This window comes from Stenotrophomonas sp. 1278, assembly GCF_029892765.1.
Lineage (GTDB): Bacteria > Pseudomonadota > Gammaproteobacteria > Xanthomonadales > Xanthomonadaceae > Stenotrophomonas > Stenotrophomonas indicatrix.
Genome location: NZ_JARXWD010000006.1, coordinates 1 through 56388 on the forward strand (window position 1 = coordinate 1; position 56388 = coordinate 56388).

Here is a 56388-nt window from a genome sequence, read left to right on the forward strand (position 1 = left end):
GGGGGTGGGGGGGCGGCCCCCCCCCGCCGGCGGCCCCCCCCCCCCCCCCGCCCGGGCGCCCCCCCCCCCCCCCCCCCCCCCCCCCCCCCCCCCCCCCCCGCCCAGGAATCGCTGTCAGCCCGCCACGAGGGGCTCCGCCGTTGGCTGCTTCACCGCGGCCAGGCGTTGGCGATCGTGCAGAACAACCGCGCCGTCTGCTCGGTGTCATACACCGCGCTGTGTGCCTCGTTGGCATCCCAGCCCAGCCCGGCCGCCGTGGCCGCGCGTGCCAGCACCGTCTGGCCATAGGCAATGCCCGCCAAGGTGACCGTGTCGAACACGCTGAAGGGGTGGAACGGGTTGCGCTTGTGCCCGGTACGGGCCACCGCGGCGTTGACGAAGCCGAGATCGAAATGCGCGTTGTGGCCGACCAGGATCGCGCGCTGGCAGCCGTACTTCTTCATCGCTGCACGCACGGGAGTGAAGACGTGGTCCAACGCCGCCTTCTCTTCCTTGGCCAGCCGGAACGGATGGTCGAGGATGATGCCGGTGACTTCCAGCGACTTCGGGTCGATCTCCAGCCCCTCGGCCGGCACCACATGGGCGCTGGCGGTCTGGCCAGGGTAGAGCAGGCCGTTCTCGTCCATCTCGATCGGCACGGCGGCGATTTCCAGCAGCGCGTTGCGCTGGCTGTCGAAGCCGCCGGTTTCAACATCCACCACCACCGGCAGGAAGCCGCGGAAGCGTTGTGACATCGCGCGCTGCGCCTGGGGTACGTCGGAAACAGGGAGGGCGGCAGGTGCGGAAGTGGGGTCGGTCATGTACGGATTCTAGCAGAGCGACCCTGAGCGCCCGGGATCCCGGTAGGTGCCAGCCTTGGTTGGCACCCTGCGCGCCGACCAGGGTCGGCATCTACCGGACGGCGCGACGTGCGCCGACCAGGGCGCCCGGGATCCTGGTAGGTGCCAACCTTGGTTGGCACCCTGCGCGCCGACCAGGGTCGGCTTCTACCGGAGCACAGGCCGCGCCGTGGGGCCCGACGGATACCAGCGCGCCAGCACTGCATCCACGCTCAGGCGCCCAGCACCGGTGAACAGCAGCGGCAACAGCATCGCCATGAACAGCAGCGGCAGTTTGAAGTTGCCAAAGCCCTGATCGCTGATCGCATAGCCCATCGCCAGATCGCCCAGCGAGCTCCATTCGGCCGGCCAGTGCACCGCGTACGTTGCCACAGCCGTCAGCACCAGCAGGCTGGCGGCCGCAACGCGGGTGCCGAAGCCCAACAGCAGGCACGCTGCGCCCACCAGTTCGAACCAGGTGGCCAATTGCCAGTTCAGCGCAGCGGGCAGCTGGTCGAACGGAAACGGGAAGGCATCCTGCAGATCGGCGAACCAGTTCTGCCCGTGCAGCTTCTCGCGCCCGGATTCGAAGAATTCCCAGGCAAGCAGCAGGCGCAGGCCAAGCGGGGCCAACCACGGGGCGAATCGGTCCAGCTGGCCGCGTGCGGCGGCCAGGGTCGGGGTCTTCATCGGTGTATCTCCTGGAAGGGGCGTCAGGGTGAAGCGGGGAGTGGACCGATCACGCCAGCACGCAGGAACTGCTGCAGCAGGTGCGCGCCAGGGGCGGCCAATGTCCCAGGATCGAGGTGGTGTAGGGCGGCCAGTTGCTGCAGCTGTTGTTGGCCGGTGGCCCCGGGGGACTCGCCGATCAGGGTCAGCAGATGCACTGCGAGGCTGGTCAGGGTGGCAAATCGCACCGCGCCATCAGCGTCGCGCCGCACCAGCAGGCCGGTGGGCTCTGCCGGTGGTTGCGACGGTGCATCTTCGCTACCCAGCTGATGCACCGGCCAGCGGTACAGCAGCGGCCAGGCCAGCGGTGAGCGGCGCAGCGGCACCTGCAGCGGATCGATGTTGCCCGGTTCCGGCAGCGGATCGGCCTGCAGCTGGTACAGCGCGGTCTCCACCCACTCGTAGTGGGCCAGTTCGGCAAGCGCCGGATGCGGCAGCTCCGGTTGCACCTGCAGCCACTGCACGAACTCGGCAGCCAGTTCGGTGAACAACGGGGTGTGGCAATGGTGGCTGGCGAAATAGTGGCGCACCAGTGCACTCCAGTCCGGTTCGCCCAGCAGGCGCACGCAGACCGGGAAGCCATTGCTCAACAACCCCAGCAGATTGTTGAACAGCAGGCGTTCGTACACGGCCACCCGACGCGGGTCCATGCCGGGCGGCGCCGGTACCTGTGCCGGGTCGCGCAGGTGCGCGGTGAACGCGTGCTGCTGCGCACGCAGGCGTTCGGGGGCGTCAGCCATGGGCGGCTCCGGCATGCGCGGCCTGCAGGCGGTGGATGGTCTGCAGTTCGCCCCGCAGCTCGGCGTAGGGCGGGAAATTGAAGTCGCGTTCGAGCAGGGTGGGGCGTGGGCCGATGCGGGCGTAGGTGCGTGCCAGCAGGTCCCACACCGGGTCGATCACCGGGCTGCCGTGGGTGTCGATCTTCAGGTCCGGCGCCTCGTCCAGGTGCCCGGCCACGTGCAGGCAGACGATGCGTTGTGCGGGCAGGCCGGCGATGAAGGCATCGGCGTCGTAGCCGTGGTTGCAGGCATTGACGTAGACGTTGTTGACGTCCAGCAGCAGGTCGCAGTCGGCCTCGGCCAGCACGGCAGTGGTGAAGGCCAGTTCGTCCATCGTCGGGTCCGGTGCAAGATAGTACGACACGTTTTCCACGGCGATGCGGCGACCGAGAATGTCCTGCACCCGGGCGATGCGGGCAGCGGTGTGGCGTACCGCTTCATCGGTGAATGGAATCGGCAGCAGGTCGTACAGGTGGCCCTCGTCGCTGCAGTAGCTCAGGTGTTCGCTGTACAGCGGCACTTGATGCTGGTGCAGAAACGCACCCACCTGCGCCAGCAGCTGGGTATCCAGGGGCGCACTGCCGCCCAGTGACAACGACAGGCCGTGGCAGCTCAGCGGATGGCGCGCCGCCAGTTCGGCCAACGCGTCACCTGCGGGACCACCGACACCGATCCAGTTCTCCGGCGCGCATTCGAGGAAATCGAAATCGCCGGCCGGTGCATCGCGCAGGTCCTGCAGCAGGGCACGGCGCAGGCCCAGGCCCACGGCCGCCGCAGGAAGCGGCGACCGCGGGTGGACGACGCCGGCGCGGACGTCAGTGCTTGCCACCGCACTTGCCTTCGCCGCACTTGCCTTCGGCCGACTTCTTGTCACCGCCGGTCTTGGCCTTGGTGTCCGCACCGGCCGCTGCCTTGCCCTTGTCGCCGCCGCACTTGCCTTCAGCACTCTTGCCGTCGGCGCCACACTTGCCTTCGGCATGCTTGGCCGCATCGGCGGATTTTGCATCGGTGGCCTTCGCATCGGTGGCCTTGGCCGCCTGGCCGGCCACCAGGTAACCCTGGGCGAGGTCGGTCATGCTCAGGGCCGAGGCGGAGGCGGTCATGCCGAGGCCTGCGGCCAGGGCGGTGGCGGTCAGCAGGGACAGCGTCTTGTTGGAGGTGCTCATCGGTCGTGCTCCTGGGTGGTGGGCGGGGGTGCCCGTGGTGAAGCGATGGTGCAGCGATCCTACTCAATGAATCCTCGCCGGGAATTCAAATTTTCGTGAGAAGTATTACAGCGCCAACAAAAAGGCCGCTGTCACGAGGACAGCGGCCACCCTGGAGTCGAATCCGGTGTTGCAGTGCAGTATCAGATATCGCCCGCGCTGGAGGTCTCGTCGCGCTTCTGGCGCGGCGGCAGTGGCTGTTCGCCGTGCACCAGGAACCACACGTTCTCGGCGATGTTGGTGGCATGGTCGCCCACGCGCTCCAGGTTCTTGGCCATGAACAGCAGGTGGGTGCACGGGGTGATGTTGCGCGGGTCTTCCATCATGTAGGTGAGCAGCTCGCGGAACAGCGCGGTGTACTGCGCATCCAGGCGGGCGTCGTCCTCGCGCAGTTCCAGCGCGGCATCGGCGTCGTTGTCGCGGTAGGCGGCGATGGCGCGGCGGACCTGCTGTGCGGCCAGGCGGCCGAGGGCGCGCAGGCCCTGGATCTGCGGCAGCGGCGGCACCTTGCCCAGCGCGATCGAGCGCTTGGCGACGTTGGCCGCGTAGTCGCCGATGCGTTCGATATCGGCCGGAATGCGCAGGCCGGCGAGGATCTCGCGCAGGTCGCGGGCCATCGGGCCACGCAGCGCCAGGCGCATCACGTCGTGGCTGATCTGCTGTTCCAGCGAATCGATCGCTTCGTCGTTGGCGATGATGCGATGGGCGGCGTTCTCATCGCGCTTCTCGATGACGTCCATCGACGCCTCCAGCTGGGCGACGGCCATCTCGCCCATGCGCACGATTTCGGCCACCAGGCGCTGCTGCTCTTCGTCGTAGCTTTTGACGATGTGGTCGTTGGGAAGGTTCATGTTCTGCAATCCAGGTAGAGCCAGGCGGGCCTGGCTGGGACAGGTGACGAAGCGTCAGCGCCGATCAGCCGAACCGGCCGGTGATGTAATCCTCGGTCTGCTGCTTGGACGGCTGCGAGAAGATCACTTCGGTGCGGTCGTGTTCGATCAGGTCGCCCAGGTACATGAAGGCGGTGTAATCGGACACGCGCGCGGCCTGCTGCATGTTGTGGGTGACGATCACGATGGTGTACTCGTGCTTGAGCTCTTCCACCAGCTGCTCGATGCGGCTGGTGGAAATCGGGTCCAGCGCCGAGGTCGGCTCGTCCAGCAGCAGCACCGACGGGCGCAGGGCCACGGCACGGGCGATGCACAGGCGCTGCTGCTGGCCACCGGACAGGCCCAGCGCGCTCTGGTTGAGCTTGTCCTTCACTTCGTCCCACAGCGCGCCCTGGCGCAGCGCGTGCTCGACACGGTCGGCCATGTCCGCCTTGGACAGCTTCTCGTGGTGGCGGATGCCGTAGGCCACGTTCTCGAAGATGGTCATCGGGAACGGCACCGGTTTCTGGAACACCATGCCGACCTTGCTGCGCAGGCGGTTCATCGGGTACTTCGGCGACAGGATGTTCTCGCCGTCGAGGATCACCTCACCGCGCGCTTCCAGCTTCGGGTACAGCGCGTAGATGCGGTTGAAGATGCGCAGCAGGGTCGACTTGCCGCAACCGGAGGGACCGATCAGCGCGGTCACGCGCTTTTCCGGGATCTCCAGGTTGATGCCCTTCAGGGCGTGGAACTTGTCGTAGTAGAAGTCCAGTCCACGCGCGGCGAGCTTGACCGGGGCCGGAGCGTGCAGGTTCTCGTGCGAGGCCGGCACGACGATGCGCTGCATCGGCACGGCGTTGGAAAGGTCGTTCATGGCGGTATCCACGGAAAGGTCAGTCATGGGAGATACGGTTGCGCAGCAGGATGCCGCGCGCAGAGAGGCTGACCAGCAGCACGAACACGGTCAGCACCAGCGCGCCGGCCCAGGCCAGCACCTGCCAGGATTCGTACGGGCTGCCGGCGAACTGGTTCATCACCACCGGCACCGAAGCCATCGGCTGGAACACGTTGCTGTTCCAGTACTGGTTGCCGAAGGCGGTGAACAGCAGCGGTGCGGTCTCGCCGGAAATGCGGGCCAGCGCCAGCAGGATGCCGGTGATGATGCCGGCCGAGGCACTGCGGTACAGCACCTGCACGATCACCTTCCACTGCGGAATGCCCAGCGAAAGCGCGGCTTCGCGCATCTGCGAAGGCACCAGGCGCAGCATCTCGTCGGTGGTACGCACCACCACCGGCAGCACGATGAAGGCCAGCGACAGTGCACCGGCGAAGGCGGAGAAGCTGCCGCCGGTCTGCATCACGTACAGGGTGTAGACGAACAGGCCCAGCACGATGGACGGGGCCGACAGCAGGATGTCGTTGACGAAGCGGACCACGGTGCCGGCCTTGCGGGCGTTGCCGTACTCGGCCAGCCAGGTGCCGGCCAGCACACCCAGCGGGGTGCCGATGCCGATCGCCAGCGCACACATCACCGCACTGCCGAAGAAGGCGTTGGCCAGGCCGCCTTCCTGCATCGGCGGCGGTGTCATCTTGGTGAACAGATCCAGGTTGATGCCGGCCAGGCCCTTGGAGGCCAGGGTGAACAGGATCCAGCCGAGGAAGAACAGGCCGAACAGCGCGGTGGCGCAGGACATCGCGATGGCGATGACATTGCCGATGCGGCGGCGCAGGTACAGGGAGTCAGCGGTGCTGGACATCAGTTGCCCTCCTTGCGGGACAGGCGCATCAGCATCAGGCGGGCGATGGCGAGCACCACGAAGGTGACGATGAAGAGGACGAAGCCGAGCAGCAGCAACGCCGAGCGGTAGGTTTCAGTGGCTTCGCCGAAGTCGTTGGCGATCAGTGCGGCGATGGTGGTGCCCGGTTCCAGCAGCGACGGCGACAGGCGCACGCTGTTGCCGATCACGAAGGCCACTGCCATCGTCTCGCCCAGAGCGCGGCCGAGGCCGAGGAACACGCCACCGATCACCGCCGAGCGGGTGTAGGGCAGCACGATGTCCCAGCTCACTTCCCACTTGGTGGAACCCAGCGCGTAGGCCGATTCCTTCAGGCGGGTCGGCACGGTCAGGAACACTTCGCGCATCACCGAGGAGATGAACGGGATGACCATGATCGCCAGCACGAAGCCGGCGGTGAGCATGCCGATGCCCAGCGGCGGGCCCTGGAACACCGGACCGATGATCGGCCATTCGCCCAGGGTTTCGTTGAGGAACGGGGTGACGTACTCGGTCATCACCGGCACCAGCACGAACAGGCCCCACATGCCGTAGATGATCGAGGGAATGCCCGCCAGCAGTTCGATGGCGGTACCGACCGGGCCACGCAGCCAGCGCGGTGCCACTTCTGTGAGGAAGAAGGCGATGCCGAAGCTGACCGGTACGGCGATGACCATCGCGATCAGCGCGGTGACCAGGGTGCCGTAGATCGGGGCGAGGGCGCCGAACTTGTTTTCGACCGGATTCCAGTCGGAGGAGAAGAAGAAGCTCAGGCCCTGCATCTGCAGGGCGTGGCGACCACCCCACAGCATCGACAGTGCGGCGCAGGCCAGCGCTATCAGGACGAAGATGACGGTGCCGACCAGCACCCATCGGAACAGTTTGTCGTTGCGGGCATCACGCGTGTCACGCGTGGACGGGGCGGCTACAGGCTGGGCGATGGCATTCATGGGGACGGCAGGGCCAGGAAGGGGCGGGGCAGCACGATGTGCAGGAGACGGTGCCCGCACGTGGCGGGCACTGTCGGGTCCATCACTTCAGTTCGGTCGCCCAGTAGGCTTCGATCTGCTTGACCAGCTCGGCCGGCAGCGGCACGTAGTGCAGTTCGTTGGCCTGGGTCTGGCCGCTTTCGAAGGCCCACTTGAAGAAGGCCAGCGCATCCTGGTTGCGCTTGGCATCCTTCGGCTTCTTCTGCATCAGCATGAAGTTGGTGGCGGTGATCGGCCACGCCTGCTCGCCCGGGGCGTTGGTGATGACCAGGTTGAAGTCCTTGGCGCTGGCCCAGTCGGCGCTGGCGGCAGCGGCGGCGAAGGTTTCAGCGTTCGGCTGCACCCAGGTGCCGGCCGCGTTCTGCAGCGAGGTGTACGGCATCGCGTTCTGCAGGGCGTAGGCCAGTTCGACGTAGCCGATCGAGCCCTTGATCTGCTTCACGTAGGAAGCAACGCCTTCATTGCCCTTGCCACCCACGCCGTCCGGCCACTGCACCGAGGTGCCTTCGCCGACCTTGCTCTTCCACTCCGGGCTGACCTTGGACAGGTAGTTGGAGAAGTTGAAGGTGGTGCCCGAACCATCCGAACGGTGGACGATGGTGATCTTGCCGTCCGGCAGGGACACGCCCGGGTTGGCGGCGACGATGGCCGGGTCGTTCCAGGTCTTGACCTTGCCCAGGAAGATGTCGGCGAGCAGGGCGCCACTGAGGCGCAGCTTGCCGGCTTCCAGGCCGTCGATGTTGACCACCGGCACCACGCCGCCGATGGCCGACGGGAACTGGGCCAGGCCAGCCTGGGCCAGCTCGTCGCTGCTCAGCGGCTTGTCGGACGAACCGAAATCAACGGTGCCGGCCTTGATCTGGGCGATGCCACCACCTGAACCGATCGACTGGTAGTTGATCTTCGCGCCGGTGGCGGTGTTGTAGTCGGCCGACCACTTGGACACCAGCGGGAAGATGAAGGAGGCGCCGGCACCGGAGACCTCAGCGGTCACCTTGTCGCCGGCAGCGGCCGGAGCAGCGGCGCCGTCAGCGGCCGGCTGCTGTGCGGCCTGCTTGTCGCCACCGCAGGCAGACAGGCCCAGGGCGATGGCCAGGGAAAGGGCGGCAAGGCTGGCCGAGTGCAGTTTCATGGTCACTCCATAGCGGGGTAGAGCCGACGGTGTCGGCGGATGCGGCTATGAAATGATGTTTTTGTTACAGCCGTATGACGTCCATGACAGAGGTGTCCTGGATCACGTTCTGGCAAGGGTTTCGCGGGATTCACGGTTGGCTGCCGGGTCGGCTGACAGCCCCAACTGCGCTTCTGCGCGGTCCCCGGCGTGGCGGAGGGCCGGCCCATCGCCGCAATGCCACATTCGAGGAGGTGCAGCGCCTTTCACGACCAACCGCAACAGACAACCCTGCAAAAAAGAAGAGCGCCGGACCCCGAAGGATCCAGCGCCCGGTGGGGCCGGCGGGGGAGAGAGGACCCGCCGGCCCCGTTCCTGCGGGGGAACGCCTTGCAACGAACTCAGTACTTCAGGTTCTGCGTCCAGTAGGTCTCGATCTGGCGCACCAGCGCGTCCGGCAGCGGCACGTAGTCCAGCTGCTTGGCCTGCGCATCGCCATTCTTGTAGACCCAGCGGAAGAACTCCTGCGTGGCCTTGGCGCCCGCCACGTTCTTCGGCTGCTTGCGCACCAGGATGAAGTTGGTGGCGGTGATCGGCCATGCATCAGCGCCCGGGGCGTTGGTCATCACCAGGTAGAAGTCACGGGCGTTGGCCCAGTCGGCGCTGGCCGCAGCGGCCGAGAACGAGGCGTCCGACGGCTGCACGATCTTGCCGGCCGCATTCTTCATCGCCGCGTAGGACATCTTGTTCTGCAGCGCGTAGGACAGTTCGACGTAGCCGATGCCGCCCTTGATCTGCTTCACGTAGGCGGCAACGCCTTCGTTGCCCTTGCCGCCGATGCCGGCCGGCCACTGTACCGAAGTGCCTTCACCGACCTTGCTCTTCCACTCCGGGCTGACCTTGGACAGGTAGTTTACGAAGTTGAAGGTGGTGCCCGAACCGTCCGAACGATGAACGATCGTGATCTTGCCGCTGGGCAGGGTCAGGCCGCTGTTCAGTGCGGCGATGGCCGGGTCGTTCCAGGTGGTGATCTTGCCCAGGAAGATGTTGGCCAGGGTCGGGCCGTCCAGCTTCAGCGCGCCGGGGGCGACGCCAGCAACGTTGATCACCGGCACCACGCCACCGATCACCGACGGGAACTGGGCCAGGCCGGCGGCAGCCAGCTCTTCCGGCTTCAGCGGCGCGTCGGACGAACCGAAGTCCACGGTCGCTGCCTTGATCTGGGCGATACCACCGCCGGAACCGATCGACTGGTAGTTGACCTTCTTGCCGGTGGCGGTGCTGTAGTCGGCCGACCACTTGGACATCACCGGGTAGATGAACGAGGCGCCCGCGCCGGTGACATCGGCGGCGTTGGCGGCGAACACGGACGACGCGGCCAGAATGGCGACGGCGGCGCGCGACTTGAAGGCGTGGATCACGGGAGAGACTCCTGGGGTGGTCGAGGGGCGGCTGCCCGACGTTTCGGTGCACATTCCATAACGGTTCCATGACACGCCCGCGTCTGTCATATGACGCGAACGTGACAGCCGTCATGGCGGTGCCCAAGCCCGCCCTTCAGAGCCCGCGCAGCGCCTCCGGAACGGCATAGCGACCGTTGCGGGGCTGCAGTGTCCAGCGCTGTGCGGGTGCCGTCGTGTCGGTGGCATGGCAGTCGTCACCGGCGGCGACGCTGATCGTATCGGTGCGTTTTTCGCGCACCACGATCGGCGCCAGGCCAGCGGCATTGGCACTGCCCATCTCCAGCGTGCGCTCGAAGCGGCTGAACTCGCCGGCGCACCGCGTATCCCATTCGCCGCGACTGCCGCTGACGGCCAGCGGGGCAAGCACCCGGCGCAGCTGCCGGCCCTCGCGTACGAACAACTGCAGTTCGGTCTGCGCGAACGGGTTGGGGCCTGAGCTGCCGTTGTAGTCCATGCGCACGCCGAACGCGCGGGTGGCCGGGTCCAGCTGCCAGCGTGCCGTGTCCAGGCGAAGTCCGGTAAAGCGCAGCGCATCACTGCTGACCGCATCGGCCACGCGGGTCCAGGCCAGCGGCTGGCCACTGGCGGTATCGATCAGCAACAGGTCCAGGTCGCCGCCGCGCGCCTCTTCCGAGGCGGGGGCGGCCCATTGCGCGACGGCCAGCAGGGTCGTGCCGGGCTGCGCGGGCCACGCACGGCAGGCCGTGCTGTCCGCATCGGTGAAACGTGCCGTGACCGGCAGGGCGCCGGCCGGCAACTGCCGATACGCGGCCTCGCGCACGGCCTCCGCATCGTCACAGGCGAACGCAGTGGCGGGCAGGGCAGCGAGCAGGACACCGCAAAGCAGGCGGCGCAGGCGGAGCGAAGAAGGCATCCCGAAGGTCCTTGTCGACAGGGCAGGGCATCATCGCGCGGCCACCGCCTGCCCACAACGACGAAGGCACGGCCTGGGCCGTGCCTTCGTTCGAACGCGTGCTTCCGGTATTACCAGAAGAACTGCGCGCGGGCTTCCAGGATGTTCGGATCGTCGTTGACGAAGCCGCGGGCGGTCGAGCTGTACTTCTTGCTGTCGACCATCACGTAGTTGAGCATCAGCTTGAAGTTCGAGCGCCAGTACCAGTTCGCGCCGACGGTCCAGATGTCCATCTTGCCGCCGAGCACGCCATCGACGATCGGCGGACGGCCGGCCACCGGGTTGGCGGCGAGGTTGCCGTCGTTCAGATCCATGTGGTCATAGCGCACGCCCAGCTGCCACTGGCCGCCGGCCGGGTTGTTCGGCAGGCCGGTACCCGGAGTGCCGCCCTTGTAGCTCCAGCTTTCGCCGGTGACATTCCACACGCCGCTGACGTAGTAGCCGTCGGTGGTGTAGTTGTCATGGGCGTAACGCTTGGCCTTGCTGGTGTAGTACTCGGCCTGGGCCTTGAACGGGCCCTGGAAGTACATCGCTTCGGCGCCGATGGTGCTGACGCGGTCGGTGTCGGTCATGTTGCCGCCATCGACCAGGCGCGCGGTGGCCAGGTCGGCGTTCGGGCGGGCACGCACGCGCAGGGTGTCCGCGTCGGTGTCGTAGTCGACGTAGCTCAGGCCGAAGTGCAGGACCTGGCCCTTCTCGTTGATCGGGGCCCAGGTGCCACGTGCGCCGTAGCCGCTGCCGTGGGCCAGGTTGCGGGTCAGTTCGCGGCCGAAGGCGCTGGCGGTGACCGACCAGTTGTCCTGGCCGTAGCTGTAGGCACCGCCCAGGCGACGGGCGACAGCGTAGGTGTTGGTGACCGCAGCCTTGGAGATGAAGTCGTTGTTCTTGGTGCTGGACAGTTCTTCCAGGCTGTTGGGCTGCTTGAACTGGCCGACCTGGATGAAGTGGTTGGCGTTGCCCAGCAGCTTGTACTTCACGTTGGTGTCGAGGAACTTGTCGGCCTTGGCGTCGTAGCCCACGACCCATTCCACGTTGCCCGGGCCCTTGCCCTTCAGCACCAGCTCGGCGCGACGCAGTTCGAATTCGCTGTTCTTGCCGTTGCCGGCGTCACCGCCGTTGAGGTCCACGACGTCATTGTCGTACCAGTTGCCGTCGGCCTGGACCAGGCCTTCGAAGGTGATTTCCGAACCGCCGATCACATCGATGGCGACTTCGGCGTGGGCGGCCGGCACGTACAGCGCAGCAGCCACGGCGATCGTCAGGAGCTGGTGATGCAGTTTCATGGAGAGGAGCCTTGCAGGCAGGTGGGAAGATGCGCGCAGGCTAAAACGTGAAGATTGCGTAAATGTGACAGTTCGCGCACGGCGGCGATCCGCCGCAGGCCCCGTCACGGCTGGGCCTGCCATTGAAACCGGTTACGTATGACGCGCGGATTGCGCCCCGGTTGCAGTAGATCCACGCCATGCGTGGATGGATTTTCCAGCCGATCCACGCCATGCGTGGATGGCGCCGTCATTCTGCGGGAGTCTTGTCCTTGAACCGGCACAGGTCGGCAATCACGCAGCCCGGGCAATCCGGTTTGCGCGCTTTGCACACGTACCGACCGTGCAGGATCAGCCAGTGGTGCGCGTCGAGCAGGAACTCGGCGGGAATCGCTTTGACCAGTCGATCTTCGACTTCGCGCACGTTCTTTCCGGGCGCAAGTCCAGTGCGGTTGGCGACACGGAAGATGTGCGTGTCCACCGCCATCACCGGTTCGCCGAAGGCGGTGTTGAGCACCACGTTGGCGGTCTTGCGGCCGACACCGGGCAGGGCTTCCAGTGCGTCGCGATCGCGTGGCACTTCGCCACCGTGCTTCTCCAGAAGCAGCGCGCAGGTGGCGATCACGTTCTTCGCCTTGGCGTTGAACAGACCGATGGTGGCGATGTACTTCTTCAGTCCCTCTTCGCCCAGGGCGAGGATCTTCGCCGGCGTGTTGGCAACCGGGAACAGGCGTCGGGTGGCCTTGTTGACGCCGACGTCGGTGGCCTGTGCAGACAGCGCGACCGCCACCAGCAGTTCGAACGGCGAGCTGTATTCCAGCTCGGTCTTCGGATGCGGGTTGAGCTCGCGCAGGCGGGTGAACATTTCCACCACGTCGGCACGCGGCATCGTACCGCCGCGCCGCGCAGGTGCGCGCGCGGTCTTCTTCGCGGTCGCCATTACTGCTCCTTGCCGGCGGCGCGGGCCTTGGCCCGGGCGAGGATGGCGGCCGCGGCAGCAGGCAGGGCGGGTTTTACGTCCGGTGCCGGCGCGGGCGTCCGGCGCGCATCACGCTCGGCCTCGCGGCGGGCCAGGCGCACGGCGCGTGCGCGGAAACGTTCGCGCGCCGCCCATGCACGCTGCAGTTGCAACTGCATCTGGCACAGGCGGTCCGGCAGGTCCGGATGATCGGGCAGCAGCCGCTCATCGCCAGGGCGCACCACGTAGTCCATCAGTCCAGCCTGCAGCGCACCATCGGGATCGTCTGCCTGGACCCGGGCGAACAGCAGCACGGGGTTGGGTCGGGATGCCATGGCGTCAGCGGTTCTGGAAGGCGGGGGGGCGGCGCTGCAGGAAGGCGCTGGTGCCTTCGCGCATGTCCTCGGTGGCGAACAGCAGGCCGAACTGCGCACTTTCGTATTCCAGGCCGGCTTCCAGGCTGCATTCGCCGCCCACGTGCACCGCGTCGAGCAGGCCACGCAGCGCCAGCGGCGCCGACTGTGCCAGCTGCCGGGCCAGGGCCTGCACGCGGGCATCGAGCTCGGCGGCGGGCACCACTTCGTTGACGATGCCCAGGGCCAGTGCGCGCGCGGCGTCGATCGGGGTGCCCAGCAGGCACAGTTCCAGCGTGGCCGCGCGACCACACAGGCGCAGCAGGCGCTGGCTGCCGCCGAAGCCGGGAATCAGGCCGAGATTGATCTCCGGCTGGCCGACCTTGGCCGAATCAGCGGCGATGCGCAGATGGCAGGCCATGGCCAGTTCCAGCCCGCCGCCCAGCGCAAATCCGTTCACCCGGGCGATCACCGGCTTGGGCATGCGTTCGATGCGGCGCATCAGGGCCTGGCCGAGCAGGGAGAAATCACGTCCCTGAACCGCGCTCAAGGTGTTCATTTCCGCGATGTCGGCCCCGGCCACGAACGCCTTGGGGCCAGCCCCGGTCAGCACCACCACCCGTACTGCCGGGTCGGCGGCGGCGTCGCCAAACGCCTCGGCCAGCGCCTGCAGGGTGGCGGCATTGAGGGCGTTGAGCTTGTCCGGGCGTTGCACGGTAATGGTGCGGACGGCGCCATCATCGCTGACGTCGACCGGGTGGGGAGCGGGGGCCTCGACCACGGGAAACTCCTGGAACGTTAAAAAAAAGTGAGATTGAACTCTGTAAACGCAGACAGGTCATAGCCTGCGTGGTGAGTAGCGGTTACACGTTGTGGCCGTTATCCTAACCCGTCGCCTCAGGGCGGCGCAGAACGTCCCTGAGTTACCACCCCTGGAGAACTGTTTGATGAAGTTGCGTTCTATCGCGGTCGCCGTCGCGGCCCTGGCCCTGACGGGCAATGCCTTCGCCCAGGACATCGCGTCCGAGAAGGGCAAGCTGAGCTACTACTTCGGTTACGACTACGGCAACAACCTGGCGGAGCTGACCGGTCGCGGTGAGCAGCTGGACATCAACTCGGTGGTGAAGGGCCTTCAGGACGCCTACGCCAAGAAGCAGCCGGCCATTACCGCCGAGCAGCTGAAGCCGGCCGTTGAAGCGTTCCAGAAGCGCGAGCAGGGCCGTGCCCAGGCCGCCAAGGCCGAGTACGAAAAGGCTGCTGCCGAAAACAAGACCAAGAGCGATCAGTTCATGGCGCAGAACAAGGCAAAGGCGGGCGTGCAGACCCTGCCGAGCGGCGTTCAGTACCGTGTGATCGAAGCCGGCAAGGGTGCCAAGCCGACCCAGGCCAGCACCGTGCAGTTGGAAGTGGCCGGTCCGTTCCCGTACGGCCAGCGCCCGACCGAAGCCCGCCCGGCCCAGCAGATTCCGTCGATCAAGGTCAGCGAAGTCGAAATGAAGGCCATGCGTGAGACCCTGCTGCAGATGCCGGCAGGCTCGAAGTGGGAAGTCTCGCTGCCGCCGGATCAGGCCTACGGCGCCGACCCGCGCACCCCGTTCCCGCCGAACGTGGCTGTGCAGTTCGAGATCAAGCTGATCAGCGTCAAGTAAGAAGAAACAGCGTCAACATCAACGCGCCGGTGAACCCACCGGCGCGTTTTTGTTTCTGCACCACGCTGCAGCTGTGCGGGGCCCATCCCAAATTCAGCCCATTCGCGCTACTGTTGACCGGTGCAAATAATGGAAGAAACGGCGCGTGCTGTCGCAAGCCCCTGCATCAACGTCTGCAAGCTGGATCGCAACCGGCTCTGCGCCGGGTGCGGGCGGCATATCGACGAAATCGCACGGTGGTCGTCGATGAGCGACAACGAACGCAGCCACATCCTGCAGCGTGTGCTGCCCCTGCGCCAACAGCTGCAGCAGTCGCTGCGAGGGTCGTTGGCCGATCATGAGCGGCTGCTGCGCGCGCTGCATCCGCTGGCCGAGCCGCCGGCAGGTGACGGCTGGAACCGCAGTGAACTGGATGACCTGCTGCCCCCGGGCCCACCGGTCGAGGCGGCGGTGTTGGCTGGCATCGTGCCGCGCGCCAACGGTGCGCAGGTGATCCTGACCCGGCGTACCGAAACCCTGCGGCAACATGGTGGCCAGGTTGGCTTCCCCGGCGGCCGTACCGAGCCCGATGATCGCGATGCGCTGGCTGCCGCACTGCGCGAAAGCCAGGAAGAAATCGCGTTGGCGCCGACACAGGTGCAGGCACTGGGATATCTCGATCCGTTCGTGACCATCACCGGCTACCGGGTGACCCCGGTGGTGGCAGTGATCGATCCGGATTTCGTGGCGGTCCCGCAGCCCAGCGAAGTGGCCGAGGTGTTCGAAGTGCCGCTGGACTATCTGATGGCCGCCGACAACCTGCGCCAGGTCGAAATCAACCATCGCGGCCGCGTCCGCCATGTCCTTGAATATGGCTGGCCCGGCCAGCGCATCTGGGGCGCCACCGCGGCCATCCTGTACAACCTGCGTCGCCGCCTGGAGCAAGTGCAATGAAGCCGATCGACCCACCGTGGACCACCCTTGTCGATGTTGCGACCCTGGCTGCGGCCTTGGGCGATGGGGTACGCGTGGTCGATGCCCGCGCGACCGCCAGTACCGTGCGCGTGGTCGACGCGCGTGCATCGCTGGCCGACCCGCAGGCGGGCAACAGCCTCTATACGCAGGGACACATTCCCGGCGCAGTGCATGCCGATCTCAACCGCGACCTGTCCGATCTGACGCGGGTGGGTCATGGCCGCCACCCGTTGCCCGACAGCGATGCGTTCGCCGCACGACTGGGGCAATGGGGCATCGGCACCGACACGCAGGTAGTGGTGTATGACGGCAGCGATGGCAGCATGGCCGCCGCGCGCCTGTGGTGGCTGCTGCGCCTGATCGGGCATGCGAACGTGGCCGTACTCGATGGCGGCATCGCCGCCTGGCAGGCCGCCGGCCAGCCGCTGGCGACCGGCAGCAGCCAGGTCACCGCGTTGCCCGCGTATCCGGGGCGCTTCGATGGCAGCCAGGTTGCCAGCGCGGACGAGATCGAATCACGCCTCAAGCATGCACCGGGCTGGCTGGTCGATGCCCGCGCGGGCGAGCGGTTCCGCGGTGAGGTGGAGCCGCTGGACCCGGTCGCCGGCCATGTACCGGGCGCGGTCAATCGCCCGTTTGCGTTGAACGTGCTGGACGGCCGCCTGCGCGATGCACAGGAACTGCGTGCCGAGCTGCAGGGCGTGATCGGCAACCAGGACCCGCAACGCGTGGTGCTGATGTGCGGTTCGGGCGTGACCGCCTGCCACCTGCTGCTGGCGATGGAAAGCGCGGGCCTGTCCGGCGCACGCATCTACGCGGACTCATGGAGTGGCTGGGTCAGCGACAGCAGCCGCCCGGTCGCCACCGGCGCCTGAGCAAAGCGGGTTGGTCGATTTGACGTTCATCCACGCATGGCGTGGATCTACTGGCCACCGGTTCATCTCTGGGGCAGAGCCCCCTGAGTCAGGGGGCGGCCGCGAAGCGGCGGGGGTGTGGGAGCTGGTAAGTGGGGCCCGCGGTTCGCGCAGCGAAGCGTGGGAGCGACAGCGCGTATGCGATGGCGTGTACCCAGGGCGCAGCCCTGCCCATCATCCCAACCCCTGCAACGGCACCTTCGCCAGCACCCGCGCCCACGGGAACAACGGGCCCGGATCACGCTTGCGCGCCACGGTCACCGCCGGGTCGTCACTGGCCGGCACCTGCTCCAGGTCCAACTGGTCATGTCCGGCAATCCGCCGCAGCGACGGGTAACGAGCCACCAGTGCCTGCAGCAACCGTTCCAGCGCCAGCAGCTGCGCTTCGGTGTACGGCTCGTCCATCGCCTGGTGGCGGCTGTCGAGCCAGTGCGGGTAGCGCCCCGAATTGACCAGTTCGATGCCCACGGTATCGGCATTCATGCCGCGCACGTGGTGGGCGATGCGCTCCGGCGCCACGTACTGCACCACGCTGCCGTCGCGATCAATGTAGAAATGCCCGCTGTTGCCGGCGCCGCTGTCGTACAGCACGCGCTCGCCGTACTCCCGGGCGGTCGCCAGGTCGGGCAGTTCGGTGCAGTGGATCACCACCATCGCCAGGCTGGATGGATCGCGCAGTGGCAGGCGGTCGTGGTAGGGCAACGGCTGCAGCTGCAGGCCGGGCAGGAGCGGTTTGGGCATGCGGCGATGCTAGCATTGCCGGATGAAACTGCCTTCCCTTCTGCTGTCGATCCGCTCCGTGGGAGCGCACGCATGAGCCGCGGTCACTGCATCCTGTCCCACGGCTTCGAGAGCGGCCCGGAGGCGACCAAGGTCACCGCGCTGGCCGAAGTCGCCGAGCGACTGGGCTGGACCCATGAGCGCCCCGATTACACCGACCTGGACGCGATGAGCCAGGTCAGCCGCGTTGGCGATGTGCGCACCCGCCTGCAACGCCTGATCGAGCGCTCGGCCGCTGCCGCTGCGCAGGGGCCGGTGGTGCTGGCCGGCTCCAGCCTGGGCGCCTACATCTCTGCCATCGCCTCGCTGCAGGTGCCGGTGGCCGGCCTGTTCTTGATGGTGCCGCCCACCACCATGGGCCCGATGCCGGCGCTGGATGCCGCGCCGGTGCCGACCACGGTGATGCAGGCCTGGCATGACGAGGTGGTGCCGGCCGCCGGAGTCATCGCCTGGGCGCAGGCGCGCTCGGCGCAGCTGCTGCTGGTGGACGATGGCCATCGCCTGGAGCACCACGTGGAAGCCTCTGCGCAGGCCTTCGAGCGCCTGCTGCGGCAGCTGTGAAGCCCGGGCGCACGGCGCGCCCGCCCGCATTGACTACAATGGCAGCCCCGCCGCCCCCGGCGCGGGCCTGCCGGCCGTGCCTACGGCCCTCCCTTCCGAATGGCCCGGCCCCCTGCCGTGCCTGACCACCTGCGAACCGATCCCGTGAAATTTTTTGTCTCCTGCGCCAAGGGCCTGGAATACCTGCTTGCCGATGAGCTGTCGGCCCTGGGCCTGGAAAAGGCCACTGCCACCATCGCCGGCGTCAACGCCGATGGCGAACTGGAGCAGGCGCTGCGGATCGTGATGTGGTCGCGGCTGGCCAGCCGCGTGCTGTGGCCGATCGACGAATTCGAATGCCCGGACGAGCAGGCGCTGTACGACGGCGTGCGTGCGCTGCCGTGGCACGAACACATCAAGCCGGAGATGACCCTGGCGGTGGATGCACATGTGTCCGGCGACAAGATCACCCATGCCCGTTTCGCCGCGCAGCGGATCAAGGACGCCATCGTCGACCGCATGCGTGACGAAGGGCTGGAGCGCCCTTCGGTCAACACCGACCTGCCGGACGTGCGCGTCAACCTGTCGCTGCGCAAGGGCCGCGCCTCGCTGTCGATCGACCTCGGCGGCGGCCCGCTGCATCGCCGCGGCTGGCGCGGTGCGGCGCATGACGCGCCGTTGAAGGAAAACCTGGCTGCCGCGCTGCTGATGCGCGCGCAGTGGCCGCGCCTGCACGCTGCCGGTGGCGGCCTGCTGGACCCGATGTGCGGCAGCGGCACCCTGCTGATCGAAGGCGCGCTGATGGCGGCCGATGTAGCCCCCGGCCTGATGCGCCATGGCAGCCTGCCGCCGAGCCGCTGGCTGGGCTTCGACAAGGCCGCCTGGAAAACCATCCAGAGCGAAGCGCGTGATCGCGAAGCGGCCGGCCTTGCCGCGCTGAAGCCGGTCATCCACGGCAGCGACATCGACCCGGTGGCGATCCAGGCCGCGCGCGAGAACGCCGAAGTTGCCGGCGTCGCCCATGCCATCCGCTTCACCCGCGCCGATGTGGCTGACCTGCCCACCCCGGAGCAGGAGATCGGCGCGGTGGTCTGCAACCCGCCGTATGACGAGCGCCTGGCCGCCGATCCGGCGCTGTACCGCAAGCTGGGCAATGCCCTGCAGAAGGCCGTGCCGCAGTGGCGCGCCAGCCTGCTGTGCGGCAATGACGAACTGGCCTTCGCCACCGGCCTGCGTGCGGGCAAGAAATACCAGATGTTCAATGGTGCGCTGGAATGCGCACTGATCGTCTGCGATCCGATCGCGGTGCCGGGCCGCGACCCGGCACAGGTGCGCGAGCTGAGCGAAGGCGCGCAGATGGTGGCCAACCGCCTGCGCAAGAACCTGAAGAAGTTCAAGAGCTGGCGCGCGCGCGAAGGCATCACCTGTTTCCGTGCCTACGATGCCGACCTGCCGGAATACGCAGCGGCCATCGACGTGTACGAGGAAGATGGCGGCCAGCGCCGCACGTTCCTGCATGTGCAGGAATACGCTGCACCGGCCGCGATTCCCGAGAACGACGTGCGCCGCCGCCGCAATGAACTGCTGGCCGCTGCGCGCGAGGTGTTCGGCGTGCCGCCGGAACAGGTATCGATGAAATCGCGTGAACGTGGCAAGGGCGGCAGCAAGTACGGCCGTTTCGAGCAGCGTGATGAGTTCCTCGTGGTGCGCGAGAACAACGCGCTGCTGCAGGTGAACCTGTTCGATTATCTCGATACCGGCCTATTCCTCGACCATCGCCCGCTGCGCCGGCTGATGGCCGAGCAGGCGCGCGGCAAGCGCTTCCTCAACCTGTTCTGCTACACCGGCGTGGCCAGCGTGCAGGCGGCGGTGGCCGGTGCGGCCAGTACCACCAGCGTCGACCTGTCGGCCACCTACCTGCAGTGGTGCTACGACAACCTGGCCCTGAACGGGCAGGGCGGCAATCAGCACCTGCTGGTGCAGGCCGATGCGATGGCCTGGCTGGAAGGCGATCGCGGCCAGTACGACGTGATCTTCTGCGACCCGCCGACGTTCTCCAACTCGGCCCGCGCCGAGGACTTCGACGTACAGCGCGAGCAGGTGAAGATGCTGCGTGCGGCCGTCGCGCGACTGGCGCCGGGTGGCGTGCTGTACTTCTCCAACAACTTCCGCCGCTTCAAGCTGGAAGAGAACGCCATCGCCGAATTCGCCCAGTGCCGCGAGATCAGCGCCAGCACCATCGGCCCGGATTTCGAGCGCAATGCGCGCATCCATCGTGCGTGGGAGCTGAAGCGCCTGGCGTGACGCGTCGCCGGGCATGGCCCGGCGCTACCCACGTGCGCGCAGAACGGTAGCGCCGGGCCATGCCCGGCGAGCGTGGGTCCGGTAGATCCACGCCATGCGTGGATGCGGCCCACCGCACGGGTTACAACAGCGCCACCACCAGCCCGATCACTGGCAACGCGATCGCCAGCGGCGCGATCCATTTCGGCCGGTACGGGTACAGCGCGAACGCCAGCACGATTCCACCCAGGGTGAGTGCGCCGAGCCACAGCACCGGGCCCATCGCCCAGCCGTGGTCGACCACGCACAGTGCGAAAGCCACCGTCAGCAGCACCCAGCCCAGCACCCGCCATTGCGTGCGCCGTGCCGGTGATGCCGCGGATTTGCCGTGCAGTTCCTGCTGGTGCTTTTCCATCGCCAGCGACAGCGCGGTGAACGCCGTGAACGACAACCCCAGTACCAGCAGCATCATGCGCTGGCCTCCGCTTCCACTGCATCGGCCGGTGCCCTCGTCGCTGCAGCGGCCGCCGCGCGCTTCTTCTTCTCGGCGGCAGTCAGCGGCGGCGTCCAGCGTTGCATGCGCCAGCCGCACAGGGCCAGCATGGCGCCGAAGGCGATCATCGACAGGTCGAAACCGGCCAATGCCCAGTCACCGTTGAACAGCGTCACGCCCAGGTGCGCGTGGGTGGTCAATGCGCTGACCACCGGAATCAGCGCGAACGCGGCCGCGCCGATGTACAGCTGCCACGCCCACATCATCCGCTTGGGCCAGATGAAGGCCGCCAACAGCGAGGCGCCCCACGCGTAGAAGAACACGTTCGCTTCGGCGTTGGAGCGCTCGGCCAGGCCCAGCGGCAGCAGGCGGTTGCCCCAGAAATAGGCGGCGAAGGCGATCGGCAGACCGGCCACGGCGCCGATGTTCAGTGCATCGACCAGGCGCAGGCCGAAGCCGGTGCGACCGCTCTTGGCATGCTTCGGCCGCTCCTTCACCGCCCACAGCACCACGCCGCTGGCCACCATCAGGCAGCCGGTCAGGCCGGACAGGAAGAACAACGCGCGCAGGCCCCAATCGGCAAAGCGGGCCAGGTGCAGGCCATACAGCACGCCACGGGTGGCGGTGGCGCCACCGGAAGGCGGCGTTTCCTGCAGCAGCGCGCCAGTGACCATGTCATAGCGCAGCGCCGGGGTATCGATGGACAGGCGTTTGCCATCGCGCTGGCGGATGTCGATCACCGCATTGGCGGCACCGGGATTGGCAACGCTGAAACCGGCGACCTCGGTGCCGTGCCAATGCGTGCGGGCGCTGTCCAGCAGCTGCCGCAGCGGCAGGGGGGCTGCCTTGCCTTCGGCGGGCGCGGTGACCTCGGGCAGGCCACCAAAGGCCTCCGCATAGAACGCATCCTGGTCGGTGCCGTAGGCCACGTTCACTCCCCACGGCAGGTACATGATCATCAACGTGACGATGCCGGTGTAGGTGATCATCGCGTGGTAAGGCAGGGCCATCACCGCGCTGACGTTGTGGAAGTCCAGCCAGGAACGCAGGCCCTTGTCCTTCCGGAAGGTGAAGAAGTCCTTGAAGATCTTCTTGTGGGTGATCACGCCGGTGATGATGGCCACCAGCATGAACATCGCGCAGAAGCCCACCAGGTAGCGCGCCCACAGCACGGGAATGTAGTGCAGGTCGAAATGCAGGCGGTAGAAGAAGTCGCCGCCACGTGTCTCGCGGGCCTTCAGCTCGGTGCCGGTGTTCGGGTCCAGGGTGGCATCACCGAAGGCGCCGCGTCGGCCCTTGCTGGGGTCGGCCAGCTCGGCCGGCAACCGCCAGAACATCTGCATGGCCGGATTGCGTGGCTGCGGCAGGGTGACGAACCAGCTCTCGGCCTGTGGTGCGTTGGCCAGCAGGTAGTCGGCCGCGCGCTGCGCCGCTTCGTCGGTGCTGACCGTGCTGCGCGGCAGCTCCGGGCGCATCCAGCGGCTGATTTCCTCGCGGTAGTAACTGGCGGTGCCGGCCATGAAGATCAGCAGCAGCAGCCAGCCGACCAGCAGGCCGGTCCAGGTATGCAGCCAGGCCATGGATTGGCGGAATCCATTCTTCATGCCCACGCCCCCAGCAGGCGCGAAATGCCGGCCAACAGCAGGGTGGGGGCAAGAATGCCGACCCAGGCACGCAGCGCACTGCGCGTGGCGAACGCCCACAGCGCGGCGCAGGCGGCGACCAGGATCGCCAGCAGCATGCCGGTCAGCACGGCCTGGCCGCGCGCGCCCGGCAGCGCCAGCGCACAGAACACCGTGGTCATCGAGGCAAGCGCGTAGCCGCCTAAGATGGCGGCAAGGGATCGGGACAGCACGCCCCATCGCGGGTTGGCGAAGAAGGTGCTGAGGCGGGGGCTGGCGGTTGCGGGCGAGCGGTCCACGGCGGTCCTGCAGGTTGAATGAAGAGAAGGCCGGCGCACCGAAGCGCGCCGGGGTTGGCCATCCGTGGCCGGGTGCCGGTCGCAGAACCGGCACCATCCATCAGGTCATCAGAGTTTCCAGCGCAGCGTCACGCTGACGTTGCGGGGTTCGCCCCAGTACACGCCCTGGTAGAAGCCGACGTTGTTGTAGTACTTCTTGTCCAGCAGGTTGCTGATGTTGAGCTGGGCGCTGAAGTTCTCGTTGAAGCGGTAGCCACCGGCCAGGTTCAGCAGGTAGAACGCGTCCTGGGTGATGCGCGCACTTTCGGTGCGGCCGGTGGTCAGGTAGTCGGCCGTCGGCTTGGTGCTGTTGTTCCAGATGCGGCTCTGCCAGGTCACGCCACCGCCCAGCCAGAAGCGGCCTTCGATGCCGCCCGGCCGCCAGCTGGTGTTGAGGCGGAAGGTTTCCTGCGGGGTGGTGGTCCGTTGCAGCACGCCCGCGGCGTTGCGGATCCGGGTACGGGCGAAACCGGCCGAGATGTTCCACTGCTCGCCGATGCTGCCCTGGGTTTCCAGTTCCCAACCCTTCACCTTGTTGCCCTTGCCGGTCGAGCGATAGGCCTGGCCGCCATCGGGCAGCGAGTTCAGCGGCACCGAATCATCAATCTCGGCCACGTTGTCCTGCTTGCCCTCAAACACGGCGGCCGAGGCGTTCAGCAGGCCACCGAAGAATTCAGCCTTGACGCCCGCCTCGTACATGTCGCCGACCACCGGCTCAAGGTAGTTGCCGTTGCGGTCGCGGTAGTTCTGCGGCTTGAAGATGTCGGTGTAGCTGACATAACCGCTGAACATCGAATTGAAGTCGTAGACCAGGCCGGCATACGGGGTCAGCGTGTCGTCGGGCTTGTAGCCGGTGCGGGTGGTGCGGTTGCGGTTGCCGTTGGTGTCGTAGCCGTAGCCCCACTGGCGGGTTTCCCAGCTGCCATAGCGGGCGCCGACCACGGCCAGCAGCGGGTCGGCCAGGCGCAGGCGCGCGGCGATGTAGGCGGCGCGCTGGCGCAGCTCGTTTTCCGAGGAAAGACGGCCGTAGCGTGTCACCGGCAGGACCGGCACCTTGCCGGTCCAGTTGCGCCAGTCGGGAACCTGCATGTAGCCCGGTGCGCTGGTGTCGAAGCTGGTCGCTTCGGATTCGCCCTTGCGCACGGACTGGCCCAGCCCGAACACCAGTTCATGCTCGCGGCCGAACAGCTGGAACGGGCCGCCGACGTTGACGTCGAACACGTCCATCGTGCTGTGTTCGTTGAAGTGCGAGACGTAGGCGGTGACGCCGGTGCCGTCCGCGCGCGGGTAGCCGGCTGCGCCGTACCAGACGCTGCCATCGGTATCACGCACGGCATGGCTGACGTTGCCCTTCAGCGACCAGCCGCTGCCCAGCTGCTGTTCGAGGCGGGCGAAGGTGGTCTTTTCAATGATCGGCCATTCGCTCCACGACGCCGACAGATTGGTCGAGCGCGGCAGGTTGGCCGGGTTGCCGTCAGCACCCCAGTAAGGCACCACGCCCCAGGTCACGCCCGTGGTGTGCGGTGACTGGTATTCATAGCCCAGCTCGAACAGGGTGCTGTCGGTCAGGTCGGCCTGGACGATGCCGTAGAACACGTCCTTGTCGAGCTTGTAGACATCGCGGAACGAATCGCTCTGCTGCTTGGCCGCGACCACGCGTGCGCGGATGCGCCCGTCCCACGCCACGGGACCGCCCAGGTCGGCTTCCAGGCGCTGGTTGCCCCAGCGCCCCACGGTCAGGTTGCTGCTCATCTGGAAGGTGTCGGTGGGGCGCTTGCGCACCATGCTGATGGTGCCGGACGGATCACCGGCGCCCGTGGTCAGGCCGGTGGCGCCGCGGATCACTTCGATGCGTTCGTAGATGACGTTGTCGGTGTTGGTCTTGATCGACCCACCGAAGGTGTTGAGCATCCCGTCGATCTGGAAGTTCTCGATCGTGTAGCCACGCGAAACATAGCTGATGCGCTCGCTGTCGGTGACCGACACGCTGACGCCGGTGACCTGGCCCATCACGTCGGACAACGAGAACAACCCCATATCATCCAGCCGTTGCCGGGTGATGACGGTGACCGACTGCGGCGTCTCGCGCAGCGACAGATCCAGCTTGGTCGCGCTGCGGGTGTTCTTCACCGTGTAGCCGTTTGCGATCTCGCCGTCAGCGGTCACCTTCACCGTGTCCAGCGTGCGCGCATCGGCAGCGAGCGGTGCATCGGCGTGGGCCAGCGGAGCGATCATCACAGCGGTCAGGGCCAGGGCCAGCAGGGTTGGGCGGGGAGTAATCAGGGGAGAAGCCATCGGTGCGATTCCATGCAGGACAAAAAACAGGCGATGGCAAACGCACCCATGGCAGCCATGCGCTCCGCGCACGTCACCCAGCGTGATTCCCATCGACGGCGCGCCACCTGCGGCAGGCAGGCGACCCAGTGGTCGGGGGATGTACACGGGCGAAGGGGCGGGTGGGCGCGTGCTTCCGTGCCCCGCTTGGCTAAGCGTACAACCGATCAGTAAATGATAGGCATTCGCATTTCGTTAAGCAAGTGTGACAGCCCCATTCGTCCCCCGAACATGTGGATCCAGGCAGATCGAGGGAAACGGTCGAAGGCGGGGCGCTGTGGGTTTGCGGGGTGTGAGCCGCATGGATGCGGCGACCAAGCCCCCAGGGATGGGTTCACGGCGGCCGCGCAAACCCACAGCGCCCTGCCATCCCGCAGGAAACCAGCTGTGGCTGTTGCTTTGGCTCCCGCATCTGCGGGTGCCGGGCGCAGCCCGGCCGGGCCCCCCCCCTCAGAACCGGAACAGCACCGTAGCCGCATGCAGCAGCAGCCCGATCAGCCCACCCACCAGGGTGCCGTTGAAGCGGATGAACTGCAGGTCGCGGCCCACGCTCAGTTCCAGCTGCTCGACCAGATGACGTTCGTCCCAGCTCTTCACCGTCTGCGCGATATGGGTGGTGACGCCCTCGCGCAGGCGCCCGGTGAGCCGCTGCGCGCCTTCCAGCAGGTGCTGGTTCAATGCCTCGCGCAACGCCGGGTCCGATTGCAGGCTGTCACCCAGCGAGGCCAGGCTGCGCTGCAGATGACCGACCAGTGCCGAATCCTCGCGCTGCAGATCGCCGCGCAGGCTGGCATGGATGCGCGACCACAGGCCCTGCACGTAGTCCTGCAGGGCAGGGTGGTCGATCATTTCCTGCTTGAGCTGCTCGATGCGCTCGGCCAGTGCCGGGTCTTCGCGCAGGCGCTGTACGTAGTTGCCCAGCCATTGTTCGTAGTCCTGGCGCAGCGGGTGCTGCGGCTCGGCCAGCACCTGCTGCAGCTCCTCAAGCACCGCGCGCGCCAGGCGTTCGGCAAGGCTGTCGCCGATCTCATCGATCGGCTTGACCCAGTTCACCGTGCTCGACAGCGTCGGCCATTCGCGCTGGATGTAGCGCACGATCAGCTGCGAGGCGCGTTCCTTCACTTCCGGCTGCTCCAGCCAACGCCCCAGCCGTTGCAGGCCTTCGTCCAGCACGCGCTGGTGGCGGCCGTCGGCGGTCAGCAGGCCCAGCAGTTCGCCGGCGGTGGCTGCGGCGTTCCACTGCCGCAGCTGCTGCACCACGAAGCTGTGCAGCTGCCGCCGCACCGCAGCTTCATCGAAGAAGTCCAGCGCCTGCAGCGCCCAGCCACGGGCCATGTCGGCCAGCATCCGTGAACGCGCGGGATCGGCCAGCCAGCTGCCGAGGCGGCTGGCTGGATCGAATACCTGCAGCTTGGCCAGCAGCACCGTCGGTTCCAGGAACTGGTCGCGCACGAACAGGGCCAGGCTGTCGCCGATGCGTTCCTTGCTGCGCGGAATGATCGCCGTATGCGGAATCGGCAGGCCCATCGGCCGCCGGAACAGGGCAACCACCGCGAACCAGTCGGCGAGCGCGCCAACCGCAGCGGCCTCACAGAAGGCCGAGACCCAGGCCCAGATGCCACGCTCGCCCTGCCAGTGGCTGACCGCGAAACCGGCCAGCATCAGCAGCAGCAGGCCAAGGGCGAGGGTTTTCAGGCGCCGCAGCTGGGCGCGGCGCGGATCGATGGCAGACGTCATGCCCGAAGTCTACCCGCAGGCCGGTGAGTACCCGGTAGTGCCGGCCGCTGGCCGGCAACCCATGGACGTTGGAAGCACCTTGCAGCTGCCGGCCAGCGGCCGGCACTACCGGGGGATGCTCAGAGCGTTTCAAGCTGCCTGCGCAGGTGAGCCAGCTGTGCGCGCAGGGTGTCGTTCTCGCGGGTCAGGGCAACCACGCGGCGGCGCAGCGCCGGGGCATCCTCGCCAAGCTGCTCCAGCGCGGCCAGCACCTCGGCATCGCGGCTGGCGATCTCATCCTCGTTGGCCTCTTCGAAGTCCATTTCCGCCGACTCCGGTTCAGGCTTCGGCGCACGCGGCTTGCGCTTGGACTCACGCACGCGCTTTGCAGCCTGCTTCAGTTCATCCTTGCCACCGGCAGCCGCCGCGCGCTGCTCTTCTTCCGGCAGGTCGGCCACGGCGGCGGCGGCGCTGATCGAGATCATGCCGGCCTTCACCGCTTCCACCACCTCGGCCGCGGCCTGGGCGTGGATGCGCTCGATCATGCCCACCTGGCTGGTGCTCAGCTTGGCTTCGCGGGCCAGTTCGGCGCGGCTGATCTTCGGCGCCGGTTCCCACGGTGGGCTGTCTTCGCCGGCCTCGTCGGCAGGCTCGGCGGTGCCGTCGCTTTCGCGCTGCAGCTGCGCCTGTTCGACCTGCTTGCGCGTGGACAGGATGTCGCGCTTGCGCAGGGCCAGCACGCCGCGCTGGAAATCGGAAACGCTGCGCCGGCCCAGGTGCTGCTCGATCATCCACAGGTGCACGTCTTCCATGCTCTGGAAGCGGGTGTTCTGCACGGTGTTGAACGGCAGTCCATGCTTCTGGCAGATGCCGAAGCGGTTGTGTCCATCCACCAGCACGTCGCCCCACAGTACCAGCGCATCGCGGCAGCCTTCGGCGAGGATGCTGCGCTCCAGCGCCTCGTGTTCGTCGGCGGTGAGCGGGTCGATGTAGGCCTTGAGTTCTTCTTTGACGACGATGTTCATGGGCACGGCAACAGGCAGGAGCGGAACCGCCCATTGTACCTGCTCGCCAGCACCGCCCTGGCCTCAGGCGGTGGCCCGGATCATCTCGCCCAGGGTGCCGGTGATCTGGTCGATCTGTGCCTTGTCCACGATCAGCGGCGGTGACAGCGCGATGATGTCGCCGGTGCAGCGCACCAGCAGGCGCCCGTCGTGGAAGCAGCGGCGGAACACCTCGTAGCCACGGCTGCCGGGGGCGTCCTTGCGCGGTGCCAGCTCCACCGCACCGACCAGGCCGAAGTTGCGGATGTCGATCACGTTCGGCAATCCGTGCAGGGCATGCAGGCGCTCCTGCCAGTATTCGCCCAGCTCGATCGCACGCTCGAACAACCGTTCCTCGGCGTAGATGTCCAGCGTGGCCAACGCCGCCGCGCAGGCCAAGGGGTGGCCCGAATAGGTATAGCCATGGAACAACTCGATGGCCTGTGGCGGACCCTGCATGAAGCTGGCATGCACGCTGTCGCCGACCAGCACGCCTCCCAGCGGCACCGCGCCGTTGCTGGCGCCCTTGGCGAAGGTCAACAGGTCCGGGGTGACCCCGAAACGCTGCGCGGCGAACGCCATGCCAACCCGGCCGAAGCCGGTGATGACCTCATCGAACACCAGCAGAATGCCGTGCTGGTCGCAGATCTCGCGCAGTCGTTGCAGATAGCCCGGCGCCGGCAGGATCACCCCGGCCGAGCCGGCGACGGGTTCAACGAACACCGCGGCAATGGTGGACGGATCGTGCAGGGCGATCAGCCGTTCCAGATCGTCGGCCAGCTCGGCGCCCTGGCGTGGCAGGCCCTTGCTGAACGCATTGCGTGACAGGTCCAGGGTATGCCGCAGGTAGTCCACGCCGCCGAGCTGCAGGCCGAACTGGCGACGGTTATTGGGCAGCCCGCCCAGTGCCATGCCGCCGAAGCCGACCCCGTGGTAGGCCTTCTCGCGGCTGATGAAGCGCGTGCGCTGTCCCTCGCCGCGCAGGCGGTGGTGGGCCAGCACGATCTTCATCGCTGAATCCACCGCCTCCGAACCCGAGCTGGTGAAGAACACGTGGTTCAACCCGGCCGGGGCCAGTGCCGCCAGCCGCTGCGCCAGGGCGAAGGCCGGCGGCGAACCCATCTGGAAGGCCGGCGAGTAATCGAGGGTGGCGGCCTGCTCGGCGATCGCGTCGACGATGCGTCGGCGGGCGTGCCCTGCATTGCAGCACCACAGGCCAGCGGTGCCATCGAGGATGGCGCGCCCATCGACGTCCTCGTAGTGCATGCCCTCGGCACGTACCAGCATGCGCGGCGCGCCCTTGTACTGGCGGTTGGCAGTGAACGGCATCCAGTACGCGTCCAGTGAATCGGGGCGCTGGGTGGCCAGGTCGTGCAGGTCGCTTGCAGGGGTTTTCATGCCGGCTCCATCGGGTCCGATGGGTGCGACTCTAGCGCAGCCGCGTCACGGTTCTGTCGGCAGGCATGGCCCGGCGAGCGCGCAGCGCGGTCGATCACGGTGGGGTCGCGGCCGCGCCGGTATAAACAAGGATCGTTGATTGCTGGAGCGACCCATGGCCGACTTCCCCGACCGCAGCCACTGGCAGGCCCTGCGCAGCCGCGTGGCGATTCCTGCGCAAGCGTTCATCGATGGCCGCTACGTGGATGCCGCCAGCGGCGCGCGCTTTGATTGCATCAGCCCGATCGACGGGCGTGTACTGGGTGCGGTGGCCGACTGTGATGCGCAGGACGTCGAGCGTGCAGTGGCCTCGGCGCGCTGCGCGTTCGAGGCAGGCCACTGGTCGCAGGCCAGCCCCGCCCATCGCAAGCGCGTGCTGCTGGCGCTGGCCGCGCTGGTGGAGACGCACGCCGATGAGCTGGCCCTGCTGGAAACGCTGGACATGGGCAAGCCGATCCGCGATGCGCGTCGCATCGATCTGCCCGGCGTGGTGCGCTGCCTGACCTGGACCGCTGAAGCGGTGGACAAGCTGTACGGTGAAATCGCCCCCACCGGTCCGCACGAGCTGGGCCTGGTCACGCGCGAGGCCGCAGGCGTGGTGGCGGCCATCGTGCCGTGGAATTTTCCGCTGCTGATGGCGTGCTGGAAGATTGCGCCGGCATTGGCGATGGGAAATTCAGTAGTGCTGAAACCCTCCGAGCGCTCGCCACTGAGTGCGTTGCGGCTGGCCGCACTGGCGGCCGAAGCGGGATTGCCGGACGGCGCGCTCAACGTGCTGCCCGGTCACGGCTCACGCGTGGGCGAGCCGCTGGCCCTGCACATGGACGTGGACGTGCTGGCCTTCACCGGCTCCACCGCTACCGGCGCCAGGCTGCTCGAATACGCGGGGCGCTCCAACCTCAAGCGGGTCTGGCTGGAATGCGGTGGCAAGAGCCCGCACGTGGTGTTCGCCGACGCGCCGGACCTGGATGCGGCCGCCAAGGGCGTGGCGCAGGGCATCTTCTTCAACCAGGGCGAAGTCTGCACCGCCGGTTCGCGGTTGCTGGTGCAGCGTTCGATCCGCGATGACTTCGTGCACCAGGTGATCGCCTACGGCCAACGCATGCAGCCCCGCCATCCGCTGGAGGCCGATGCACCGATGGGCGCGCTGGTCGATGCCGCGCACGTGGACAAGGTACTGGCCGATATCGCCCGGGCCGAAGCCGATGGCGCGCGCCTGCTGCTGGGCGGCCAGAGGGCCGAAGTGGAGGCGGGCGGTTGCTATGTGCAGCCGACGGTGTTCGACCAGGTACGCCCGGAACAGGCATTGGCCCGCGAGGAAGTGTTCGGCCCGGTGCTGGCGGTGCTCGGCTTCGATGACGAAGCCGAGGCCGTGCGCTTGGCCAACGACAGTCGCTATGGACTGGCCGCCGGCCTGTGGACGCGGGATCTTGGACGCGCCCATCGCGTAGCCCGCCAACTGCGCGCGGGCAGCGTGTGGGTGAACGGCTGGGACGGCGGTGACATGACGGCACCGTTCGGTGGCTACAAGCAGTCCGGCAACGGCCGCGACAAGTCGCTGCACGCCTTCGACAAGTACAGCGAGATCAAGGCCACCTGGATCCAGCTGTAGACCGCGCTACCGGCAGCTTGCACTGACCTGCAGCACCGCCTCGCGCAGCAACTGCCGGTCCACTTCCTCCACTGCGTTCTGGAAGTAGTGCATGTCCTGCTGGCCCAGCGTGCACGGGTCAACCATGTAGCCCGGTGGCCAGGTGCCGAGCATCTGGGCAACACCCTGCAGGATCTGCTCGGGCGTCATTTGCCGGTGGATCCGGAAAGGGGGGCGACGGGGCGCGAACGCCGCATGCACCTCACGGCGGCCGATCAGCTTTGCGGCCACACCCTCGGCAGTGATGCCATCGCCACCATCGATGCTGCCAGCCGGCAGCCTCAGATTCAGTGGTTGGTTGCGCGCAGCCGCGCTGCGTTGCCGATCGACATGCACTGGGCGCTGCTCGGCCTGCGCAGGAGGAAGCGCGGGGGCGTGCGGAACCTGGTGCGGCGCAGCCGCCGGCCGTGATGCATCGACAACCAGACGGCTCATCGGCGGCGCTTCCGGCGGCAGCCAACGCAGGCTGATCCGCGAATTGTCGCGTGCGATCAAGGCGATGCGCCCCGCATGCAACAGCCACCACAGCATCAGCAGATGCACCAGCAGCACCGCCAGCCATGCAGCCAGGCGAGGCAGCAGCGGGGAATCGGAGCATGACTGCGGGGCGGCAGAACCCATCGGTGAAGCATCCATGCAGGGACCGGTGGTGCAGCGTAGCGGCCCCCGGGAAAGAATTCGTTGGCGTCGGTGTCGCCTGAAACCATTGCCCCGGCGGGGCGGCCAAGCGTGGCAGAATCGGTCGATCCGCCGTTACCCGCCTTGCCGATGTCGACGATCACCGCTGCCGCGCCACCCGTGAATTCTCCCCGCCGTGTCCTGCTGGCCAGCCTGATCGGCACCACCATCGAGTTCTTCGACTTCTACATCTACGCCACCGCCGCGGTGCTGGTGTTCCCGCACCTGTTCTTCCCGGAAAGCAGCGACCAGGCCGCCTTGCTGCAGTCCCTGGCCACCTTCGCGGTGGCGTTCATCGCACGCCCGGTGGGCTCGGCGGTGTTTGGTCACTTCGGGGACCGCATCGGCCGCAAGGCCACCCTGGTGGCCGCACTGCTGACCATGGGCCTGTCCACGGTCGCCATCGGCCTGCTGCCCACCCATGCGCAGATCGGCCTGTGGGCGCCGGCACTGCTGGCGCTGTGCCGCTTCGGCCAGGGCCTGGGCCTGGGCGGCGAATGGGGTGGGGCGGTGCTGCTGGCCACCGAAAATGCGCCGCCGGGCAAGCGCGCCTGGTACGGCATGTTCCCGCAGCTGGGTGCACCGATCGGCTTCCTTCTGTCAGCCGGCATCTTTCTGCTGCTCGGTCGCTTTCTGGGCCAGGACGATTTCCTGCAATGGGGCTGGCGCATTCCGTTCGTTGCCAGCGCGCTGCTGGTCGGCCTCGGCCTGTGGGTGCGGCTGAACATCCACGAGACACCGGATTTCAAGCGCGCGCTGGAGCGCAAGGCGCCGGTGCGCCTGCCGATGTGGACGGTGCTGCGCGAGCATCCGCTGCCGATGCTGCTGGGCACGCTGGGGGCGTTCGCCACCTTCGTGCTGTTCTACCTGATGACGGTGTTCAGCCTCGGCCATGGCACCGCCGTGCTCGGCTACAGCCGCGAGCAGTTCCTGCTGATGCAGATGGTGGCGATGCTGTTCTTCGCCGCCGGCATCCCGCTGTCGGCACGCTACGGTGATCGCTGGGGAACGCGCCGCACGATGGCCATCGCCAGCCTGCTGATCATCGGCTTCGGTGTGCTGTTCGCGCCGTTGTTCCAGGCCGGCAGCCCGTGGCTGGTACTGACGTTCCTGTGCCTGGGCCTGTTCCTGATGGGGCTGACCTACGGCCCGTGCGGCACGTTCCTGGCCGAAATCTATCCGGTGGAAGTGCGCTACACCGGTGCCTCGCTGTCGTTCAACCTGGCCGGCATTCTGGGCGCAGCCCCGGCGCCGTACCTGGCGACCTGGCTGGCCGAGCGTTATGGGCTGGTCGCGGTCGGCTACTACCTGTGCCTGACCGCAGTGATCACCCTGTGCGCGCTGCTCGCCCTGCAGCGCCGCCAGCGCTGATCAGCCGAAGAAGCGCTTGAGCGTGCGGCCCAGCCACCCGCCGCTCTGGTGCTCGCGGGCAAACTGGTTCAGGTGCTGCTTGACCTGTTCGGCATAGGACTGGTCGTCGCCGCGGATGTGGTTGAACAGCCAGCGCGAGAGCATGGTGCGCAACTCGTCACTGATGTCCTCACCGGCCTGGAAGCGCATGCGGTATTCCGATACCCGCTTGATGAAGACCTCATGCACACGCTTGTGCGCGGCACAGAATGGATAGCCCGCTTCTTCCATCAGCTCTTCTTCGAATGCGAAGTGCGACATGGTGTAGTCCACCACCTCGTCGATCACTTCGCCCACCGCTGCCCGCTGCAGGCTGGTCTGCGCCACGTGCAGGTGGTTGAGCATCTCGATGATGCGGCGGTGTTGCTGATCGATCACATCGATGCCGATGTTCAGATCGTCCTGCCAGACCAGTAGTGCCATCCCCGGCTCCCCTTCATGCTGATGTCGGGGCCGACTGTAGAGGCACCGCCCATGGGCGGCGTTGATCTGGATCAAGGCATGCCAGTCAGGACAGCGCAGCCTCGCGCGGGCGCAGCGGGCTGGCCACCGTGGTGCAGCTGACCCGGTTGCGGCCTCCGGCCTTGGCCAGGTACAGCTGGCGATCGGCCTCGGAAATCAGCCGGTGCAGCGCGTCACGCTGCGGCCGCAGGCAGCACAGGCCGATGCTGACCGTCATGCGCAGCGTGGCACTGCCGATGTCCACTTCCAGCGCGGCGATGCGCTGGCGCAGCTCCTCGAAATAGAGCAGGGCTTCGTCCTGTTCCATGTCCGGCACCAGCAGGCAGAATTCCTCGCCGCCGAAGCGCGCGATCAGGTCCTGGCTTCGCGCGTGGTCGCCGACAGCACGGGCTACCGCACGCAGCGCATCGTCACCCGCTTCGTGGCCGTGGGTGTCGTTGATGTGCTTGAAATGGTCGATGTCGATCATCGCCACCGCCACGCACTGGCCATGCAGCTGCAGTTGCGGCAGCTGGCGCTGGCTCTGTTCCAGGAAACAGCGGCGGTTGGGCAGGCCGGTGAGGAAATCGCGGGTGGCGAGGTCCTGCAGCGTGCCGATCAGTTCCAGCTGGTCCACATTCTGCGAGACACGGCAGAAGAACTCTTCACGCGAGAAGGGTTTGCGCAGGAAGTCATTGGCGCCGTTCTTCAGGAAGCGCGGAATCAGCGACGCATCGGCATTGCCGGAAATGCCGATCACCGCCACCTTGTCGCGCGAGCGCAGGGTACGCAGGCGGCGGGTGAACTCCACGCCCTGCATGCCCGGCATCTCCTGGTCGACCACGGCCAGACGGATCGCCGGGTGCGCCTCGATCGCTGCCAGGCCTTCGCTGCCATCGGCAGCCTCGTACACCTCATGACCGTACATGCGCAGCAGGGCGGCGGCATAGCCGCGTGCGGACGGCGAGTCGTCCACCACCAGCGCGGCGATGCGCCGGTTGCGTTCCAGGCGCTGCACCAGCCAGACCAGATAGTCGATGCTGCCCGGAGTGTTCTTCAGCACGTAATCGATGATCTGCTGCTGCAGCACGCGCTTGCGCAGATCCTCGTCGTACACGCCGCTGACCACCACGGTCGGCAGGTTGCGCTTGAGGAAGAACTCGACCACCGCGTCGCGGTCGCCATCGGCCAGCACCAGCCCGGTCAGCACCAGGAACCAGCCGCCTTCTTCACTGAGCAGGCGATCAGCTTCGGCCAGCGAGCTGGCCACCACCACCGGCAGCTCCAGGCGCTGTTCGATGGCTTCGCGCAGCATGCCGGTGAAGGCACGGGAATTTTCCACCAGCAGGATGCGCTGCGGCAGCGGATCGGCCAGGTCGCCATCGACAGCGGCCTGCGGCAGGACGGGCATGATGCGGTGGCTCACGTGGGAGGGCTCGGCACCGATAGCGGCGGTTTCAGGTGCAACTTTAGCCGCGCAGGACAACCGGCACGCAGCGGGTGTGTCAGGCCGACGTTGGAATCTGCGGCTGCACACTGGAAATCGAGTCGTATACCGCAAGGCGGAGCCGATTGCTGCGGCAATGTACCGCGCCACCGTAGGCCTGAATCCGTCCGCTCAGGCGCTCGACGGCCTGGTGGGTCGTGTCAGTGGACAGCGCACAGCCACGGTCCAGCAGTGCGACGACCGCGACGATGCCACGGCGGCTACCGGCCGTGCCACACCGGGTCCGTACACAGATCTGGCCCGCCTCCAGTTCCAGCAGCAGCGAGACCGCCTCGATCAGGGTGCGGTAGATCACCAATTGCAGGTCTACATTCAGGATGAACGGGTTTCCGGTCAACCTGGGTCGATTGACCCGGTGGGTATTGCTCCAGATCCCGTACGCGCCACCGCCTTGCAACGCGACATACAGCCCGACCTGTTCCAGTCCAGTGGGGTAGACCAGGCTGGCTTGTTCCCGGAACAGTCGTGAATGCACGGACGATGCATGGTGCAGGCTGTTTGCAACCGCGTGGTGACCCTGGGACTTCAGCCAGCTGACCATCTCGCTGAGCGAACTGTCCATGCCCTCACTCAGATGCTTGAGACGGATGGCCCGCTCGCGTAGCTCACGCTCGCTGGTCTGGTGGGAGCTGCGTGTCAGGCGCAACGTGGTTTCCTCTGCCAAGCCTCGGGACCGGGCGCGTTGATGGTGATAGCTGATGCTGGATCCCAGCGCGAGCAGAGCGACACTCATCACCGCCATGTTCTGTTGGGTTGCGAACGTGCCCAGGTCGAAGGAGGAGGGGAGGCCAGTGCTGGGCGTCGCGGCATGAAGCGGGAGGTTCAACAGCGGAATTGCAATGGCTGCACCACGCCAACCATGCATGAAGGTCAGGGCGATGGCGGGCAGGGCCGCTATCAGTACAAGGTGTTTGCGGGCGACATGGGCGCTGCTGCCTGTCAGCTGCATACCCAAGCCCAGTATCAGCATCAACAGGATCGCCACAGCGGTGGGCGCGACAAGGCGGGTGCGCCAGCTGGGATCTGCGTGCCGCAGGCCCCACAGGAAGGCCAGCGGGACCAAGGTGATGATGGCGGCGAAGTGGCCAAAGATTGCCCGATCGACCGCGTCCAGCAGGTTGCTGGGCGGCGGATTCGTCCAGAGGGCATATGAAATGCCCAGATTAAGACCCGGGACGAACAGCGCTGTGCAGAACGACAACGACAGCAGCCAGAGGCCGGTGGCGGCCTCGGATGGTGTTCTCATCCGATGCAGATAGATCACCAGCATCGCCATCGGCATCAGCAGGGTCGATGCCAGGATGACCCAGTCCAAGCCGTAGGTATCGATCATGGGAAGGCGCAGCTTGGCGAAGTAGATGTACTCGCCGAGCAACAGATAGGGCCACAGGCGCATCGGGACGATCAGCAGCGCAGCCGCCCGGATACCTGCTGGCAGGAAGAACTGGTCCAGCGAGAACTGGCGCGAGACGAGGCAGCTGGCAGCGTAGACGGCGGCCAGCGCAAGTCCGACCGGTCGAATGCGGAAGCTCACCTCGAAGGCATTCTTCAAACGGTCCAGAAAAGCCTCCTTGCCATCGCTAAGCTACCGCCGACCCGGTAATGAACACTATCCATGGATGAGTGAAGACGCAATCGGCACCATGTTTTCCCGCCAAGGAAGTAGGGCCGGGGGGGCGTCGGGTGCACATATGGGACTAAATCGTCCGGATTATTCAGCCCTCACTGTGTTGGGGCTGGAAGACGTTACTATCGCTGCGAAGTTGTTTGCTCTCACCCCGACCAGGAGGTCATTGTGCGATCCATGATTGTTGGTGTGGTAACCAGTGCAGCAGTGTTTGTCGCAGCTCCAGTTTTCGCGAGTGATAGAGGAGGCGGTGACTACCACGGAAAACCCTTGGCAAGTGCCGCAGTTTCGACGGAGGGCCTTGGTGAGACCCATCCCGCCGCTGCAGACATCAGCGCCGATCCCGCGTTGCAGGTGTACGCTTTCCAGCGCGATGGCGTAGTCTATCTGCAGGTCAACGATCTGGCCGGGCAGGTAAAGGTGATCATCGGCAACGCCGGTGATGCCTACTTCGCATTGCCCGCAGGCAAGTCTGCGGCGCGTGTTTCGCTTCCCGGTCAGCGACTCACTGTTCCGGGTGCGGCACGGCGTTTCGAGGTATATCGTGCGCAGGATGTGGTGCTGGTGCGGTACGCGAGCAGCGATGGCGACATCTGGTCCATTGAAGCACCGTAGTACTCGGCTTCAAGATGCTGGACGTGCAGGCGGCTGAAGCCGCTTGCACGTTTTCGCCTCAACACCGGTGGCGGTACATGCATGCTCCGGAATCAGAAGCCGGCGGGGCCTGTCAATCACGCCTTCGCGCGTGAGGCATCCGCTTCGAATCCCGAAATGCTGTTTCTTCCATTTGACGTGAAAACTTCCAGAGGGGCGGCCGTGCCCGTTTCCTTCATTGCCAGCATGATGCGATTCCGGGTGCATTTCAGTGCGCCCCCGTAGGCCAGCGTTCTCCCGGCCAAACGTTCCATGGCTGCGGCGACAGTTGCGTCGGAGAGGTGTCGCTGTTGATCCAGCAAGGAAACCGTCATCAGGATTCCACGATGCGAACCGATACGTCCGCAGCGTGCCCGCACGTGGATCTGCCCTGCTTCACCCTGGATCAGCAATGACACCGCGTCGATCACCGTGCGGTAGGCGGCTAGTTGCAGGCCGACGCTGAGTTGGCAGGGGTCGCCAAGCAGCGCCGGATTGGCGACACGGGCCGTCTTCTCCCACGCTTCGCGGACGCCTCCTGCCCTCAATGCAACATAAAGCCCGAGGTGCTCCAGAGCCGTCGGATAGATCATGCTTGTCTGCTCGCGCAGCTGGCGCGAATGGATCGACGCCACATGCACAAGACTCTCCGCAATCGAAAGATGGCCCTGAGCGGAAAGCCAGTTGATCACCTCGTCAAGCGCGTGATCAATGCCATCACCCAGCCTCCTTAGATGCAACGCACGTTCGCGAAGGTCAAGCTCACTGGCGACATGTGAGCTCCGCGCGAGTCTTATGGCATTTCTCTCCCCGATCTCCCTGAGTCGATAACGCCGATAGTAGTGGGTGATCCGGGAGCCAAGTATGAGCAGCGCTGCGCCGGTGACGGCCATGATCTGCTGGGTAGCGAATGACGCAGGGTCGAACGACTCCGGGTGAGTGGCGGGTGTGGTCAGACCGATGATCATGTTCAGGGTCGGCACGCCGATGGCGGCGCCCCGCCATCCATACACGCATGTCAGAAGGACCGCAGGAAGTGCCATGAGAAGTTGCAGAGACACTTTCGTCGTCACTGCATCAGCTGGCACATCCGCAGCTGACAGGCCGAGCACGACCATCAGTGCGAGGGCCCCCGCCATCTGCGCGACGTCACGCTTCCGTACCTGTACTTCGGCCTTCCCTCGAGACCAGAGCAGCACAAGTGGCGCGAACGTCAGGATGCCGATGAAGTCACCCACCACCAGGCGGACGATGCCGGTCAATAGGGGGAAATCGGGTGGTGTCGGCCAGAGGAAATTTGCAAGAAGCAGGTTGATCAGCGTGACGGATATTGCGGCGAATGCGGCAACCGATATGAGCCAGGCATTCTTTACTGCCGAGATCACGTTGCGGTGAAGATGGACGATCGTCATGACGACCGGCATCTGGAATGCCGAGCCAAGAATGACCCACGTCAATCCGTACCGATCGATCATCGGCACGCGCATCTGCGCGAAGTAGGCATACTCGCCCAGCAGGAGATAAGGCCAAAGCCGAGGTGGGCAGAGCAGTACCGCAGCAACGCGTACGCCGGCGGGAAGATAGAACTGATCAAGCGAGAGCTGCCGTGTGGCCCAGCAGGCAATCGCGTACAGCACAGCCAAGGCAAGTCCTGCCGGATGGATGCGCAACTTCAGCTGCAGGCCTTCATTCCACCAGTTCAATCGCACTACCCCTTCACAGTACGTTCCCTGTCAGCATCCATTCGCCGCGGGACCCGGTTCTTAGCGACGGTATCGACACGCGTTCGATTATGCAATCGCCTCAGCGCTCGGCCCGGCAAGTGAGAAAGTCATCACAGGAATACCGGCGGCGACGAGTTTCACAGTTTTCGGCGGGCGGTAGATTCAGCTCGCTTCCTGATCAGCTCACCACAACGCATCCCGCAGCTTGTACCAGGACATGGCCGCCACCAGCAGCGGCATGCGCAGCAGGCGTCCGCCGGGGAAGGGGGCATGGCGCAGGCGCTGGAACACGTCCAGCCGCTCGCTCTGGCCAACGATGGCTTCGGCGATCACTTCACCGGCCAGCCCGGCCGCTGCCACGCCGTGGCCGGAGAAGCCCTGCGCGAAGTACACATTCCCATCCAGCCGGCCCCAGTGCGGGGCACGGTTGCGGGTGATGTCCACATAACCGCCCCAGACCTGCTGCAGCGGGATGTCGGCCAGTTGCGGGAACACCTCGTGCATGCGCCGCTGCATCACCCGGTGCAGGCCCGGCGGCGGCAGCGCGGAATAGCTGGCGCGGCCACCAAACAGCAGGCGGTGGTCATGGCTGAGCCGGAAATAGTCCAGCGCCCAGGCCGTATCGGAGACCGCCATGTTGTTGCCGATCAGGGCACGGGCGCGCTCGGCCCCCAGCGGTGCGCTGGCGCCGATATACGTACCGACCGGCATGATGCGCCGCTCGAGCTCAGGCACCAGCCCCTGCAGCAGGGCGTTGCCGGCCACCACCAGCTGCGGCGCGCGCACGCTGCCGTGGTCGGTATGCAGCACCGCATGTGCGCCGCGTTGAATGCGCGTCACCGGCGATTGTTCGTGGATGACCACCCCGGCTGCGCGCGCGGCATCGGCCAGCCCGCGGGCGTAGGCCAGCGGATGCAGGTGGGCGCTGAGCGGGTCGAACATCGCCGCGCGGTAGCGCGGACTGTCCAGTTGCCCACGCAGGGTATCGCGCTCCCACCACTGCATCGGGTAATCGTAATGTCGCTGCAGGTGTTCGCAGTTGGCGCGCAGGTCGCGCTCGTGGCGTGCGCGGATGGCAACGCTGGCGTGGCCCTCCACCCAATGGCAATCGATGCCATGCCGGTCGATGCGCGCACGCATCGCCTTTACCGCCTCGCGCGACCAGTCGAACAGGCGGCGCGCATCCTCGTGGACGAGCTGGCGTTCCAGCTCGTCCACTTCGCAGCCGTAGCCGACCAGCGCCTGGCCACCATTGCGGCCCGAGGCTCCCCAGCCGATCCGCTGCGCTTCCAGCACCACCACCCGCTGGCCGCGCAGGGCCAGTTCCAGTGCGGCGGTGAGGCCGGTATAGCCGGCGCCCAGTATCGCCACATCGGCATGCAGTTCACCGCGCAACGGCGGCAATGCGGGCGGTTCGGGCAGGCTGCTGGCGTACCAGCTGGGCGGGAAGGCGGCGCTCACCGGCGGCCTCGCAGAAGCGGGAAAGGGCGTCGGAGCGGAGGAGGACGGTCGGGCTTCACGCCGATAGTTTGGCCCAAGCCGGGCGCCCGTGGTGTGAGGGCAGCGGCTTGCCGATGCCGATGCCGGGCGCGTACCTTGATGCCACGCCAAGGAGTTTCCCCATGCGCCGCCTGCCCTGGGTGGGCCTGCCCACCGACAGCACCGTGCTCGGCCATCATCGTTTCGCGGTGGCCGGGGAAAAATATGTGCGTGCGTTGGTTGACGCTGCGCAGGCAACACCGCTGGTGCTGCCGAGTGTGCAGCCGCCGCTGCCGGCGCGCGATTGGCTGCAGGGCCTGGATGGCCTGCTGCTGACCGGCGCGGTCAGCAACATCGAGCCGCAGCATTACGAAGGGGGGCGCACCTGGAACGGCAACCGGCATGACCCGGCGCGCGACGCCACTGCGTTCGCGCTGCTGCGCGAGGCGCTGGCGATGGATCTACCCGTGCTGGCGATCTGCCGCGGATTCCAGGAATTGAATGTGGCGCTCGGTGGCACGCTGCATCCGCAGGTGCATGCGGTGCCTGGCCTGGCAGACCATCGCGAAGATCCACAGGCGCCGGTGGAGGTGCAGTATGGGCCGGCCCACGCGATCACCCTGGCCGATGGGGGGTGGCTGGCGCAGTGGTGTGCCGCCGATCGGGTGCAGGTCAATTCAGTGCACGGGCAGGGCATCGCACAGGTCGCCGAAGGCCTGCAGATCGAGGCCTGGGCCGATGATGGCCTGGTCGAAGCAGCCCGCAGCCCGCGCCATCGATTCGTGCTCGGCGTACAGTGGCACCCGGAGTGGCGTGTCATGCAGACGCCGTTCTATCACGCTATTTTCCGTGCGTTCGGCCAAGCTTGCCGGCAGCACCAACAGAATCGACTGGAATCCCCATGAGTTCCCGAACGCGCCCGCGCAAGACGGCCACGCCTCCGCCCCCGCAGGAAAGCAGCCTGCTGCGCTGGCTGAAGGAGCGGCGCATCACCGAGGTCGAATGCCTGGTTCCGGACATCACCGGCAATGCGCGCGGCAAGATCATCCCGGCCGACAAGTTCTCGCACGATTACGGCACGCGCCTGCCCGAAGGCATCTTCGCGACCACGGTCACCGGTGAATTTCCGGACGATTACTACGACCTGACCTCGCCGTCGGACTCGGACATGATCCTGCGCCCCGACCCGGACACCGTGCGCATGGTGCCGTGGGCGACCGACCCGACCGCGCAGGTCATCCATGACTGCTACACCAAGAACGGCGAACCGCATGAGCTGGCGCCACGCAACGTGCTGCGCCGGGTGCTGGATGCATACACCGAGCTCGGCCTGCGGCCGGTGGTCGCGCCCGAGCTGGAATTCTTCCTGGTGCAGAAGAACACCGATCCGGATTTTCCGCTGCTGCCACCGGCGGGCCGCTCCGGCCGCCCGGAAACGGCACGGCAGTCGTACTCGATCGACGCGGTCAACGAGTTCGATCCGATCCTCGACCTGATGTACGACTACTGCGACGCGATGAAGCTGGACGTGGATACGCTGATCCACGAATCCGGCGCGGCGCAGCTGGAGGTCAACTTCACCCACGCCAATGCGATGGATCTGGCAGACCAGGTGTTCCTGTTCAAGCGCACCATGCGCGAATCGGCGATGCGCCATGGGGTGTACGCGACCTTCCTGGCCAAGCCGATGGAGAACGAGCCGGGCAGTGCGATGCACATCCACCAGAGCCTGCTGCGCATCAGCGATGGCCAGAACGTGTTCACCGGCGAGCACGGTGGTGAGGATTTCAGTCCGCTGTTCGCCCATTACCTGGCGGGCCTGCAGAAATATGTGCCGATGGCCATGGCGTTCTTCGCGCCGAACGTGAATTCCTACCGGCGCCTGGTGTTCGGTGAGGTCTCGCCTAGCAACGTGCACTGGGGCTTCGACAACCGCACCTGCGGCCTGCGGGTGCCGCTGGATACGCCGGAGAACATGCGGGTGGAAAGCCGCTTTGCCGGCTCCGATGCCAACCCTTACCTGGCGATGGCCGCGACCCTGGCCTGCGGGCTGCTCGGCATCCGTGAGCGCCTGGCGCCGGATGCGCCGGTGACCGGCAGCGCCAAGGAACTGGGCTACGACCTGCCGCGTTCGCTGGGTGAAGCGCTGGACGGGCTGGAGCAGTGCAGCGAGCTGCAGGCGCTGCTCGGCGAGCGCTTCTGCCGCGCCTACACCTCGGTCAAGCGCAAGGAATACGAGACCTTCTTCCGCGTGATCAGTTCGTGGGAGCGCGAGTTCCTGCTGCTGAACGTGTGAAGGCCGCGAATAGAAAAATCCCTCGCCGGGGGGTAGGCTGGCACCCGTCGCCGGCCCGGCCGGCCCCCCTTTCTGCATTCTGGAGCACCCGATGAAGCTGCGTATCCTCACGCTCGGCCTGGCCTCCGCCATGCTCTCCGCCTGTGGCGGCGGCAACGGCGGCGGACAGGACAGCCAGGTCCTGAACGTCTACAACTACAGCGACTACATCGCCGAAGACACCATCCCCAACTTCGAGAAGCAGAGCGGGATCAAGGTCACCTACGATGTGTTCGACAGTGACGAGATGGTCGAGACCAAGCTGCTGGCCGGCAACAGCGGCTACGACGTGGTGGTGCCGACGCTGAACTTCTTCGGCCGGCAGATCCAGGCCGGCGTGTTCCTGCCGCTGGACAAGTCGAAGATCCCGAACCTGGCCAACCTCGACCCGGCGGTGATGAAGCGCATCGCCACCCAGGATCCGGGCAACCAGTACGGTGTGCCGTACATGATCGGCACCACCGGCATCGGCTACAACGTGGACATGCTGAAGGAGCGCTTCGGTGGCAGCACCGACATCGCCAACAGCTGGGACCTGGTGTTCAAGCCGGAAAACATCAGCAAGATGAAGGACTGCGGCGTGACCATCCTGGACACGCCGGCGGACATGATTCCGATCGCGCTGCACTACCTGGGCCTGGACCCGCACAGCGGCGATCCGGCCGATCTGCAGAAGGCGGCGGACCTGCTGAAGTCGATCCGCCCGTACGTGCAGAACTTCCACTCCTCGCAGTACGTGGGCTCGCTCGCCAACGGCGGCACCTGCCTGGTGGTGGGCTGGTCGGGTGACATCATCCAGGCCCGCGACCGTGCTGCCGAGGCCAGCAATGGCGTGCACGTGGCCTATTCGATCCCGAAGGAAGGCGCGCCGCAGTGGTTCGACATGCTGGCCATCCCGAAGGATGCCAAGCATCCGGAAGCGGCTTACGCGTTCATCAACTATCTGCTGGAACCGAAGGTGGCCGCGGCCAACACCAACTTCATCCACTACGGCAACCCGGTGCCGACCGCGACCCCGCTGGTGGACGAGGCGATCCGCACCGACCCGACCATCTACCCGCCGGCCGACGTGGCCGCGAAGATGTTCACCTATTCGATCAACACGCCGGAGACCGACAAGCTCTACACCCGGCTGTGGACCGAGGTGAAGACCGGCAGGTAAGCGGTCCTGCCCGCTGGAAGAAAGTGGTAGCGCCGGGCCATGCCCGGCGGATGGCCTCAGCCCTTCCCGGAAGCTGCACCACCGGCCCGGCCAAGGTGCCGCAGGATGGCGGGCAACAGGTCGCGCGCATCGCGACCGCCGTTGCACAGGAATGATGAGCTCATCCGCTGCAGGTTGTGCATGCCGATGAAGAACAGGCCAGGCTGCGGGGAGACACCGAACTCGCCGAGCGGGTACCCGTGTTCGTCCAGCACGCCGTCCACATGCAGCCACGGCCATTCGGCGACGAAGCCCGTAGCGAGGACAACCGAGCGGATGCCGGCAGCGTTCAGATCCAGCTCGCGCGGCGAGGCGTCCGGCTCCCAGTGCAGGTACACCTCTTCGGGAATGTAGCGGGCATCATCGGTGCGCGGTTCGGGCCGCGTGGCGTAGTACCCGCTTGCCAGTGAATCGAGATAGGCGTACTCGGACCGCGTCGACTCGACCGCGGTGCGCAGCTGTGGGCGGACATCGGCGAAGCGGGCAATGTCCGCGTCGAAGCCCTGCAGGCGGCCCAGCAGCGTGATGCCCTCGCGGTGCATCGCCAGCAGGCTGATCGAGCTGCCCAGGCCTGCGCGTCCCTTGCCGGAAATCAGCGGGAACTCTGCGGTCCGGGCCTTGCGCAGCGCGTCCGGCTCCCCGGCGAGTACCCCGGCCGATTCACTCACATGCTGGTGGATGCGTCCGGCCATGTCCCACCAGGTCATCGAATCCTTGCCGCGCAGCCGGCGCGTATGCGAATGGCGCTCGGCCAGCGACCAATACACGTTGCGGCCGCTGGCGCGGAGATCCTGGGCGATCTGCGCGCCGGACTGGCCGCCGCCGATGACCAGCACCGCGCCGTCGGGAAGCTGCTGGGAATTGCGGTAGTTGCTGGAGTGCAGTACCGCCAGCGCCGGCCCGGGCGCAAAGGGAACGCGGGGCATCCGGGGACGGCCGTATTCGCCGGTGGCCACCACCACCGCAGCGGCCTGGATCGGCCCGCGGCTGGATTCGATGGCGTAGCCGCCCGCCTTGGGCGTGACACGCAGGACCGCGCAGCCTTCGTGGATCGGCAGTGACCTTTCGCTGGCGTAGTCGCGAAGCCGCTGGATCACTTCCGGTGCGGCCATGAAGCCCTCCGGGTCGTCGCCCGCATAGGCGTGGCCATGCAGGGCCATCGTCGCGTTGGCGGTGTTGGTCTGGAAGGAATCCCAGCGCCGCCGCCAGCTGGCGCCCACGGTATCCGCCTCCAGTACGCGATGCTGGATGCCGGCCTCCTGCAGGACCGCGCTGAGTGACAGCCCGGCCTGGCCGGCGCCGATGATGGCCACCTCCAGCCGATCGGCTGACGAGGGCTGGGGGGCGGGTGGGGCGAAGACAGAAGTGTCTGCGGATGTCACGCGTGTTCGTCCATGGTCGGCCTCGATCCTGGGGATTGCGACGGGGTAGTGGCGGGCGATCAAGGCTCCCGGTTCTGAAAAACGTTGCAGATTCGGCGCGGCACCCGCAGGCCAAGGCGGAAACACCAGGCAACGGCCACGCAGGGGGGGCGCGTGTTGCGCCTGGAGTGCGCCATTTGCGGGCCAAACCCGACACCGGTCCGGTACTCCAAGACGGCCAGCGGCGCCTTCCCGCCCGCCGTCGTCATATCCCCATCGGCCCCCGGCCGGTAGAATGGCGGCCGCTGTCCACCGCCCGCTCCCGGAGCCCCCATGCCCGTTGAAGCCCAGCCGGAAGCCGCCGTCGTCGAAGCGAGCGGTGTGCCCGGCTATCTCTCCATTCGTGATCTGCGCAAGGAATTCGATGGCTTCGTCGCCGTCGACGACGTCAACCTGGACGTCCGCAAGGGCGAGATATTCGCGCTGCTCGGTGGCTCCGGCAGCGGCAAGTCGACCCTGCTGCGCTGCCTGGGCGGCTTCGAGACACCCACCAAGGGCAGCATCACCGTCGATGGCCAGCGGATGGATGCGCTGCCGCCGTACCAGCGGCCGGTCAACATGATGTTCCAGTCCTATGCGCTGTTCCCGCACATGACCGTGGAGCAGAACATCGCCTTCGGCCTGAAGCAGGACGGACTCGGCCGCGAGACCATCGCCAAGCGCGTGGGCGAGATGCTCGACCTGGTGCAGATGGGCCATCTTGGCAAGCGCAAGCCGCACCAGCTGTCCGGCGGCCAGCAGCAGCGCGTGGCGCTGGCGCGGTCGCTGGCCAAGGGGCCCAAGCTGCTGCTGCTGGACGAACCGATGGGCGCGCTGGACAAGAAGCTGCGCTCGCAGATGCAGCTGGAGCTGGTCAGCATCATCGAGTCGTCGGGCGTGACCTGCGTGATGGTCACCCACGATCAGGAAGAGGCGATGACCATGGCCACCCGCATCGCGGTGATGGACGCCGGCTGGATCCAGCAGGTCGGCAAGCCCGATGAGGTCTACGAGCAGCCGGCCAACCGCTTCGTCGCCGAGTTCATCGGCTCGGTCAACCTGTTCGACGGGGTGATCGACGAGGACCTGCCCGAATACGTGACCGTGCGTTCGCCGCTGTTCCCGGCGCCGGTCTACATCGCCCATGGCATCACCTGCTATGAAGGGCAGCCGGTGGCGTTCGCGCTGCGCCCGGAGAAGGTGATGATCGGCAAGGACGAGCCGGAAGGGCACACCAACAAGGCGCAGGGCGTGATCGAGGACATTGCCTACTTCGGCAGCCATTCGGTCTACCACGTGCGCCTGCCCAGCGGCGCCAAGGTGCTGGCCAACTTCGCCAACTCGCAGCGCTGGGCCAGCGATGGCCTGACCTGGGGCGACCAGGTGTGGGTGCACTGGCGCGACAACGACGGCGTGGTGCTGACTTCATGAGCGCCGCCGGCCTCAAGCGCTGGCTGCCGGGGCTGCGTGCCACGGTGATCGGCATTCCGTACCTGTGGCTGCTGCTGTTCTTCGCGGTGCCGTTCCTGATCGTGCTGATGATCAGTTTCTCGCACAGCCGGGTCGGCTCGCCGCCGTACACCTGGCTGCTGCAGTACGTCGATGGCGGGCTCTCGCTCAAGCTCAACCTCGAGAACTACCTGGCGCTGTTCCGTGATTCGATCTATGCGCAGGCGTTCCTGAGCTCGATCAAGATCGCCGCGATCTCGACCTTCCTTACCCTGCTGATCGGCTATCCGATGGCCTATGCCATCGCCCGCCTGTCGCCGGCCGCGCGCAACGTGGCGATGATGCTGGTGGTGCTGCCGTCCTGGACCTCGTTCCTGATCCGCGTCTATGCATGGAAAGCGATCCTGGACCGCAACGGCCTGCTCGACCAGTTCCTGCAGTACACCGGCCTGCAGTCGCTGATGACCTCGATGGGCCTGCCGAAACTGCAGCTGATCGACACCCCGACCGCGGCCTACATCGGCATCGTGTACTGCTATCTGCCGTTCATGGTGCTGCCGCTGTACGCCAACCTGGTCAAGCATGACCACCGTCTGCTGGAAGCAGCCTACGACCTCGGCGCCAAGCCGTGGCAGGCGTTCCTGCGCATCACCCTGCCGCTGTCGAAGGCGGGCATCATCGCCGGCTGCATGCTGGTGATGATTCCGGCGATCGGCGAATTCGTGATCCCGGAAATGCTGGGTGGCTCGGAAACCCTGATGGTCGGTCGCCAGCTGTGGAACGAGTTCTTCAACAACCGCAACTGGCCGGGCGCCTCGGCGATGGCGGCGGCGATGATCCTGTTGCTGCTGGTACCGATCCTGCTGTTCAACCGATCCCAGCAGCGCCTGCTGGAAGGGAAGCAGGCATGAGCCCGCGTAGCGCAAAGGGCCTCGGGCTGGGCGTGCTGCTGCTCGGCTTCGCCTTCCTGTACCTGCCGATCCTGTTGTTGATGTTCTATTCGTTCAACAGCTCGCGGTTGGCCATGGTCTGGGCCGGGTTCTCCACCCGTGCCTACAGCGACCTGTTTGCCGACCGCGCGCTGATGGATGCGATGTGGACCAGCCTGGTGGTCGCGTTCTGGACCGCCTGTACCGCCACCGTGCTCGGCACGCTGGCGGCGATGGTGATGACCCGCTTCAAGCGTTTCCGCGGCAAGCCGTTCTTCGGTGCGCTGGTGACCGCGCCGCTGGTGATGCCGGACGTGATCCTCGGCTTCTCGCTGATGGCGCTGCTGGCCTCGATGGGCGCGATACCGGGCTTCCCGGCGCGTGGCCTGGCCACCATCTGGATCGCCCACGTCACCTTCACCCTGTGCTTCGTCACCGTGGTGGTGTCCTCGCGCCTGCAGGAGATGGACCTGTCGCTGGAAGAAGCGGCGATGGATCTCGGCGCGAGCCGGCTGACCGTGTTCACCCGCATCACCCTGCCGATCATCGCCCCGGCGCTGGTGGCCGGTTGGCTGCTGGCGTTCACCCTGTCGCTGGATGACGTGGTGGTGGCCAGCTTCGTTGCCACGCCGGGCTCGACTACGCTGCCGATGAAGGTGTTCGCCTCGGTTCGCATGGGCATCAGCCCGAAGATCAATGCGCTGGCCACGCTGCTGGTGTCTGCAGTGTCCATTGCTGCGGTGATCGGCTGGTACATCAATGCGCGTGCGGAGAAGCGACGCCAGCGCGACCTGCAGCTGGCCCGCCAGGACAACGGCTGAGCCGGCAACATCCGGCTCACGGCGGCCGGCGCACAATGGGGGTCTACCTGATGGAGACCCCCCATGACCGTCGAGATCATCAACCCGGCCACCGGCCAGGTGACCTACCGCCATGAGCTGATGGATGCCGCTGCCATCGAGCAGCGCCTGCAGGCCGCAGCCGAGGCGTTCCCACGCTGGGCCGAGCGCTCGCTGCAGGATCGCGGGGCGATCCTCAAGCAGATTGCCGGCCAGCTGCGTGCGCGCGGCGATGACCTGCAGCAGGCCATGACCAGCGAGATGGGCAAGCTGAAGGCCGAGGCCCTGGCCGAAGTGGAAAAGTGCGCGACCACCTGTGAGTTCTATGCCGACCATGCCGCCGACTATCTGAAGCCGCAGCTGATCGACACCGAGGCCCAGCGCAGCTACGTGCGCTATGAACCGATCGGCTGCGTGTTCGCGGTGATGCCGTGGAATTTCCCGATCTGGCAGGTGTTCCGCTTCCTGGCCCCGGCGTTCATGGCCGGCAACGTGGCGCTGCTCAAGCATGCCAGCAACGTGCCGCAGTGCGCCGACCTGATCCTGGCGGTGTGCCGCGATGGCGGCCTGCCGGACGGTGTGTTCGACGTGCTGCACATCGACAACGACCAGGCTGCCGACGTACTGCGCGATGCACGGGTGAAGGCAGTCACCCTGACCGGCAGCGAGCGGGCAGGGCGCTCCATCGCGTCCAACGCTGGCAGCCAGTTGAAGAAGTCGGTGATGGAGCTGGGCGGCAGCGACGCCTTCGTGGTGCTCGATGATGCCGACCTGGACAAGGCGGTTGCCGCCGCGGTGAAGTCGCGCTTCGACAACAGTGGCCAGACCTGCATTGCCGCCAAGCGCTTCATCGTGGTTGAAGCGGTGGGCGATGAATTCACCCGGCGCTTCGTCGAGGCCGCGGGCGAGCGTCAGTACGGCGACCCGAACGAGCGCGCCACCACGCTGGCGCCGATGGCCCGTGCCGACCTGCGCGACGAACTGCACAAGCAGGTGCAGGCCAGCGTCGCCAAAGGCGCGCGGGTGCTGATCGGCGGCGAACCGATCGCCGGTTCGCATGCGGGCTACCCGGCCAGCGTGCTCGACCAGGTGGGGCCGGGCATGCCGGCCTATGACGAAGAACTGTTCGGGCCGGTCGCCGCGGTCATCCGGGTCAAGGATGAAGCCGAAGCGCTGCGCGTGGCCAACGACACCCGCTTCGGCCTCGGCGGCAGCGTGTGGACGCGTGACCCGGTGCGTGGCGAGTCCTTCGCCCAGCGCATGGAATGCGGCGCGGCCTTCGTCAACGCCATCGTCAAAAGCGATGCGCGGTTGCCGTTCGGCGGCAGCAAGGAGTCAGGTTTCGGCCGTGAACTGGCCGACCACGGCATCCATGAGTTCATGAACATCAAGACCATCTACGTGGCTTGATGTTCACCCAATGCGCCACGACAGGTACGCTAGGTGTCGACCGTCGTGGCCTACCGGTCCGGTGGGTATCGACGGTTGGTGGCCTACCGGTTCGGTGGGTATCGACCGTTGGTCGATACGCCCTACAACCACTTCACCCGCTTGAACAGCCGGTACAGGCCAACGCAGATGCCACCGACAGCGACGATCATCAGCGGGTAGGCCCACGGCTGGTTCAATTCCGGCATGTGGCTGAAATTCATGCCATACCAGCTGGTGATCAGCGTCGGTGCGGCCAGCAGCGCGGCCCAGGCACCCAGCCGCTTCACCGTCTCACCCTGGGCCAGCGTCACCAGTGACAGGTTCACGCTCAGGGCCGTGCCCAGCATCTCGCGCAGCGTATCGATGACATCGCTGATGCGTACCGCATGGTCGTGCACGTCGCGGATATACAGCTTCACTTCGTCCGGGAACAGCTCGCCCTGGTAGCGGCGCAGCTGTGCCAGTACATCCTGCAGTGGCGCCACCGCCATCCGCATCTTGTTCAACTCGCGCTTGAGCTCATACAGGCGCACCACCGTGCTGCGTTTGTAGCTGTCGGCGAAGATGTCCTTCTCCAGCAGTTCCAGGGTGTCGCGGAAGCGGTTGGTGATGGGCAGGTAATTGTCGACCACGAAGTCGGCCACGGCGTACAGGCAGTACGAGGGGCCCATTTTCAGCAGCTGTGGTTCGCGCTCCACGCGCGCGCGCACCGGTGCGTACGAGAGCGAGGCGCCATGGCGAACGGTCACCAGGAACCGTGGGCCGAGGAAGGCGTGGGTCTCGCCGTACTGGATGCGCTCGTCGACCATCTGCGCGGTGGTCACCACCACGAACAACGAGTTGCCGTAGGCCTCCACCTTGGGGCGCTGGTGCGCGTTGCGCGCATCTTCGACGGCCAGGTCGTGCAGGCAGAATTCTTCCTGCAGCTTCAGCAGTACATCTTCGTTCGGATCGTACAGGCCGACCCAGACGAAACCATTGTTGCTGGCGATGACATCGCTGATGGCATCCAGGCTGATGTCGTGGCGTTTGCCGTCGTCATCGTAGTGGACGCAGTTGATGACGCAGGTGGGATTGGCTGCGGCGGAGGCGGCAGCAGGGGCGGGCAGTGGGGCGGGTAATGACATGCCCGCCATCGTGCGTCAGTGCTGCGTTTCCGACAAGTGAGGACGGCGCCCCAGCACCCAGGCCAGCGCCGCGTGGACCGGCAGCAGCAGCACGATCCACTGCACGTTGTACTGCGCCTGCAGGCTCAGCCAGTGCAGCACCAGGGCAGCCACGGCCTGCACCGCCACCAGCCACAGCACGATCCTGAACATGCGGCCGGGCACGCGCCGCCGCAGCAGGCTGATCGCCCCCGGCAACAGCAGCATGCACAGCGGCGACAGCAGCAGCAGGTTGCGGTTGGCCCAGGCAGCGTAGTGCGTGCTGAAGCCCCACAGGAACACCAGCAGGCCACCGGCGATGGTGCACAGCAGCCACAGCGGCAAGGCCAGGCCGGCCAGCAGGCGCGTACGCCTGCGCAGCGCCAGCACGCCCACCGCAATCACCAGGCCACACAGCAGCCACGGCCACCAGTGGCGCGCGAATTCCTTCGGTTCGGGATCGATGCGGTGCGGCAGCAGTTCCTGCTCGGACTGCACGAGCGGGCGGCCGTCGCTGTTGCGGGCCTGCCGCAGGGCATCGGCCAGGCGCATCGGCACGAAGGCTTCCTGCCAGCGCGACAGCGGCTGGTCGGCAAACGGGCCCAGGCCGATATCGAAGCCCAGCCACATCCACGGGGCCGGGGACGCCAGCCGTACCGACTCGCTGCGATAGGTGTTGCCACGCGAACGGCCCGAAAGCTGCGAGTGCAGGCCGCCGCCCAGCGCCTTGTCCAGCGTGTCGCGCACCATCGTCGCGCAGTTGGCGGTGTAGTAATCGTAGTGGTAGCGCGCGTTTTCCGGCTTGGCCCGTTCGGCCAGGTCGGCGGCCAGCGAGCGCGCCTGGTCAGGGGTGATATCCAGCCACTGCACGCTGGCACCGCGGCCGGTCTCGTCGTAGTACGACAGGTCCTGCTGCAGTGGCAGCGCCACCAGGTAGTACATCATGTCGCCACGCACGAAGCGGCCGATGAAATCCTGTTCGGACGGATCGAAGTAGCCGAAGTTGTACGAGATCGCCTCGCCGCTCACCGGGTCCAGCACGACGATGGCATCGTGGCCGAAGCGCTCGAAGAACACGGTGCCGGGCTGCATGGTGACCACACCAACGCGCGGGGCAGGGGCATCACTGGCCGTCGATACGGCCGGTGGCGCCGCCTGCGCGAACGCGGTCAGTGGCAGGGTCGTGGCCAGCACGCACAGTGCCAGCCACACCGTCAGGATCAGGCCACGGTGCTTCAAGCGTCGTCCTGCGCGTCCGGTGCCAGCACCGTTACATGGAAGGCCTGGACCCGGCGCGCATCGGCGCGGGCTACGCGGAACATGAAGCGGTCCAGCGCCAGTTCGTCACCGACTTCCGGCAGATGGCCCACCGCTTCGGTCACCAGGCCACCGATGGTGTCGTAGTCCTCATCGGAGAAGGTGGCACCGAAGCGTTCGTTGAAATCGCCGATCGGCGTGAGCGCATCCACCACGTACTGGCCATCGGCCTGGATGGCGATCTGCGCCGAGAAGTCCTCGGCCTCGTCGTGTTCGTCGTCGATCTCGCCGACGATCTGCTCCAGCACGTCCTCGATGGTGACCAGGCCGGCGACACCGCCGTACTCGTCCACCACGATCGCCATGTGGTTGCGCGACAGGCGGAATTCCTTCAGCAGCACGTTGAGCTTCTTCGCTTCCGGAATCAGCACCGCCGGGCGCAGCAGCTCACGCACGTTGCCCGGACCGTTGTCGGCAACCACGCCGCGCAGCAGGTCCTTGGCCAGCAACACGCCGAGGATGTCGTCCTTGTTCTCGCCATGCACCGGGAAGCGCGAATGGCCGGACTCGACCACCTGCTTCATCAGCTCCAGGAAGGGCGCCTCCACCGGCAGCGAGACCATCTGCGAACGCGAGATCATCACGTCGCCCACGGTCAGCTCGGCCACCGAAATGGCACCTTCCATCATCTTCAGGGTATCTGCGGCGATCAACCCTTCTTCCTGCGCGGTGTGCAGGACAGCGACCAGCTCGTCGCGGGTGTGGGGTTCGCCGGAAAAAGCAGACGTCAGGCGTTCAAGCCAGCCGCGCTTCTTTTCACTGTGCTCCACGAAGGAGCTACTACTGTCGTCTTCTGACATCTCTGGAAAAAAGGCACCCGGCAGGCCGGGCGATGACTCCAGTCTAGCAGGATGTGGGGGCCTGTCAGTGACCGTCGGCCGCTGGGGCGGTGGCGGCCGGGCCCTCGTCCTCGGCCGGCAGGTCCAGGCTGTAGGTGCAGCCGGCCAGGGTCCTGCCGGGGTGGCTGGCGACGGTGGATACGCTGAGGATGATCGACTCGATCTGCGCCTCCCCGGTCTTCGGGTCGGCCACATCGCGGCTGACCAGCTCGCGCCCGGCCATGAACTTGCCGTCCTGGTCGTAGCCGATCTCCAGGGCCAGCTGCTTGGCCAGCGGCCGCGGATCGGCCTGGTCGAGCACGGCCATGATGCTGGCGCCGGCCACGGCCACACGCTCGGTCTGCTGGCCGAACACGGTGATCGGGCTGGCCAGGCGGTACTCGCTCATGAACTGGTTGCCCTGCGGCAGCGGCTGCAGGCCATGCGCCACGGCCTTCAGCGGATCGGCCAGCAGCGGTGCCAGCGCGGCGTGCTCGGCCACGCCCTGGCGGCATTCGATCAGCGCAGGCAGGTCCAGCGGCGCGGCGGAAGCGGTGGAGGCAACGAGCAGCAGGAGCAGGGCAGTACGCAGCAGCACAGGCAGAAGGTCCGCGATGGAGAAAGCTGGACCATGGTAACGGCCGCCGCGACGTCCAGCGACCGGGCTGTTCAGGGCGGGAACGAGTGCGTGTCGGGTGGCAGCCATTGGATTCTGACCGGGAACCCCAGCATCAGCTGCAGGTGATCGAGGCTGGCGGCCGCGGTTGCGCGGTGGGTCGCGGTGTCTTTCAGCATCAGGTTCAGCTCGCCGGTACGGACATCCAGGTGGAAGCCCAAGGTGTCCGGAAACTGCTGCATCAGCCAATCGCGATGGCTGCCCAGGCGGCGCTGCATCTCCGCCTCCGTCAGCGCAGCGCCGGTGCGGAAGTGCACGTATTGCGGGCCATCTGCGCCGCCATGTACCTCATCTGCTACCGGTTCATCACCGGTCAGTCGCACCACGACGTGCCAGCCCGGATCGTTGTCCACCCAGATACCCGCCAGCCGCGCCGCGTGCCTGGCTTCCAGGCGCTCGATCAGCGCCCGTTGCTGGGCGGTGGCGACGGTGTTGCGGGTGTCCTGCTCGCTGCTGCCGAAAAAAGCGCGCAGCTCGGCGACCTTGGCACTGATGTCGGCCTCACTGTCGCTGGCGGGAAACGGTGAGGGCCGGTCAGGATCGGGCATCAGGCCTGCCCCGGACTGCAGCAGGGTGGAGAGCAATAGTGCGGACATCAAGGTCATTGGTGCTCCCGAGGCGGCATCACCCGTTGCAAAGGGCGGTGTCAGCCCTGCGGTGTCCAGTGCAGCAGCGCCCGCACACGTCGTACCGAACGATTGGCCACAGTGCGCAACGCCATCGCCGGCAGGGTCAGCATCGCCGAGAGCAGTGCCACGTGGACCAGTTGCATCACTGCGCGGACCGCAACCGGCAGTGCACCCGGTTCCAGCAGCCAGTCCGGCAGGTTCGTGCTCGCCAGGTGGATGGTGCTCATGTACACCACTGCGAGCAGGAACAGCGCCCACAGCTGCGCACGCGTTGCGTAAAAGAACGGCTGGCTGCCGCTTGCGCGCCCGAGGCGCTGCTGCAGGACCACGCGCCAGCTCACCGGTGCGGAGAGCGCGCCGATCAGGATCAGCACCATCGCGGTCATCCAGATCGCCGACGTACTGCTCACCGGCCCATTGCCGCTGAGCAGGTACGGCCCGACCACGCCCACGGCTACGCCTGCCAGCAGGCTGGTGGGCGACAACAGGGCCAGCGTGCCCAGCAGCCAGTGCCGGCCGTCGGGGTGGTTGGCGCTGACGCGGCGCACCACGTTGGCGGTCACGACCAGCAGCAGGGAGAAGATTGCACTTCCGGCCAGCAGCGGCCCCATGTCGCCCATCATCATCCATGTCTCCGGGAAGGTTGCAGGCGCAGGATAGCGCTGTCCCCGGCTCAGCGCTCGCCCGCGTACGGGTCGTCGATGCCGAGCTCGGCCAGGATTTCGCGCTCCAGCTGTTCCATCGCCTCGGCTTCCTTGTCGTCCTCGTGGTCCCAGCCAAGCAGGTGCAGCACGCCGTGCACGGTCAGGTGCGCGTAGTGGGCGTTGAGCACTTTGCCCTGCTCCTCGGCTTCACGCGCCACCACCGGTGCGCAGATCACCAGGTCGCCCAGCAGCGGGAACTTCACGCCCTTGGGCAGGCCCTCCGGCACGTCGGCCGGGAAGCTCAGCACGTTGGTGGCGTAGTCCTTGCCCCGGTAGTGCCGGTTCAACGACTGCCCTTCCTTGCTGTCGACCACGCGGATGGCCAGGTCGGCCTCGCGGATGCGGCCCTTCAGCGCAGCCGCCACCCACTTGCGGAAGCTGACGGCCGAGGGCAGCCCGGCACGGGGCAGGGCGTAGTTGACGGCGACATCCAGTCGTACGGGACCACGGGTCATGGAGTCGCTCCAGGTTGGATCTCATGCAGGTCGCGGCGGTCGTAGGCACTGACGATGCGCGCCACCAGCGGGTGGCGGACCACGTCGCGGGCTTCGAAGAAGGTGAAGCTGACGCCCTCCACGTCGCGCAGCACGTCGATCGCATCGCGCAGGCCTGACTTCACGTGCTTGGGCAGGTCGGTCTGGGTCAGGTCGCCGGTGACCACGGCGGTGGAACCGAAGCCCAGGCGGGTCAGGAACATCTTCATCTGTTCGATGGTGGTGTTCTGCGCTTCGTCCAGGATCACGAACGCATCGTTGAGCGTGCGGCCGCGCATGTAGGCAAGCGGCGCGATCTCGATGACGTTCTTTTCCAGCAGCTTGAGCACCTTTTCCACGCCCAGCATTTCATACAGGGCGTCGTACAGTGGGCGCAGGTACGGGTCGACCTTCTGGCTCAGGTCGCCCGGCAGGAAGCCCAGCTTCTCGCCGGCCTCGACCGCCGGACGCACCAGGATCAGGCGCTGTACGCGCGATTCGTTCAGTGCTTCCACCGCGCTGGCCACGGCCAGGAAGGTCTTGCCGGTACCGGCCGGGCCGA

At 66.6% G+C, this 56388-nt stretch carries 54 protein-coding genes (1 of these 54 only partly in view); 15 read left to right on the forward strand and 39 right to left on the reverse strand.

Going from position 1 to position 56388, the window contains the following annotated elements; genetic code table 11:
• Positions 1 to 149: 149 nt before the first annotated feature.
• The 16 genes from rnt to M2299_RS07770 form a co-directional block, all read right to left on the reverse strand.
• On the reverse strand, positions 150 to 734 hold the full coding sequence (gene rnt / locus M2299_RS07695) for a ribonuclease T (protein WP_032951815.1): 585 nt from the start codon (positions 732 to 734) through the stop codon (positions 150 to 152).
• A 252-nt stretch (positions 735 to 986) separates the two neighbouring features.
• The gene (locus tag M2299_RS07700) at positions 987 to 1508 is read right to left on the reverse strand and encodes a DoxX family protein (protein ID WP_140228547.1); all 522 of its coding nucleotides are present in this window, start codon (positions 1506 to 1508) and stop codon (positions 987 to 989) included.
• A gap of 23 nt (positions 1509 to 1531) precedes the next feature.
• Positions 1532 to 2287, reverse strand: a complete 756-nt coding sequence (locus M2299_RS07705; RefSeq protein WP_280884153.1) for a putative DNA-binding domain-containing protein — start codon at positions 2285 to 2287, stop codon at positions 1532 to 1534.
• Positions 2280 to 3155 (reverse strand): DUF692 domain-containing protein, encoded by an 876-nt coding sequence (locus M2299_RS07710; RefSeq protein ID WP_099783427.1) that lies wholly within the window; start codon positions 3153 to 3155, stop codon positions 2280 to 2282. Before M2299_RS07710 ends, M2299_RS07705 begins: the two co-directional genes overlap by 8 nt.
• Positions 3142 to 3492: a hypothetical protein gene (locus tag M2299_RS07715; protein ID WP_025875386.1), complete on the reverse strand. Its 351-nt coding sequence runs from the start codon at positions 3490 to 3492 to the stop codon at positions 3142 to 3144. Before M2299_RS07715 ends, M2299_RS07710 begins: the two co-directional genes overlap by 14 nt.
• A gap of 182 nt (positions 3493 to 3674) precedes the next feature.
• A complete protein-coding gene (gene phoU / locus M2299_RS07720; protein ID WP_025875384.1) occupies positions 3675 to 4382 on the reverse strand; it encodes a phosphate signaling complex protein PhoU in 708 nt (235 codons plus the stop codon).
• 64 nt (positions 4383 to 4446) lie between these two features.
• Positions 4447 to 5277, reverse strand: coding sequence for a phosphate ABC transporter ATP-binding protein PstB (gene pstB / locus M2299_RS07725; RefSeq protein ID WP_025875381.1), 831 nt, complete (start codon positions 5275 to 5277; stop codon positions 4447 to 4449).
• A gap of 19 nt (positions 5278 to 5296) precedes the next feature.
• The gene (gene pstA / locus M2299_RS07730) at positions 5297 to 6160 is read right to left on the reverse strand and encodes a phosphate ABC transporter permease PstA (protein WP_032951813.1); all 864 of its coding nucleotides are present in this window, start codon (positions 6158 to 6160) and stop codon (positions 5297 to 5299) included.
• Positions 6160 to 7128 (reverse strand): phosphate ABC transporter permease subunit PstC, encoded by a 969-nt coding sequence (pstC, locus tag M2299_RS07735; protein ID WP_025875378.1) that lies wholly within the window; start codon positions 7126 to 7128, stop codon positions 6160 to 6162. Before pstC ends, pstA begins: the two co-directional genes overlap by 1 nt.
• Before the next feature lie 82 nt (positions 7129 to 7210).
• The gene (gene pstS, locus M2299_RS07740; RefSeq protein ID WP_280884154.1) at positions 7211 to 8299 is read right to left on the reverse strand and encodes a phosphate ABC transporter substrate-binding protein PstS; all 1089 of its coding nucleotides are present in this window, start codon (positions 8297 to 8299) and stop codon (positions 7211 to 7213) included.
• Between the two features lie 380 nt (positions 8300 to 8679).
• A complete protein-coding gene (gene pstS / locus M2299_RS07745) occupies positions 8680 to 9699 on the reverse strand; it encodes a phosphate ABC transporter substrate-binding protein PstS (protein ID WP_025875374.1) in 1020 nt (339 codons plus the stop codon).
• A gap of 136 nt (positions 9700 to 9835) precedes the next feature.
• On the reverse strand, positions 9836 to 10615 hold the full coding sequence (locus tag M2299_RS07750) for a hypothetical protein (RefSeq protein ID WP_223484996.1): 780 nt from the start codon (positions 10613 to 10615) through the stop codon (positions 9836 to 9838).
• 110 nt (positions 10616 to 10725) lie between these two features.
• Positions 10726 to 11937 carry an OprO/OprP family phosphate-selective porin gene (locus M2299_RS07755; protein WP_025875370.1) on the reverse strand — a complete coding sequence of 404 codons (1212 nt, stop codon included), beginning with the start codon at positions 11935 to 11937 and terminating at the stop codon, positions 10726 to 10728.
• Between the two features lie 229 nt (positions 11938 to 12166).
• Complete coding sequence (gene nth, locus M2299_RS07760; protein WP_025875369.1) at positions 12167 to 12856, reverse strand: endonuclease III; 690 nt, start codon at positions 12854 to 12856, stop codon at positions 12167 to 12169.
• Positions 12856 to 13209, reverse strand: coding sequence for a hypothetical protein (locus M2299_RS07765; protein ID WP_033830735.1), 354 nt, complete (start codon positions 13207 to 13209; stop codon positions 12856 to 12858). The genes nth and M2299_RS07765 overlap by 1 nt, the downstream gene beginning before the upstream one ends.
• A 4-nt stretch (positions 13210 to 13213) precedes the next feature.
• The gene (locus M2299_RS07770; protein WP_025875367.1) at positions 13214 to 14008 is read right to left on the reverse strand and encodes an enoyl-CoA hydratase-related protein; all 795 of its coding nucleotides are present in this window, start codon (positions 14006 to 14008) and stop codon (positions 13214 to 13216) included.
• Positions 14009 to 14174: 166 nt separating this feature from the next.
• On the opposite strand from M2299_RS07770, the gene M2299_RS07775 reads away from it, so the two are divergent.
• From M2299_RS07775 to M2299_RS07785, 3 genes are all read left to right on the forward strand, one after another.
• Positions 14175 to 14876, forward strand: a complete 702-nt coding sequence (locus M2299_RS07775; RefSeq protein ID WP_025875366.1) for an FKBP-type peptidyl-prolyl cis-trans isomerase N-terminal domain-containing protein — start codon at positions 14175 to 14177, stop codon at positions 14874 to 14876.
• Positions 14877 to 15005: 129 nt separating this feature from the next.
• A complete protein-coding gene (locus M2299_RS07780) occupies positions 15006 to 15809 on the forward strand; it encodes a CoA pyrophosphatase (protein WP_280884155.1) in 804 nt (267 codons plus the stop codon).
• Positions 15806 to 16705 (forward strand): sulfurtransferase, encoded by a 900-nt coding sequence (locus M2299_RS07785; protein ID WP_280884156.1) that lies wholly within the window; start codon positions 15806 to 15808, stop codon positions 16703 to 16705. The genes M2299_RS07780 and M2299_RS07785 overlap by 4 nt, the downstream gene beginning before the upstream one ends.
• Before the next feature lie 213 nt (positions 16706 to 16918).
• Here the strand turns inward: M2299_RS07785 and M2299_RS07790 are convergent, their stop codons facing one another.
• Entirely contained in the window at positions 16919 to 17485 is a 567-nt protein-coding gene (locus M2299_RS07790; RefSeq protein ID WP_099783439.1) for an N-acetylmuramoyl-L-alanine amidase, read from the reverse strand.
• A gap of 72 nt (positions 17486 to 17557) precedes the next feature.
• Between M2299_RS07790 and M2299_RS07795 the strand changes: the two genes are divergently transcribed.
• Both M2299_RS07795 and rlmKL read left to right on the forward strand, forming a co-directional pair.
• Entirely contained in the window at positions 17558 to 18085 is a 528-nt protein-coding gene (locus tag M2299_RS07795) for a hypothetical protein (RefSeq protein WP_099842207.1), read from the forward strand.
• A 144-nt stretch (positions 18086 to 18229) separates the two neighbouring features.
• Complete coding sequence (gene rlmKL, locus M2299_RS07800; protein ID WP_080149528.1) at positions 18230 to 20368, forward strand: bifunctional 23S rRNA (guanine(2069)-N(7))-methyltransferase RlmK/23S rRNA (guanine(2445)-N(2))-methyltransferase RlmL; 2139 nt, start codon at positions 18230 to 18232, stop codon at positions 20366 to 20368.
• 121 nt (positions 20369 to 20489) lie between these two features.
• Here rlmKL and M2299_RS07805 read toward each other — a convergent pair whose 3' ends face one another.
• From M2299_RS07805 to M2299_RS07835, 7 genes are all read right to left on the reverse strand, one after another.
• The gene (locus M2299_RS07805; RefSeq protein ID WP_032975662.1) at positions 20490 to 20819 is read right to left on the reverse strand and encodes a DUF3325 domain-containing protein; all 330 of its coding nucleotides are present in this window, start codon (positions 20817 to 20819) and stop codon (positions 20490 to 20492) included.
• Positions 20816 to 22444, reverse strand: coding sequence for a PepSY-associated TM helix domain-containing protein (locus M2299_RS07810; RefSeq protein ID WP_280884157.1), 1629 nt, complete (start codon positions 22442 to 22444; stop codon positions 20816 to 20818). Before M2299_RS07810 ends, M2299_RS07805 begins: the two co-directional genes overlap by 4 nt.
• Positions 22441 to 22761 (reverse strand): DUF3649 domain-containing protein, encoded by a 321-nt coding sequence (locus M2299_RS07815; RefSeq protein ID WP_099783445.1) that lies wholly within the window; start codon positions 22759 to 22761, stop codon positions 22441 to 22443. The genes M2299_RS07810 and M2299_RS07815 overlap by 4 nt, the downstream gene beginning before the upstream one ends.
• A 108-nt stretch (positions 22762 to 22869) precedes the next feature.
• Entirely contained in the window at positions 22870 to 25095 is a 2226-nt protein-coding gene (locus tag M2299_RS07820) for a TonB-dependent siderophore receptor (protein ID WP_099842209.1), read from the reverse strand.
• Between the two features lie 489 nt (positions 25096 to 25584).
• Positions 25585 to 26871, reverse strand: a complete 1287-nt coding sequence (locus M2299_RS07825; protein ID WP_025875354.1) for a DUF445 family protein — start codon at positions 26869 to 26871, stop codon at positions 25585 to 25587.
• Between the two features lie 119 nt (positions 26872 to 26990).
• Entirely contained in the window at positions 26991 to 27875 is an 885-nt protein-coding gene (locus tag M2299_RS07830; RefSeq protein ID WP_280884158.1) for a plasmid replication/partition related protein, read from the reverse strand.
• A gap of 63 nt (positions 27876 to 27938) precedes the next feature.
• Entirely contained in the window at positions 27939 to 29291 is a 1353-nt protein-coding gene (locus tag M2299_RS07835; protein ID WP_280884159.1) for an aspartate aminotransferase family protein, read from the reverse strand.
• Positions 29292 to 29445: 154 nt separating this feature from the next.
• On the opposite strand from M2299_RS07835, the gene M2299_RS07840 reads away from it, so the two are divergent.
• Positions 29446 to 30942 (forward strand): aldehyde dehydrogenase, encoded by a 1497-nt coding sequence (locus tag M2299_RS07840; protein ID WP_280884160.1) that lies wholly within the window; start codon positions 29446 to 29448, stop codon positions 30940 to 30942.
• 6 nt (positions 30943 to 30948) lie between these two features.
• Here the strand turns inward: M2299_RS07840 and M2299_RS07845 are convergent, their stop codons facing one another.
• Positions 30949 to 31602 carry a hypothetical protein gene (locus M2299_RS07845; RefSeq protein ID WP_280884161.1) on the reverse strand — a complete coding sequence of 218 codons (654 nt, stop codon included), beginning with the start codon at positions 31600 to 31602 and terminating at the stop codon, positions 30949 to 30951.
• Between the two features lie 147 nt (positions 31603 to 31749).
• Here M2299_RS07845 and M2299_RS07850 point away from each other — a divergent pair, with 147 nt between their 5' ends.
• A complete protein-coding gene (locus M2299_RS07850) occupies positions 31750 to 33030 on the forward strand; it encodes an MFS transporter (RefSeq protein ID WP_100436037.1) in 1281 nt (426 codons plus the stop codon).
• Here the strand turns inward: M2299_RS07850 and M2299_RS07855 are convergent, their stop codons facing one another.
• The 3 genes from M2299_RS07855 to M2299_RS07865 all read right to left on the reverse strand — a co-directional run bounded on the left by M2299_RS07855 (position 33031) and on the right by M2299_RS07865 (position 36578).
• Entirely contained in the window at positions 33031 to 33492 is a 462-nt protein-coding gene (locus M2299_RS07855) for a bacteriohemerythrin (protein WP_059063661.1), read from the reverse strand.
• Between the two features lie 85 nt (positions 33493 to 33577).
• On the reverse strand, positions 33578 to 34921 hold the full coding sequence (locus M2299_RS07860; protein WP_099844250.1) for a diguanylate cyclase: 1344 nt from the start codon (positions 34919 to 34921) through the stop codon (positions 33578 to 33580).
• A gap of 94 nt (positions 34922 to 35015) precedes the next feature.
• The gene (locus M2299_RS07865; protein WP_223486294.1) at positions 35016 to 36578 is read right to left on the reverse strand and encodes an MASE1 domain-containing protein; all 1563 of its coding nucleotides are present in this window, start codon (positions 36576 to 36578) and stop codon (positions 35016 to 35018) included.
• 336 nt (positions 36579 to 36914) lie between these two features.
• Between M2299_RS07865 and M2299_RS07870 the strand changes: the two genes are divergently transcribed.
• Positions 36915 to 37259, forward strand: coding sequence for a hypothetical protein (locus M2299_RS07870; protein WP_025875335.1), 345 nt, complete (start codon positions 36915 to 36917; stop codon positions 37257 to 37259).
• Between the two features lie 116 nt (positions 37260 to 37375).
• Here the strand turns inward: M2299_RS07870 and M2299_RS07875 are convergent, their stop codons facing one another.
• Together M2299_RS07875 and M2299_RS07880 are read right to left on the reverse strand one after the other, a co-directional pair.
• Positions 37376 to 38986, reverse strand: coding sequence for an MASE1 domain-containing protein (locus M2299_RS07875; RefSeq protein WP_099842215.1), 1611 nt, complete (start codon positions 38984 to 38986; stop codon positions 37376 to 37378).
• Positions 38987 to 39184: 198 nt separating this feature from the next.
• Positions 39185 to 40423, reverse strand: a complete 1239-nt coding sequence (locus M2299_RS07880) for an FAD-binding oxidoreductase (protein WP_280884211.1) — start codon at positions 40421 to 40423, stop codon at positions 39185 to 39187.
• 200 nt (positions 40424 to 40623) lie between these two features.
• On the opposite strand from M2299_RS07880, the gene M2299_RS07885 reads away from it, so the two are divergent.
• The 3 genes from M2299_RS07885 (at position 40624) to M2299_RS07895 (ending at position 43977) form a co-directional block, all read left to right on the forward strand.
• Positions 40624 to 41385, forward strand: coding sequence for a gamma-glutamyl-gamma-aminobutyrate hydrolase family protein (locus tag M2299_RS07885; RefSeq protein ID WP_280884162.1), 762 nt, complete (start codon positions 40624 to 40626; stop codon positions 41383 to 41385).
• Positions 41382 to 42776: a glutamine synthetase family protein gene (locus tag M2299_RS07890; RefSeq protein WP_025875326.1), complete on the forward strand. Its 1395-nt coding sequence runs from the start codon at positions 41382 to 41384 to the stop codon at positions 42774 to 42776. Before M2299_RS07885 ends, M2299_RS07890 begins: the two co-directional genes overlap by 4 nt.
• A gap of 91 nt (positions 42777 to 42867) precedes the next feature.
• Positions 42868 to 43977, forward strand: a complete 1110-nt coding sequence (locus M2299_RS07895; protein WP_032975677.1) for a polyamine ABC transporter substrate-binding protein — start codon at positions 42868 to 42870, stop codon at positions 43975 to 43977.
• Between the two features lie 56 nt (positions 43978 to 44033).
• Here M2299_RS07895 and M2299_RS07900 read toward each other — a convergent pair whose 3' ends face one another.
• Complete coding sequence (locus M2299_RS07900; RefSeq protein ID WP_100436592.1) at positions 44034 to 45434, reverse strand: NAD(P)/FAD-dependent oxidoreductase; 1401 nt, start codon at positions 45432 to 45434, stop codon at positions 44034 to 44036.
• 276 nt (positions 45435 to 45710) lie between these two features.
• Between M2299_RS07900 and potA the strand changes: the two genes are divergently transcribed.
• The 4 genes from potA to M2299_RS07920 all read left to right on the forward strand — a co-directional run bounded on the left by potA (position 45711) and on the right by M2299_RS07920 (position 50043).
• Entirely contained in the window at positions 45711 to 46847 is a 1137-nt protein-coding gene (gene potA, locus M2299_RS07905) for a polyamine ABC transporter ATP-binding protein (protein WP_099783465.1), read from the forward strand.
• Positions 46844 to 47776, forward strand: a complete 933-nt coding sequence (locus tag M2299_RS07910) for an ABC transporter permease subunit (RefSeq protein WP_032975682.1) — start codon at positions 46844 to 46846, stop codon at positions 47774 to 47776. The genes potA and M2299_RS07910 overlap by 4 nt, the downstream gene beginning before the upstream one ends.
• Positions 47773 to 48615, forward strand: coding sequence for an ABC transporter permease subunit (locus tag M2299_RS07915; RefSeq protein ID WP_025875316.1), 843 nt, complete (start codon positions 47773 to 47775; stop codon positions 48613 to 48615). The genes M2299_RS07910 and M2299_RS07915 overlap by 4 nt, the downstream gene beginning before the upstream one ends.
• A 63-nt stretch (positions 48616 to 48678) precedes the next feature.
• A complete protein-coding gene (locus tag M2299_RS07920) occupies positions 48679 to 50043 on the forward strand; it encodes an NAD-dependent succinate-semialdehyde dehydrogenase (protein WP_280884163.1) in 1365 nt (454 codons plus the stop codon).
• Between the two features lie 122 nt (positions 50044 to 50165).
• Here the strand turns inward: M2299_RS07920 and M2299_RS07925 are convergent, their stop codons facing one another.
• The 8 genes from M2299_RS07925 to M2299_RS07960 form a co-directional block, all read right to left on the reverse strand.
• Positions 50166 to 51200, reverse strand: coding sequence for a magnesium and cobalt transport protein CorA (locus M2299_RS07925; protein WP_051501564.1), 1035 nt, complete (start codon positions 51198 to 51200; stop codon positions 50166 to 50168).
• A 6-nt stretch (positions 51201 to 51206) separates the two neighbouring features.
• Complete coding sequence (locus M2299_RS07930; RefSeq protein WP_280884164.1) at positions 51207 to 52448, reverse strand: DUF4105 domain-containing protein; 1242 nt, start codon at positions 52446 to 52448, stop codon at positions 51207 to 51209.
• On the reverse strand, positions 52445 to 53326 hold the full coding sequence (locus M2299_RS07935; protein ID WP_032975685.1) for a transporter associated domain-containing protein: 882 nt from the start codon (positions 53324 to 53326) through the stop codon (positions 52445 to 52447). The genes M2299_RS07930 and M2299_RS07935 overlap by 4 nt, the downstream gene beginning before the upstream one ends.
• A gap of 64 nt (positions 53327 to 53390) precedes the next feature.
• Positions 53391 to 53939 carry a hypothetical protein gene (locus M2299_RS07940; RefSeq protein ID WP_280884212.1) on the reverse strand — a complete coding sequence of 183 codons (549 nt, stop codon included), beginning with the start codon at positions 53937 to 53939 and terminating at the stop codon, positions 53391 to 53393.
• A gap of 74 nt (positions 53940 to 54013) precedes the next feature.
• On the reverse strand, positions 54014 to 54616 hold the full coding sequence (locus tag M2299_RS07945; RefSeq protein WP_223482202.1) for a hypothetical protein: 603 nt from the start codon (positions 54614 to 54616) through the stop codon (positions 54014 to 54016).
• A gap of 50 nt (positions 54617 to 54666) precedes the next feature.
• Positions 54667 to 55275 carry a hypothetical protein gene (locus M2299_RS07950; protein WP_280884165.1) on the reverse strand — a complete coding sequence of 203 codons (609 nt, stop codon included), beginning with the start codon at positions 55273 to 55275 and terminating at the stop codon, positions 54667 to 54669.
• Positions 55276 to 55322: 47 nt separating this feature from the next.
• Positions 55323 to 55808 carry an rRNA maturation RNase YbeY gene (ybeY, locus tag M2299_RS07955; protein ID WP_033830754.1) on the reverse strand — a complete coding sequence of 162 codons (486 nt, stop codon included), beginning with the start codon at positions 55806 to 55808 and terminating at the stop codon, positions 55323 to 55325.
• Positions 55805 to 56388 carry the 3' portion of a PhoH family protein gene (locus M2299_RS07960; protein ID WP_025875300.1) on the reverse strand. 403 nt of this gene lie beyond the right edge of the window, so the window shows 584 of its 987 coding nt (coding positions 404–987); the start codon falls outside the window, past its right edge; its stop codon occupies positions 55805 to 55807. The genes ybeY and M2299_RS07960 overlap by 4 nt, the downstream gene beginning before the upstream one ends.

Excerpts from the sequence above, each read along its gene's own strand:
- M2299_RS07790 (WP_099783439.1), bottom strand. The coding sequence starts at position 17,485 with ATGCCCAAACCGCTCCTGCCCGGCCTGCAGCTGCAGCCGTTGCCCTAC.
- M2299_RS07775 (WP_025875366.1), top strand. The coding sequence starts at position 14,175 with ATGAAGTTGCGTTCTATCGCGGTCGCCGTCGCGGCCCTGGCCCTGACG.
- M2299_RS07925 (WP_051501564.1), bottom strand. The coding sequence starts at position 51,200 with ATGGCGGGCATGTCATTACCCGCCCCACTGCCCGCCCCTGCTGCCGCC.
- M2299_RS07715 (WP_025875386.1), bottom strand. The coding sequence starts at position 3,492 with ATGAGCACCTCCAACAAGACGCTGTCCCTGCTGACCGCCACCGCCCTG.
- M2299_RS07910 (WP_032975682.1), top strand. The coding sequence starts at position 46,844 with ATGAGCGCCGCCGGCCTCAAGCGCTGGCTGCCGGGGCTGCGTGCCACG.
- pstS (WP_280884154.1), bottom strand. The coding sequence starts at position 8,299 with ATGAAACTGCACTCGGCCAGCCTTGCCGCCCTTTCCCTGGCCATCGCC.
- nth (WP_025875369.1), bottom strand. The coding sequence starts at position 12,856 with ATGGCGACCGCGAAGAAGACCGCGCGCGCACCTGCGCGGCGCGGCGGT.
- M2299_RS07855 (WP_059063661.1), bottom strand. The coding sequence starts at position 33,492 with ATGGCACTACTGGTCTGGCAGGACGATCTGAACATCGGCATCGATGTG.
- pstC (WP_025875378.1), bottom strand. The coding sequence starts at position 7,128 with ATGAATGCCATCGCCCAGCCTGTAGCCGCCCCGTCCACGCGTGACACG.
- M2299_RS07945 (WP_223482202.1), bottom strand. The coding sequence starts at position 54,616 with ATGTCCGCACTATTGCTCTCCACCCTGCTGCAGTCCGGGGCAGGCCTG.
- M2299_RS07890 (WP_025875326.1), top strand. The coding sequence starts at position 41,382 with ATGAGTTCCCGAACGCGCCCGCGCAAGACGGCCACGCCTCCGCCCCCG.
- pstA (WP_032951813.1), bottom strand. The coding sequence starts at position 6,160 with ATGTCCAGCACCGCTGACTCCCTGTACCTGCGCCGCCGCATCGGCAAT.
- M2299_RS07750 (WP_223484996.1), bottom strand. The coding sequence starts at position 10,615 with ATGCCTTCTTCGCTCCGCCTGCGCCGCCTGCTTTGCGGTGTCCTGCTC.
- M2299_RS07820 (WP_099842209.1), bottom strand. The coding sequence starts at position 25,095 with ATGGCTTCTCCCCTGATTACTCCCCGCCCAACCCTGCTGGCCCTGGCC.
- rnt (WP_032951815.1), bottom strand. The coding sequence starts at position 734 with ATGTCACAACGCTTCCGCGGCTTCCTGCCGGTGGTGGTGGATGTTGAA.
- M2299_RS07795 (WP_099842207.1), top strand. The coding sequence starts at position 17,558 with ATGAGCCGCGGTCACTGCATCCTGTCCCACGGCTTCGAGAGCGGCCCG.
- M2299_RS07755 (WP_025875370.1), bottom strand. The coding sequence starts at position 11,937 with ATGAAACTGCATCACCAGCTCCTGACGATCGCCGTGGCTGCTGCGCTG.
- M2299_RS07915 (WP_025875316.1), top strand. The coding sequence starts at position 47,773 with ATGAGCCCGCGTAGCGCAAAGGGCCTCGGGCTGGGCGTGCTGCTGCTC.
- M2299_RS07935 (WP_032975685.1), bottom strand. The coding sequence starts at position 53,326 with ATGTCAGAAGACGACAGTAGTAGCTCCTTCGTGGAGCACAGTGAAAAG.
- M2299_RS07845 (WP_280884161.1), bottom strand. The coding sequence starts at position 31,602 with ATGGGTTCTGCCGCCCCGCAGTCATGCTCCGATTCCCCGCTGCTGCCT.
- M2299_RS07885 (WP_280884162.1), top strand. The coding sequence starts at position 40,624 with ATGCGCCGCCTGCCCTGGGTGGGCCTGCCCACCGACAGCACCGTGCTC.
- M2299_RS07920 (WP_280884163.1), top strand. The coding sequence starts at position 48,679 with ATGACCGTCGAGATCATCAACCCGGCCACCGGCCAGGTGACCTACCGC.
- M2299_RS07705 (WP_280884153.1), bottom strand. The coding sequence starts at position 2,287 with ATGGCTGACGCCCCCGAACGCCTGCGTGCGCAGCAGCACGCGTTCACC.
- M2299_RS07825 (WP_025875354.1), bottom strand. The coding sequence starts at position 26,871 with ATGACGTCTGCCATCGATCCGCGCCGCGCCCAGCTGCGGCGCCTGAAA.
- M2299_RS07700 (WP_140228547.1), bottom strand. The coding sequence starts at position 1,508 with ATGAAGACCCCGACCCTGGCCGCCGCACGCGGCCAGCTGGACCGATTC.
- M2299_RS07835 (WP_280884159.1), bottom strand. The coding sequence starts at position 29,291 with ATGAAAACCCCTGCAAGCGACCTGCACGACCTGGCCACCCAGCGCCCC.
- M2299_RS07895 (WP_032975677.1), top strand. The coding sequence starts at position 42,868 with ATGAAGCTGCGTATCCTCACGCTCGGCCTGGCCTCCGCCATGCTCTCC.
- potA (WP_099783465.1), top strand. The coding sequence starts at position 45,711 with ATGCCCGTTGAAGCCCAGCCGGAAGCCGCCGTCGTCGAAGCGAGCGGT.
- M2299_RS07950 (WP_280884165.1), bottom strand. The coding sequence starts at position 55,275 with ATGATGATGGGCGACATGGGGCCGCTGCTGGCCGGAAGTGCAATCTTC.
- M2299_RS07850 (WP_100436037.1), top strand. The coding sequence starts at position 31,750 with ATGTCGACGATCACCGCTGCCGCGCCACCCGTGAATTCTCCCCGCCGT.
- M2299_RS07765 (WP_033830735.1), bottom strand. The coding sequence starts at position 13,209 with ATGGCATCCCGACCCAACCCCGTGCTGCTGTTCGCCCGGGTCCAGGCA.
- phoU (WP_025875384.1), bottom strand. The coding sequence starts at position 4,382 with ATGAACCTTCCCAACGACCACATCGTCAAAAGCTACGACGAAGAGCAG.
- M2299_RS07780 (WP_280884155.1), top strand. The coding sequence starts at position 15,006 with ATGGAAGAAACGGCGCGTGCTGTCGCAAGCCCCTGCATCAACGTCTGC.
- pstB (WP_025875381.1), bottom strand. The coding sequence starts at position 5,277 with ATGAACGACCTTTCCAACGCCGTGCCGATGCAGCGCATCGTCGTGCCG.
- M2299_RS07810 (WP_280884157.1), bottom strand. The coding sequence starts at position 22,444 with ATGAAGAATGGATTCCGCCAATCCATGGCCTGGCTGCATACCTGGACC.
- M2299_RS07805 (WP_032975662.1), bottom strand. The coding sequence starts at position 20,819 with ATGATGCTGCTGGTACTGGGGTTGTCGTTCACGGCGTTCACCGCGCTG.
- M2299_RS07840 (WP_280884160.1), top strand. The coding sequence starts at position 29,446 with ATGGCCGACTTCCCCGACCGCAGCCACTGGCAGGCCCTGCGCAGCCGC.
- ybeY (WP_033830754.1), bottom strand. The coding sequence starts at position 55,808 with ATGACCCGTGGTCCCGTACGACTGGATGTCGCCGTCAACTACGCCCTG.
- M2299_RS07830 (WP_280884158.1), bottom strand. The coding sequence starts at position 27,875 with ATGAACATCGTCGTCAAAGAAGAACTCAAGGCCTACATCGACCCGCTC.
- M2299_RS07785 (WP_280884156.1), top strand. The coding sequence starts at position 15,806 with ATGAAGCCGATCGACCCACCGTGGACCACCCTTGTCGATGTTGCGACC.
- M2299_RS07860 (WP_099844250.1), bottom strand. The coding sequence starts at position 34,921 with ATGCCCGTCCTGCCGCAGGCCGCTGTCGATGGCGACCTGGCCGATCCG.